The sequence below is a fragment of the Streptomyces sp. MUM 203J genome, assembly GCF_022414595.1.
GTDB lineage: Bacteria > Actinomycetota > Actinomycetes > Streptomycetales > Streptomycetaceae > Streptomyces.
The window spans coordinates 1-56,540 of sequence record NZ_JADWYO010000013.1; the positions used below are offsets into that span (position 1 = coordinate 1).

The following is a 56,540-nucleotide window of genomic DNA, read 5'->3' on the forward strand; positions in this document are numbered from 1 at the left end:
GTCTTGGTCAGCGCGGTCTGGAGCAGGTCCTCCGCGTCGCAGGGGTTCGCGGTCAGCGACCGGGCGGAGCGGCGGGACGTTCCTGATGGCGTCGGGGACCGGGGCCGAGGTGGCGGAGGGTTCCGGACTGCGGGCCGCGGCGTGGCTTGCGGTGGCCGTGGCGGACCGGCCCGCGCACGCCGCCCGCGCACGCGTGCGGCTCGCCGCCGGGTGCGACGAGGACGTGGCCCGGCTGGCGGCCGGGCATCTGCGGGTCGCCGGCGACGAGGTGCGGTGGGAGGACGGCGACGTCGTGGCGCGTTCCGTGGAACGGCTGGGCGCGATCGATCTCGTCGTACGGCCGCTCGCGGACCCCGGCCCCGGACTCGTCCGGGAGGCCCTGCTGGACGGGCTGCGGCGCGAGGGGCCGGAACTGCTCGGGTGGTCACGGGAAGCGCGGCACCTGCGGGAGCGGCTGGCCTTCCTGCACCGGGTGCTCGGCGACCCCTGGCCGGACGTGTCGGACGCCGCCCTGCTCGACCGCAGCGGTGAGTGGCTGGAGCCGGAGCTGTCCCGGGCCCGGCGCCGCGCCGACCTGGCGCGGATCGCCGCCGGTGAGGCGCTGGCCCGGCTGCTGCCCTGGGCGACCGGCGAGGCGACGCGCCTCGCCGAACTGGCCCCGGAGCGGCTCGAGGTGCCCAGCGGGTCCCGGATCCGGCTCGACTACGCGGGCGAGCAGCCGGTCCTCGCGGTGAAGCTCCAGGAGATGTTCGGCCTCACGGAGACGCCCCGCGTCGCGGGCGTGCCGGTGCTCGTCCATCTGCTGTCACCCGCCGGACGTCCCGCTGCCGTCACCGCGGACCTCGCGTCGTTCTGGCGCGACGGCTACCGCGCCGTACGGGCGGAGTTGCGCGGACGCTACCCGAAGCACCCGTGGCCGGAGGATGCCTCGGCCGCCGAGCCGACGCGCCGTACGAACTCCCGGCGCTGACCCCGCGGGACAACGCCCGGGGCCTGCGCACGCCGCTCTCGCCGCACGCGCGGGCCCCGGCAGCAGGGCCCTTGCTCAGCCGACCGTCAGCCGCACCGTGAGCGTGGCGCCGCCCTCGGCCGTGAGCCGCAGCAGGAACGTACCCGTCTGCTCGTCCGCGTACATGGGAGGCAGCTGGAGCGTCCCGTCGGCCCCGGTCTTCAGGCCGGTGAGCGTGCGGACCGGGTTCTTCTGGGCGTCCTTGAAGAACGGCCCCTGGTCGTTGGCACCCGTGCTGTCCGCCGCGGCGACCATGGTGGCGGTCAGGCCCGCCCCGGACAGCGCGGCGCCCTGGTGCGTGGCCTTCACCGTGACCCGCCCGCCGAACTCGCCCCCGGCGGCCGCCGTCAGCGCGGCGTCCCCGGTACGCGTGACGGCATCGGCCTGAAGGGGCGTGACCGTGGCCGTCCGGTCCGCACCGGGCAGCGTGTCCCGCCCCGCGACCGTGGCCCGCACCGTGAACTCGCCCGGCTGCTCCCCCGCCAGCAGTGCGTGCGCCGTGGCGACGCCGTCGGCACCGGTGGTGACCGTGACGGTGGTGACGCCGCCGGTGAAGCGGCTGTCGGTGTCCCCGGTGATCCGGAACGCGATGTCCACTCCGGCGACGGGCTCACCGGCCTCGTCCCGCGCCACGACGGCGACGCGCTCCGCGAACTCGGTGCCCACCGTGGCGCTGAGGGTGCCCGAACCGACGATCTCCAGGCTCGCCACGCGCTCGGCGGGAGCAGGCGTGGGCTTGGGGGTGGGTGTAGGAGCCGGGGTGGGCGTGGGAGTCGGGGTGGGCGTGGGAGTCGGGGTCGGCGTGGGAGTCGGGGTCGGCGTGGGAGTCGGGGTCGGCGTGGGAGTCGGGGTCGGCGTGGGAGTGGGCTTCGGCTTGGGCGGGACCCAGTCCGTCGGCGGCACCGGCTTCTCGGGCGTCGCGGGCGTCTCCGTGCGGGACGGAGACGGCGTCGGGGCGGGCTTCGGTTTCGGGCTCGGCGAGGCCTCCACACCGGAACCGGAGTTGCCGGTTCCCTTGCCCTTCGCAGGGTTCACGGCGCCGCCGCCATCGCTCCCCTTGGGCTCCGTCTTCGTCTTCCCCTGGGAGTTCCCGTTCCCCTTCCCCGCGTGCGTGTCGCTGCGTTCCGTCGGCACCGGCCCGGAGCCGTCCGGGATCTGCTGGGCGCCGTCCTTGCTGTAGTACTCGAACCAGGACAGCACCGTACGGAGGTACTCGTGCGACTGGTTGTAGCTGAGGACCGCCCGGTCCAGCTGGTCCTTGACCGCCAGGTCACGGCCGCCCGCACACAGGTACATGCCGGCGGCGCGGGTCGCGTCGAAGATGTTGTTGGGGTCCTTGCGGCCGTCGCCGTTGGCGTCCTGCCCCCAGGCGGCCCAGGTGGACGGGATGAACTGCATGGGCCCGACCGCGCGGTCGTGGCGACGGTCGCCGTCGTAGGCGCCGCCGTCGGTGTCGGTGATGTTGGCGAACCCGACACCGTTGAGCACGGGCCCCAGGATCGGCGTGTGCGTGGTGCCCGCGGCGTCGAGGCGCCCACCGCGCGCGTGGCCCGACTCCACCTTGCCGATACCCGCGAGGAGCTGCCAGGGCAGCTTGCAGTCGGGCCGCGCGCTCCTGAGGTGCTGCTCGGCCTGCCGGTACGCGGAGAGCACCGTCGCGGGGATGCCGGACGCTTCCGATCCGCCGCCCGCCATGGGACCGGTGCCGTCACCGTCGTCCGTGTCGGTTCCGTCGCCCGGCTCCTCGGGGTGGGGAGAGTTGAGCGGGGGCAGTTCGGTGTAGTACGGGGAGTTGCCGGTGGCGGTGTCCCCGTCCGACGGGGACGGCGACGTACCGTCAGCCGCGAGCGGCTCGCCACCCGTGGGGGTGAGCCCCGGAGCCTGCGACGCGGAGAGCGCCGCCACGGCCGCCGCCGCCACCGCCGTCGTGGTGGCTCCCCTGCGCAGCCGACGCCCGAGCTGTCCGGCCATGGATGTGTCCCTCCCCTGGGCGCCCTGTCCGCGCCCCGCGCCCGATGACGACATGCCGCGCTTCGCGCCCCGGGAGTCTCCGGGGCTTCCCGGGAATGCCCTGAAGGCCTTCCCAGGCTCCCCATGCGCGGACTCCGGCGAGCCTACGCCAGCCCTGCCCCGCCCGGCACCGACGCCTGACCGGATTTCACGGTTTCGTCACCGGTCTTCCTTCCGCATTCCGGTTCTGACGGTGCCGCATACGGATCAGGCCTGTTCGATACTGATCTTCATGCCGTTCACGCTCAGCCACGCCGCCGCCGTGCTCCCGGGCATACGCCGCTCGGGTGCAGGGCGCGGCCCCCTGGTGGCATCCGCCCTCGTCCTCGGTTCGTTCGCGCCCGACATGACCTATTTCGCGGACAGCGTCCTGCCCGGCGCCATGTCCTTCGGCGCCGTCACCCACAGCCTCTGGGGCGTCCTCACGGTCGACGCGGTCACCGCCGGGGCGCTGGCCGGACTGTGGCTGACGGTCCGTGAACCGCTGCTGGCGCTGCTGCCGGGGCGGTGGAGGGGCGGGCTGCACGCCCTGCTGCGGGGCAGTCCGTGGCGTGAACGGCGGCCGGTGGCACTGGCGGTGTGGTTCTACGTCTCCGCCGTCCTCGGCTCGGCCACGCATGTGGTGTGGGACCTGTTCACGCACCCGGGGCGGTGGGGGACGCGCGCCCTGCCGGTGCTGGCCGAGACGATGGGCGGCTTCCCCGTCTACACATATGTCCAGTACGGCAGTTCCGCTCTCGCGCTGCTCCTCCTCGGCTGGTACGTGTACGGGGGACTGCGCCGGGCGCCGGCGGGTGCGGCCGGCGACGGCGCGGCAGAGCCGCCCCCGGCGCTCACGCGGCGGGGCCGGTGGCTGGCGGTCGGGGTGCTGGCGGTGTGCGTGGCAGCGGGGGCACTGCACCGGTGCCTGCGGTGGTACGCGTACTGGGGGCGGGTCGAGACGCCGCTCGACATCATCCCGACGGCCTGCTTCGGCGCGGGCGCGGGACTGGGCGTCGGCCTGCTGCTGTACGGCATGGGCATGCGGCTCCGTCCGGCGAGGGTCTCCTCCGCCCCGCCCGCCCGCGGGGCTCCGCCCCACACCCGGCCTGGCTCCCCCGAGCCCTCCGGGCAGGGGGCACCCGCGGAGCCGCGCTCGCCCTCGAACGCCGGACGGAGCTGAGCCCGGCTCCCCCGGCGCCGGAGCGGAGCCGGGGGCCGGGGCGGAGCCCCGCCCGGCTAGTGCGCCGCCGACTCCCAGTCCGCCCCCACACCCACCGACACATCCAGCGGCGCCCGCAGCTCCACCGCCGCGGCCATCTCGCCGCGGACCAGGGCCTCCACCCGTTCCCGCTCCCCGGGCGCCAGCTCCAGCACGATCTCGTCGTGCACCTGGAGCAGCATGCGGGACGTCAGCCCCGCGCCCCGCAGCGCGCGGTCGACGTTCAGCATCGCGACCTTCACGATGTCGGCGGCCGTGCCCTGGATCGGGGCGTTGAGCGCCATCCGCTCGGCCATCTCGCGCCGCTGCCGGTTGTCGCTGTTGAGGTCCGGCAGATAGCGGCGGCGCCCCAGCAGCGTCTCCGTGTAGCCGGTGGCACGGGCCTCGTCGACGACACGGTGCAGATAGTCCCGTACCCCGCCGAACCGCTCGAAGTACGTGTCCATCAGCGCCCGCGCCTCTGCGGCCTCGATGCCCAGCTGCTGCGACAGACCGAACGCCGACAGCCCGTAGGCCAGCCCGTAGGACATGGCCTTGATCTTGCGCCGCATGTCCGCGTCGACCGCGGACTTGTCGACGCCGAAGACCTGCGACGCGACCGTGGTGTGCAGGTCCTCGCCGGAGGTGAAGGCCTCGATCAGGCCCTCGTCCTCCGAGAGGTGGGCCATCACTCGCAGTTCGATCTGGCTGTAGTCGGCGGTCATCAGGGCCTCGTAGCCCTCACCGACGACGAAGCCGCGCCGGATGGCCCGGCCCTCGTCCGTGCGGACCGGGATGTTCTGCAGGTTCGGGTCCGTCGACGACAGCCGCCCGGTCGCCGCGACGGTCTGCTGGAACGTGGTGTGGATCCGGCCGTCCCCGGCGACCGTCTTGATCAGGCCCTCGACCGTCACCCGCAGCTTGGCCTGCTCGCGGTGGCGCAGCATGATCACCGGCAGTTCGTGCTCGGTCTGCCCCGCCAGCCACGCCAGCGCGTCGGCGTCCGTCGTGTAGCCGGTCTTGGTCTTCTTCGTCTTCGGCAGGTTCAGCTCACCGAACAGCACCTCCTGGAGCTGCTTGGGCGAGCCGAGGTTGAACTCCCGGCCGACCGAGGCGTGGGCCTCCTTGACGGCCTGCTGCACCGCCCCGGCGAACTGCTGCTCCATCGCCTCCAGGTGCGGACGGTCGGCGGCGATGCCGTGCCGCTCCATCCGGGCCAGCAGCGCCGACGTGGGCAGCTCCACCTCGTGCAGCAGCCGGGTCGCGCCGACCTCCTCCAGCCGCGCGGTGAACGCCTCACCCAGGTCGAGCACCGCGCGGGCCTGGAGCATCAGCGCCTCCCGCTCCGCGGTGTCCTCCGCGCCGAACGCGAGCTGCCCGTCCGCGGCCGCCGCCGGGGCCAGCTCCCGCCCCAGGTACTCCAGAGACAGCGCGTCCAGCGCGAACGAACGGCGGCCCGGCTTCACCAGATACGCGGCGAGCGCGGTGTCCATCGTGACACCGGCGACGCTCCAGCCGTGCTCGGGGAACACCCGCATCGCGCCCTTGGCGTGGTGCAGAACCTTCGGCCGGTCCGGGTCGGCGATCCACGCGGCGAACGCCTGCTCGTCGGCCGCGTCCAGCTCCGCCGGGTCGAACCAGGCCGCCGCCCCGTCACCCGCCGCCAGGGCGACCTCGCCGACCTTGCCGACGCCCAGCGCCCAGCTGTCGACCGTGGCCACGCCCAGCGGCTCCACGCCGTGCCGCTCCAGCCACGGCGCCAGCTCGCCCGCGCCGAGGACCGTACCGTCGACCTCGACGCCCTCCGCGACCACCGGCTCCGTCTCGGCGGCGCCCGGGTCCACGGCGAGCAGCCGCTCCCGCAGCGACGGGTTGCGGATCTCCAGCGTGTCCAGCAGCATCGCGAGCATCGTGCGGTCGTACGGCGCCCGCTCCAGGTCCCCGACAGTCCTCGGCAGCTCCACGTCGCGCACCAGCTCCGTCAGGTGCCGGTTCAGCTTCACGGCCTCCAGGTGGTCGCGCAGCGACTGCCCGACCTTGCCCTTGACCTCGTCGGCCCGCTCCACCAGCTCCGCGAACGAACCGAACTGGTTGATCCACTTGGTGGCGGTCTTCTCGCCCACGCCCGGAATGCCGGGCAGGTTGTCCGACGGGTCACCGCGCAGCGCCGCGAAGTCCGGGTACTGGTTCGGGGACAGCCCGTACTTCTCCTGCACCTTCTCCGGCGTGAACCGGGTCAGCTCGGAGACGCCCTTGGTCGGATACAGCACGGTCGTGTGCTCGCTGACCAGCTGGAAGGAGTCACGGTCGCCGGTGACGATCAGCACCTCGAAACCGGCCGCCTCCGCCTGCGTGGCGAGCGTGGCGATGATGTCGTCCGCCTCGAAGCCCTCCACCGCGAAGCGCTGCGCGTTCATCGCGTCGAGCAGCTCACCGATCAGCTCGACCTGCCCCTTGAAGTCCTCAGGCGTCGACGAGCGGTTCGCCTTGTACTCGGGGAACTCCTGCGACCGCCAGGTCCTGCGGGAGACGTCGAACGCCACCGCGAAATGCGTGGGCTCCTCGTCACGCAGGGTGTTCGCCAGCATCGACGCGAAACCGTAGACGGCGTTCGTCGTCTGCCCGCTCGACGTGGTGAAGTTCTCCGCGGGCAGCGCGAAGAACGCCCGGTACGCCAAGGAGTGCCCGTCCATGAGGAGCAGGCGCGGACGGTCATGTGCGGTCTTCTTCGATGCTGTCTCTGCCACACGGACGATCCTGCCACGCCCCACTGACAACGACGGAACCGACAAGGCCCGCCGCCACCCGCCCCGGGGCGCCCCGTCCCCCGCAGGCACCGCGGGGCGCCCGGTCGGCGCCGCGTGACAGGATCGGAGGCGTACGAACTCCGCGCCGGAGCCGTACGGACCCGCAGAGCGACTCGAGGGAGAGCGCGATGGCCACCCAACCGCCCGCCGGTGACCCCGTCCAGGACGCCCCGCAGGTGTCCGACGCCCCGCACGCCGCCGCCGGCCTGCCCGCCATCGCCCACACCCTGCGCATGTCCCGGCAGCAGATGGGCCTCGCCCGCACCGCCCGCACCCTCCTCAAGGTCAACCAGAAGGACGGCTTCGACTGCCCCGGCTGCGCCTGGCCCGAGGAGGACAGACGGCACGTGGCCGAGTTCTGCGAGAACGGCGCCAAAGCGGTCGCGGAGGAGGCCACGCTGCGCCGGGTCACCCCCGCCTTCTTCGCCGCCCACCCGGTGTCCGACCTGGCCGCCCGCAGCGGCTACTGGCTGGGCCAGCAGGGCCGTATCACCCGGCCCATGTACCTGCCCGAGGGCTCCGACCGGTACGAACCGGTGACCTGGGACCGGGCGTTCCGGATCATCGCGGAGGAACTCACCGCGCTCGGCTCCCCCGACGAGGCCCTCTTCTACACCTCCGGACGCACCAGCAACGAAGCCGCCTTCCTGCTCCAGCTCTTCGCCCGCGAGTTCGGCACCAACAACCTGCCGGACTGCTCCAACATGTGCCACGAGTCGTCCGGCTCCGCCCTCACCGAGACGCTCGGCGTCGGCAAGGGCAGCGTCTCCCTGGACGACCTCCACCAGGCGGACCTGATCATCGTCGCCGGACAGAACCCGGGCACCAACCACCCGCGCATGCTGTCCGCGCTGGAGAAGGCCAAGACGGCCGGAGCGAAGATCATTTCCGTCAACCCGCTGCCCGAAGCAGGGCTCGAACGGTTCAAGAACCCGCAGACCCCTCAAGGCCTCGTCAGGGGAACCGCCCTCACCGACCTGTTCCTCCAGATCCGCATCGGCGGCGACCAGGCGCTGTTCCGGCTCCTCAACAAGCTGATCATCGAGACCGACGGCGCCGTCGACGAGGACTTCGTCCGCACCCACACCCACGGATACGAGGAACTCGCCGCCGCGGCCAAGGCCGCCACCTGGGACGAGACCCTCAGCGCCACCGGGCTCCCCCGTGCCGGCGTCGAACGCGCCCTGAAGATGATCCTCGCCTCGAAACGCACCATCGTGTGCTGGGCCATGGGCCTCACCCAGCACAAGCACGCCGTGCCCACCATCCGCGAGATCGTCAACCTGCTCCTGCTGCGCGGCGCCGTCGGCCGCCCCGGCGCCGGCGTCTGCCCCGTCCGCGGCCACTCCAACGTGCAGGGCGACCGCACCATGGGCATCTTCGAGCGGCCCTCCGACAGCTTCCTGGACGCGCTGGACGAGGAGTTCGGCATCACCGCGCCCCGGCACCACGGGTACGACGTCGTACGGGCCGTCCAGGCCCTGCGCGACGGCAGGGCCAAGGTGTTCTTCGCCATGGGCGGCAACTTCGTCGGCGCCGCCCCCGACACCGAGGTCACCGAGGCCGCCATGCGGCGCGCCCGCCTCACCGTCCACGTGTCGACCAAGCTCAACCGCTCCCACGCCGTCACCGGCACGCGCGCGCTGATCCTGCCGACGCTCGGCCGCACCGACAAGGACGTCCAGGCGAGCGGACGCCAGTTCGTCACCGTCGAGGACTCCATGGGCCGCGTCCACGCCTCCCGCGGAAACCTGCCCCCGGCCAGCCCTCACCTGCTGTCGGAACCCGCGATCGTCGCCCGCATGGCCCGCGCCGTCCTCGGCTCCGCCTCCGCCACACCGTGGGAGGACTTCGAGCGGGACTACGCCGCCGTCCGCGACCGCATCGCACGCGTGATCCCCGGCTTCGAGGACTTCAACGCCCGCCTGGCCGCCGACCCCGGCGGCTTCGCACTCCCGCACGCCCCCCGCGACGAACGCCGCTTCCCCACCGCCACCGGCAAGGCCAACTTCACCGCCGCGCCCGTCGAACACCCCGTCGTGCCCGAAGGACGGCTGCTGCTGCAGACCCTGCGCTCCCACGACCAGTACAACACCACCGTCTACGGCCTCGACGACCGCTACCGCGGCATCAGGGGAGGCCGCCGGATCGTCCTCGTCCACCCCGACGACGCTCGCGAGCGCGGCCTCGCCGACGGCACGTACGCCGACCTGGTCAGCGAATGGACCGACGGCACCGAGCGCCGCGCCCCCGGATTCCGGGTCGTCCACTACCCGACCGCCCGGGGCTGCGCCGCCGCGTACTACCCCGAGACCAACGTCCTCGTCCCCCTCGAAGCCACCGCCGACATCAGCAACACCCCCGCCAGCAAGTCCGTCGTCATCCGTCTGGAACAATCACCGACCGACTGAGCGTTCGCTCAGCGAGCGGTACCGCACACAGCACCGGCAGCACAGCCGTACGACGACGATCGGAGCCGTACCCCATGGGTGAGCAGACCAACGTGAAGTTCCCGCAAGAGGTCATCGACGAGTACGCCGCGCTCGGCGTCGACCTGCCCGCCCTGTTCTCCGCGGGCCACCTCGGCAACCGCATGGGCCTCCAGATCATCGAGGCCTCGGCCGACCGCGTCGTCGGCACCCTTCCGGTCGAGGGCAACACCCAGCCCTACGGGCTCCTCCACGGCGGCGCCTCCGCCGTCCTCGCCGAGACCCTCGGCTCCATCGGCGCCATGCTCCACGGCGGCTCCCGGAAGATCGCCGTCGGCGTCGACCTGAACTGCACGCACCACCGCGGCGTCCGCTCCGGCCTCGTCACCGGCGTCGCCACCCCCGTCCACCGGGGCCGCACCACCGCCACGTACGAGGTCGTCATCACCGACGAACACGACAAGCGCGTCTGCAGCGCCCGCCTCACCTGCCTGCTCCGCGACGTCTCCCCCAACGACTCCGCGAACGCCTCCGGCACCGCCTGACCCGGCCCCGGCCGGGTCCCGTGCCGGACCCTCCGGCTCGTACCGGCCCCCCGGACACGAAGGCGCCGGGCACCCCCTCGCAGGGGCACCCGGCGCCTTCTTCCGGCCGTCAGCCAGGCTAGGCGGCTCCCTCACCCAGGTACGCGGCCCGGATACGGCTGTCCGCCAGCAGTTCCTCCGCCGGCCCCGACATCGCCACCGAACCCGTCTCCAGGACATACCCCCGGTTCGCCAGGCCCAGCGCCTGCGTGGCGTTCTGCTCCACCAGCAGCACCGTCGTGCCCTGCTCGTTGATCTCCTTGATGATCTCGAAGATCTGCTGGACGATCAGCGGCGCCAGCCCCATCGAGGGCTCGTCGAGCAGCAGCAGCTCCGGCCGCCCCATCAGGGCCCGGCCGATCGCCAGCATCTGCTGCTCACCGCCGGACAGTGTGCCCGCCTGCTGCGAACGCCGCTCAGCGAGCCGCGGGAAGAGGGTGAACACCCGGTCCAGGTCGCCGGAATCCACCGACTTGAACCGGTACGCGCCCATCTCCAGATTGTCCAGGACGGACATCGTCGCGAACACGCGCCGCCCCTCGGGCACATGGCCGATCCCGAACCGCACCAGCTCGTGCGACTTGATGCCGTCGATCCGCTCACCGCGCAGCCGCACCTCGCCGTGGCGCGGCTGCAGCATGCCCGAGACCGTCCGCAGCGTCGTCGTCTTGCCGGCACCGTTACCACCGAGCAGGGCGACGATCTCACCCTTGCCGACGGTCAGATCGATGCCCTTCAGCGCCTCGATGGCACCGTAGAACACCCGCATGCCGCTCAGTTCGAGCAACGTCTCCCGCGGGGCCCCGGCCTCACCGGACTCCTTCCGCAGCTCCGCCGTCGTACTCACTGGCCGCCCTCCTCGCCCTTGCGCGCCGCGTGCTCCCCGGCAGCTCCGTCCCGCGCCGAAGGCACACCGGAGGCTCCGCTCTCCGTCTCGGCCGCAGACCCTTCAGCGTCCGCCGCGCCAGTCCGTTCCCCGGAAACCTCGGCGTCGGAAACCTCAGCCTCAGAAGCCTCAGCGTCGGAAACCTCAGCCTCGGAGACCTCGGCGTCGGCACCCGGGGCCTCACCGGTCCCGGACTTGTCAGCGTCGGCATCGGCACCGGTCCCGGCCGCCGGGACCTCGCCCGCCGCGGACCCCGCCGCCTCCGACGCCTCGTCCGCGGCTCCGCCGGACCCGGGCCCGTCGTCCGCGGACTCGGCGGAGCCCGCCTCGGCCTCAGGAGCCCCAGCGGCTCCGGACCCGTCGGCCCCGGAGCCGTCCGGCTCCGCCCCGGCAGCGGCAGGCACATCGCCCTCGGGCTCCACCGGCTCGGAACCCGCAGCCGTCTCCGCCCCGGCGTCAGCCGACTCGTGGTCCTCCACGGCATGGCGGACCACGTCCGCGTCCTCCGCGGACGAACCCAGGTACGCCTCGATCACCGCCGGATGCTGCTGCACCTCACCCGGCGTGCCCTCGGCGATCTTCTTGCCGAAGTTCAGGACCATCACCCGGTCCGCCACCGACATCACCAGCCGCATGTCGTGCTCGATCAGCAGCACGCTCACGCCCAGCTCCGTGTTGATACGGCGGATCAGCTGCTCCAGCTCCAGCTTCTCCGTCGGGTTCGTGCCCGCCGCGGGCTCGTCCAGCAGCAGCACCTTCGGATCCGTCGCCAGCGCACGCGCGATCTCCAGGCTCCGCTGATCGCCGTAGCTCAGGCTCCCCGCGATCTCGTTGAGCTTGTCCTCCAGACCGACGAACCGCAGCAGCCGATGCGCCCGCTCGTCGCTCTCCCGCTCGGCCCGGCGCGCGGACGGCAACCCCAGCATGATCGACACCGGACCGGCCTTCAGCCGCGTCTCCACCGCGATCTTCACGTTCTCCAGCGCCGTCAACGCCGAGAACAGCCGGATGTTCTGGAACGTCCGCGCCAGGCCGATCCGGTTCACCAGATGCGGCTTGCTGCCCAGCAGAGACTTCTGACCGCCCCCCTCGGGAAGGAAGACGATCTCCCCCTCCTGCGGGGTGTACGCACCGGTCAGCGAGTTGAAGAACGACGTCTTCCCCGCACCGTTCGGGCCGATCACCGCCAGGACCTCGCCCCGGCGCATCGACATGTTCACCTGGTTCAGCACCGTCAAGCCGCCGAACCGCAGCGTCACATCGCTGACCCGCAGCACCAGGTCCGGGCTGTCCTCCCCGGCACCCCCGGCCGCCTTCGGCCCGCTCGTCACATCAGTGGTCATCAGACCTTGCCTCCCGCCGGCTCAGCCACCGCGTCCGCGCCACCCGCGCCGTCCTCCGCCTTCAGCTCACGCTGCCGGCGACGCGACGGCCAGATGCCCTGAGGCCGGTAGATCATCATGATCACCAGCAGAGCGCCCAGATACATGTACCGGTCCGCCGGATCCACGTAGTCCCTGAGCACCTCCGGCAGCCACACCAGCACCGCCGCACCTGCCAGCACACCCGGAATCGACCCCATACCACCGAAGATGACGTACGCCAGAATCAGAATCGACTGAAGCAGCGGGAACACCTCGGGGTTGATGTAGCCGTACTTGCTCGTGAAGATCACACCGGCCACACCCGACGTCGACGCGCCGATGGCGAACGCCATCAGCTTGAAGCGCACGGTGTCCACACCGTTCGCCGCCGCCGCGATCTCGTCCTCACGGATCGCCGTCCACGCCCGGCCCACACGCGAATGCTCAAGCCTCGCGAACAGCACGATCACCAGAACGATGAAGAACAGCAGCAGGTACCAGTACGGCAACGGCTTGATCGACCACTCGAACTGAATCCCCAGGAAGTCCACCGAGAAGTCCGGAATCAGCCGCGCGCCCTGCGGGCCACCCGTGATCCCGTCCGCGTTCTTCGCGACCAGATAAATGATCTCGTGGAAACCCAGCGTCACGATCGCCAGATAGTCACCCCGCAGCCGCAGCGTCGGCGCACCCAGCAGCACACCCGTGATCAGACAGGTCACCACCGCGATCGGAATCACCCAGAACGGATTCAGCACCACCGGCGGCTCGACCGGCAGACGCCCCGTCCAGAACGCCGTCGAATACGCACCCACCGCGAAGAACGCGAAGAAACCCAGATCCAGCAGACCCGCCCAGCCGATCACCACATTCAGACCGATCGCCAGCAACGCGAAGATCGCGATCTGGTCCACCAGCACCGTCTGCCACGTCCGCGACAACAACGACGGCACCACGATCGCCAGCAGCAACGCCAGGGCGATCAGCCCCCACCGCAACCGAGGATCCGCCTGAATCCGGCCCCGCACCGCGGCCACCGGACCACCCACACCCGACCGGGCCTGCTTCAGCGCCCCACCGATCGGCCGCCCTGCGAACTCCCGCAGCGCCCACACACCGACCGTCAGCGCCAGACACACCCACAACCGCGGGCCGAACAGCGAACCCTTCAACGAATAGAAGACGTCCCGGGTGTTTCCCTGCTCACCCGTCACCAGCGCCAGCAGCACACCCAGCGCCACCATCGCCCACAGCCGTACGAAACGAGGCTGCTGATACCAGGCCGTACGCCGAAGCCTGCTCGCCGCCGAAACGACGTCCTTCGAGGACTCGACCGTGCTCATGCCGCCCTCCCCACCTGCTTGCCGAGGATGCCCATCGGACGGAACATCAGCACCAGAATCAGAACCACCATCGCGGAGACACTGCGCCACTCGTCACCCAGCAGCGGCACCGTCATCGTCTCCACCACACCGATCAGCACACCACCCGCCATCGCACCGCGGATATTGCCGATCCCACCGACCACCGCCGCCGCGAACGCCGTGATACCCGGAATGAACCCCATCGTGTAGGACACCTGATTGAGATTCGCGAACAGGAACCCGGCCACACCGCCGAGCACACCGCCGATCACGAACGTCCGGGAGATCACCCGGTCGATGTCCACGCCCATCAACGACGCCACCTCGGCATCCTGAGCGACAGCCCGAATACCCCTGCCCAGCTTCGTCCGGTTCACCACCAGATCCAGCGCGATCATCATGACCACCGCCGTCGCGAACTGAAGCAGCTGAGTGATATTCACCCCCGCCCCGAACAACGTGAACACCGTGCGGTTCTCATACATCTCCGGCAGCGTCATCGGGTCACGCCCGAACAGCTTCCCCGCCAGGTTGTAGAGGAAGAACGACGCACCGATCGCAGTGATCAAGAAGATCAGCCGAGGTGCACGCCGCCTCCGCAACGGCCGGTACGCCACCTTTTCCAGGCCGTACGCGGTCACGCCGCCGAACAACGCCGAACCCGCCAGGGCCAGCGCGACGAAGCCGATCGACGCCAGCGCCGAGGGATTGTCCCCCGGACTCACCAGCTGAAGCACGATGAGACTGCCGTAGGCACCCAGCATGAACACCTCGCTGTGCGCGAAGTTGATCAGCTGGAGAACACCGTAGACAAGGGTGTAACCGATGGCGATGACGGCATACAGAGAGCCGAGCATCAACCCCAGGACGAGATAGTCCCAGAATTCCTGAAGGGACATGGAACAGACTTCCTTGTGGGAACCGAGCGGGACCGCGACGCTCATGGCGCCGGGGCGGCCCGCGGCCGAACATGCGGATCACAACGGGGGTCGGGAGAACCGCTCCTCCCGACCCCCGTACGTCTGGCACCAGCCGCTTCGGCCTCAGCCAACCAGCTCGTTGATGTTGCCCTGGTAGGCGATCTTGCCGCCCTTCACCTGGTACAGGTACACATCGCTGCCCTTGAACTCACCGTTCTCGTCGAACGAGAACGTCTTGGTCAGGCCCTTGTACTCGGCCTTCGCCAGCGCGTCCCGCAGGGCCTCACGCTGGACGTCACCCTTCATTTCCTTGATCTGCTCGATCACCATGTTGGTGATGTCGTACGCCTCGGCCGAGTAGGTACCCGGCGCCCGGTTGAACGCCTTCTGGTACTCCTCGGAGAACTTCTTCGTCCCCGCCTCGACCGTCGCGTCCGTGCACGGGCAGGTCAGGAACCAGTTCTCCGACCCGTCACCGGACAGTTCGATGAACTTGGCGTCGTTCGTGCCGTCACCGGAGATCGCGGCACCCTTGTAGCCGGCTTCCTTCAGCTTCTTCGCGAACGGCGCCGCGTCCTGGTAGTAGCCCGCGTAGATCAGCGCGTCCGCCTTGGAGTTGACGACGTCCTTCGCCGTCGCGCTGTAGTCCGGGGTCTTCTGCGGCACGGACTTGCGGAGCACCTCGATGCCCGCGTCCTTCAGACCCTTCTCCGCCACCGCCGCCAGACCGGCGCCGTAGTCGGTCTTGTCGTCGATCAGGTAGACCTTCTTGGCCTGGAGCTTCTTGGCGTAGTACGTCGCCATGCCCGCGCCCTGCATGTTGTCGTTCGGCACACCGCGCAGCAGGCTCTTGAAGCCGTTCTTCGGGTCCGTCAGCGTCGGGTTGGTGGCCGACGGGGACACCGTCACCAGCCCCGCCTCGGCGTACAGCGGCGACGACGTGTTGGTGGCGCCGGAGAACGCCGGACCCACCACCGCGACGACACTCTCGTCGTCGATCACCTTCTGGGCCGCGGAGGGCGCCTTGTCGGGCAGGCCCTGGTCGTCCGCCGCCACGTACTCCAGCTTCACGTCCAGGTCGCCCTTGGCGTTCGCCTGGTCGATCGCGAGCTTGATGCCGTTCTGCATGTTCTCGCCCAGCGCGACGTTGTCACCCGACAACGGGCCCTGGAACGCGATCTTGAGCGTGTCACCGTCGCTGCCGGAGTCCGATCCGCACCCGGTCAACGCCAGAGCACCCACTGCCAGCGGGACCGCCAGCCGGACGATGGTCTTGTTCAGCACAACGCACTCCCTGGAGCCGCCCGAACGATCTTGTGAGTAAAGGAAGTTCGAACAACTTCCTCACATGACACCGCTTGTCCGTGCGGTGTGCGGGGAATGTAATCGTCTGATCGGGCCGCCCGATAGCCGCCTTGGGGATGTGTGATCGGCCTGTGACCTGTGTCATGCGCCGGAATGAGAACACTCCTTACCGGCCAGCGGACAACTCGCCCGTCACCTCAAGATCCCCCCGACACATGCATGTTCCATGCATCCACGTGCCACACCCCCCGAAACTCCCACACCTGCCCTCTGAACACGACAAAGGCCCCCGGTCGCCCCTCACTCCTCCCGGAGCGAGACACCGACCGGAGGCCTGCCCCACAGCCCTCCGCACCCGAACAGCCGCCGCGCGGCCGCCTCCTGGCGCCTACTGCTCGTCCTTCGCGGCCCGCTTCTCCTCGTCGTCCTCGATGACCGCCTGCGCGACCTGCTGCATGGACATCCGCCGGTCCATGGACGTCTTCTGGATCCACCGGAACGCGGCGGGCTCCGTCAGCCCGTACTGCGTCTGCAGGACGCTCTTCGCCCTGTCCACCAGCTTCCGGGTCTCCAGCCGCGCGGCGAGATCCTGGACCTCCTTCTCCAGTGCCCGCAGCTCCGCGAAGCGCGAGACGGCCATCTCGATCGCCGGGACGACGTCGCTCTTGCTGAAGGGCTTCACCAGGTACGCCATCGCCCCGGCGTCCCTGGCCCGCTCGACCAGCTCGCGCTGGGAGAACGCGGTGAGCATCAGGACCGGGGCGATCGACTCGCCGGCGATCTTCTCGGCGGCGGAGATGCCGTCCAGGACGGGCATCTTCACGTCCAGGATCACCAGGTCGGGGTTCAGCTCCCGGGCCAGCTCGACGGCACGGGCGCCGTCTCCGGCCTCACCGACGACCGTGTAGCCCTCCTCCTCCAGCATCTCCTTGAGGTCGAGGCGGATGAGGGCCTCGTCCTCGGCGATGACGACGCGGGTCGTCAGCGGCGGGACGTGCGACCGGTTGTCGTCGTCTGCGGCGGGCTGGGGCGACTCGGGGGCGGTCACGGAGGCTCCTCGGGGGCGGGCGGTATAGCTCCCCATGAGCCTACCTAGCTGCGGTATGGTGGACACGCAGCGGGTCGGGGGAAACCTTCGATTCTGCGAGCCCCGGTAGCCCAATTGGCAGCAGGCGATGGATTCAAAACCCATACAGTGTCGGTTCGAATCCGACCCGGGGCACTTTTCCTTCGTTTCCAAGGTCGCATCACCTGGGCAGCGGGATCACCCGGACGCGTGATTCGCGACGATCCTCCCGCACAGAAGAGCGGATTTCGCAAGAGCCGGCCGCATGCACGTCCTGCAAACCCGCCGTCGCGCTCTTGCTCCGGCAGGCCGAGGCCGCAGTCTGAACTCCGTCAGCAGGGAGACCGGCTTATCCGGGGCGGCCATCCGCTCCCGGCAGATCGGATCGATCAGCTCCAGGCGAGCCCGCTCTGCCCGAGGTGCTGCGACGCTGCACAGCCGCCTGCCGACCGGGCCGCGTACGCGTACCTCCTCGGACTCCGCCTCGGGGACGGCTGCATCAGCATGCACCGGCGCGAGGTGTTCTGCCTGCGCATCGTGTGTGCTGATGCCCGGCCGGGACTCATCGCGGCATGTGAAACAGCAGTCCGGGCCGTTCGGCCGGACAACAGCGTGTACCGCGTGCCGAACCGGGGTTGCGTGACGGTCACCTCCACCGGCAAGCACTGGCCCCCCCTCTTCCCCCAGCACGGCCCCCGCAGGAGGCACGAGCGGCGGATCGCCCTCGAAGACCGGCAGCAGGCCGTCGTCGACGCCCGCCCCTGGGACTTCGTCCGGGGGCTTCATCCACTCCGACGGGTGCCGGGTCACCGACTGGACCACCCGGCTCCACGAACGTGTCCGATGACATCCGGGAACCGTTCACCGGGACCCTGGAGGAGCCCGGCGTCCCGAGGACGCACTGCACACGCAACGGCAACCCGTACGACATCTCCGCCGCCCGGCGGACGTCCATCGCGCTCATGGACGCCCACGTCGGCGCGGAGCACCGGCGCAGCACCGGCTACCGCACCGCCTCCCCGATCCGGTGCACCCGGACCAGGTTCGTCGAGCCCGGCACCCCCGGCGGGGACCCCGCAGTGATCACCACCGTGTCGCCCCGCCGGCAGCGGCCGACCTCCAGCAGGTGTTCGTCGACCTGCGTGACCATCGCGTCCGTGGAGTCGACGTGCGGGCCCAGAAAGGTCTCCACGCCCCAGGTGAGGTTCAGCTGGGCGCTGGTCGCCGGGTCGGGGGTGAAGGCGAGCAGGGGGATCGGGGAGCGGTAGCGGCTCAGGCGGCGGGCGGTGTCGCCGGACTGGGTGAACGCGACGAGGAACCTGGCGCCGAGGAAGTCCCCGATCTCGGCCGCGGCGCGGGCCAGTGCGCCGCCCTGGGTGCGGGGCTTGTTCCGCTCCGTGAGCGGTGGGAGGCCCTTGGCCAGGATGTCCTCCTCGGCTGCGGCGACGACGCGGCCCATGGTGCGGACGGTCTCCATGGGGTACCGGCCGACGCTGGTCTCGCCGGAGAGCATGACCGCGTCGGTGCCGTCGATGACCGCGTTGGCGACGTCGCTGGCCTCGGCGCGGGTGGGCCGGGAGTTGTCGATCATCGAGTCGAGCATCTGGGTGGCGACGATGACCGGCTTGGCGTTGCGCTTGGCGAGCTTGATGGCGCGCTTCTGGACGATGGGGACCTGTTCGAGGGGCATTTCGACGCCGAGGTCGCCGCGGGCGACCATGATGCCGTCGAAGGCGGCGACGATGCCGTCGATGCTGTCGACCGCCTGGGGCTTCTCGATCTTGGCGATGACGGGGACACGTCGGCCTTCTTCGTCCATGACGCGGTGGATGTCCTCGATGTCGCGTCCGCTGCGGACGAAGGACAGGGCGACGACGTCGGCGCCGGTGCGCAGGGCCCAGCGGAGGTCGTCGATGTCCTTGTCGGAGAGTGCCGGGACGGAGACGGCGATGCCGGGGAGGTTGAGGCCCTTGTTGTCGGAGATCAGGCCGCCTTCGAGGACGGTGGTGTGGACGTGGGGTCCGTCGACCGCCGTGACATGGAGGGTGACGCGGCCGTCGTCGACGAGGATGCGTTCGCCGGGGGTGACGTCGGCATGGAGGCCGGCGTAGGTGGTGCCGCATCGGGTGCGGTCGCCTTCGACGTAGTCGGTGGTGATGGTGAAGTCGTCGCCGCGTTCGAGGAGCACCGGGCCTTCGCTGAAGCGGCCGAGGCGGATCTTCGGGCCTTGAAGGTCGGCGAGGACGCCGACGTTGCGGCCGGTCTCGTCGGCGGCTTTGCGGACGCGGGCGTAGCGCTCTTCGTGTTCGGCGTAGGAGCCGTGGCTGAGGTTGAGCCGGGCGACGTCCATGCCGGCTTCGATGAGGGCTTTGATCTGGTCGTATGTGTGGGTGGCGGGTCCCAGCGTGCAGACGATTTTGGCTCGGCGCATGAGGGGAGCCTATGGCTTACCGCCGGGTAGAGATGTGGTTCTGTGTGGCCTTTCAACAGCCTTTGGATGAATGCTTGTTGACAAGTGTTGAAGTGTGCGGATGAGTGCTCCGATGAGCGGTGTTCAGAGGGTGACTTCACGGCGGGTGTGAGTGGCAGACCGTCAGATCGACTTGAGTGAAGGGGTGTTCGAGGCAGGGTGTGGCGGGCCAGAATGCGTCGCACGTCGTGTCTACGCGCGTCGCATGCGAACGGAACGTCAGGGGAGCTGGAATGCCGTTGAACCGTAGGTCGTTTCTGGAGCGGTCCGCAGCCGTGGGTGCCGGTGTGGCGGCGACGGGTGCGGCGGGCTCCGCCACCGCACAGGCCGCGCCCGCCGGGCGGCCGGGCCGTGGTGGTGCGCCGAGGCGGTACGCGTTCACCGTGATGGGGACGACCGACCTGCACGGTCATGTCTTCAACTGGGACTACTTCACGGACCGGGAGTACGACGACAAGGCACACAACGATGTCGGCCTGGCGAAGATCTCGACGCTGGTGAACCGGGTGCGGGACGAGAAGGGCCGCAGCAACACGCTGCTGATCGACGCGGGTGACACGATCCAGGGCACCCAGCTCTCGTACTACTACGCCAAGGTGGATCCGATCACCGCGGAGAGCGGGCCGGTGCATCCGATGGCGCGGGCGATGAACGCGATCGGGTACGACGCGGCGGCGCTCGGCAACCACGAGTTCAACTACGGCATCCCGGTCCTGCGGAAGTTCGAGGAGCAGTGTGCGTTCCCGCTGCTGGGGGCGAACGCGCTGGACGCGAGGACGCTGCGCCCGGCATTCGCTCCGTACAGCATGCACCGTCTGCGGACGCCGTGCGGGCGGGATGTGCGGGTGGCGGTGCTGGGGCTGACGAACCCGGGCATCGCGATCTGGGACAAGGCGCATGTCGGCGGGAAGATGGTGTTCCCGGGACTGGAGGAGCAGGCGGCGCACTGGGTGCCGAGGCTGCGCTCGATGGGTGCGGACGTGGTGCTGGTGTCGGCGCACTCCGGGTCGAGTGGGACGTCGTCGTACGGGGATCAGCTGCCGTACGTGGAGAACGCGGCGGCGCTGGTGGCGGAGCAGGTGCCGGGGATCGACGCGGTCCTGGTGGGTCATGCGCACACGGAGATCCCGGAGTACCGGGTGGCGAACAGGGAGACCGGCAGGGACGTCGTGCTGTCGGAGCCTTTGAAGTGGGGGCAGCGGCTGACGCTGTTCGACTTCGGCCTGGTGTGGTCGCGGGGCCGCTGGGTGGTCGAGGAGGTCGGCGCCCGAGTGCTGAACTCGAACGAGGCCGTCGAGGACCCGGAGATCGTGAAGCTGCTGTCGGACGAGCACGAGAAGGTCGTGACGTACGTCAACCAGGTGATCGGCACGTCCTTGGCGGAGATGACGACGGCCGAGGCGCCGTGGCGGGACGAGCCGGTGATCGATCTGATCAACCATGTCCAGGCGGAGACGGTGAGGGCCGCGCTGGCGGGTGGGGCGTACGGGTCGCTGCCGGTGCTGTCGCAGGCTTCGTGTTTCTCACGCTCTGCGGTGGTTCCGGCGGGTGAGGTGACGATCCGTGAGGTGGCGGGGCTGTACGTGTTCGAGAACACGCTGGAGGCGCGGGTTCTCACGGGTGCGCAGCTGAAGGACTATCTGGAGTACTCGGCGCGGTACTACGTGCGCACGGCGCCGGATGCTCCGGTGGATCCGGCCGCGCTGACGAACGCGGACGGTACGCCGGACTACAACTATGACGTGGTGTACGGGGTGACGTACGACGTCGACATCACGCAGCCGGTGGGGTCGCGGATCGTGGATCTGGCGTTCGAGGGGGCGCCGGTGGATCCGGCGGCGGAGTTCGTGCTGGCGGTGAACAACTACCGGGCGAGTGGGGGCGGGGCGTTTCCGCATGTGGCGTCGGCTCCCCAGGTGTGGGCGAACTCGGACGAGATCCGCAACACGATCATTCGGTGGGTGCAGGCCCGGGGGGTGGTGGATCCGGCCGAGTTCGCCTCGGTGGGGTGGCGGCTGACGCGTGCGGGTGTTCCGGTGTTCTAGCCGTTGCTTCCGTCGCGGGTGTTCAGACGCGGGTGAGCGGCGTGAGCCTCTGTTCTTGTGGGGGGATGTGCGGGGGCTCGCGCTGTTCCAGGCCGAAGGTGGTGAGGGCGGTGCGCTGAGGCAGGGGGTAGGGCTCCTTGCCGGTGAGGTGGTTGAGGATGACGGCGCTGCGCCAGGCGGTGAGGGTGTGGCTGGTGGCGCCGGGGCCGTGGGTGTGGGGGGTGCCGGTGTGGAGGTAGATGTTTCCGGTGACGGAGGGGTCGAGGACGATGCGGTGGTGGGTGTCGACGCGGGGGCGTTCCCTGGAGTCGCGGCGGATGTAGGGGTCGAGTGCGGCGAGAAGGCGGTGGTGGGGGCGTTCGCGGTAACCGGTGGCGAGGATGACGGCGTCGGTGGTGAGGCGGGAGCGGGTTCCCTGATCGGTGTGTTCGAGGTGGAGTTCGACTTTGGTGGTGGCGAGGCGTCCGGCGGTACGGACGCGGACTCCGGGAGTGAGGACGGTGTCGGGCCAGGCGCCGTGGAGGCTGCGGCGGTAGAGCTCTTGGTGGATGGCGTCGAGGGTGGTGGGGTCGATGCCCTGGTGGAGGTGGGTGTGGCGGGGGGCGAGGTCGTTGCGGGTGTGTTCGGGGAGGTCGTGGAAGTAGCGGCTGTAGTCAGGGGTGAGGTGTTCGAGGCCGAGGGTGGTGTTCTCGGTGGGGGTGAAGGCGGGGGTGCGGGTGAGCCAGTGGAGTTTCTCCTGGCCTGTGGGGCGGCTGCGGAGGAGGTCGAGGAAGATCTCGGCGCCTGACTGACCGGAGCCGATGACGGTGATGTGCTCGGCGGTGCGGAGGCGTTCGCGGTGGTGGAGATAGTCGGCGGAGTGGACGACAGGGACGGCCGGGGCGTCGACGAGGGGTTTGAGGGGTTCGGGGATGTGGGGTTCGGTGCCGGCGGCGAGGGCGATGTTGCGGGCGTGGGTGCGGCCGAGGGCTTCGGTTTCGCCGTGGGGGTCGAGGTGGGCGTAGTCGACTTCGAAGAGGTCGAGTTCGGGGTTCCAGCGGATGGAGTCGACGTGGTGGCCGAAGTGGAGTCCGGGGAGGTGGTCGCTGACCCAGCGGGCGTAGGTCTCGTATTCGGAGCGGGGGATGTGGAGTTGTCGGGCGAGGTGGAAGGGGAGGAGTCGGTGGCGGCTGCGCAGGTGGTTGAGGTAGCTCCAGGGGCTGGTGGGGTCTGCGAGGGTGACGAGGTCCGCGAGGAAGGGGGTGGTGAGGGTGGTGTGGTCGGTGAGGGTGCCGGGGTGCCACTGGAAGGTGGGGCGTTGTTCGTAGAAGGCTGTGGTGAGGCCGCCGGGGACGCCGTGGGCGAGGGCGGCGAGGGAGAGGTTGCCGGGGCCGATGCCGATGCCCACGAGGTCGTGAGGCGGGTCGGGTTGGGCGGGCTCGGCTGAGGGGCTGGGGGTTGCGGTGGCGGTGGGCTCGGAGGTCATGGGGGGGTGCTGCCTCTCACGTGCGCGTGGCATGTCGTCGTGGGGGACAGCGTGTACCGGTGGTGGGGGGTGGGGGCGGGGTGTGGGGGGATCGGTACCCGAAGGAGGTACGGGGCTGGGGCGCCGTGGCATGGGGGCGCCCCCGGCGATGGTGCTGCCGGGGGCGGTGGGGTGGGTGTGGTGGTTCAGTCGCCGCGGACTCGGAGGGCGCGGCGGAGGTCGTCGAGGCGGTCGGTGAGCTGGCGGTGGAGGGCGGGGGTGAGGTCGGGGTGGGTGAGGTGTTCGTCTCCGAGGCGGAGGTTGTCGTGGGTGACGGTGTGCCCGGGGAAGGCGGCGCGGCCGGCGGCGGTGGCGATGGCGGGGCCGCGGCGGCCGGCGAGGGCGACGGCCTCGGGGTAGTAGCGGGTGACGTAGGGCTGGAGCAGGTCGAGTTGTTCGGGCTGCCAGAAGCCTTGGGCGGTGGCGGTGAAGAGGTAGTTGGAGAGGCTGTCGTCGTGGAACATGCGGTCCCACGCGGCGGCTTTGGCTTCGGGGGTGGGGAGGGCGGCGCGGCAGCGGGCGGCGCCTTCCTGACCGGTGGCGCTGGGGTCCTGGTCGAGTTCGGCGTCGATGTGGGCGTCGTCGGCGGCACCGAGGGCGGCCAGGCGGTGGAGGGCGCGCCAGCGGAGTTCGGGGTCGAGGTCGGGGCCGCCGGGGACGCTGCCGTCGGTGAGCCAGCCGTGGAGGGTGCCGGTGCGGGTGGTGGTGTCGATGTAGTGGCGTACGGCGGTGAGGCGGAGTCCGGGGTGACTGCCGTCCTCGGTGCGGCGGATGAGGTCCCGGGTGAGGTCGTTGAGCGTGGTGAGGGCGGCGGGCCGCTGGTCGGTGGTGAGGTAGCGGTCGGTGATCTGGTCGCCGGCGAAGGCCAGGACGTTCTCGACGATGGAGACGTCGGTTTCCTGGCGGAGGTGGGCGCGGGCGGTGTCGAGGTAGGTGAGGGGTTCGAGGTCGCCGTCGCGGACCATGTCGCGGAAGGTGTTCCAGAGGACGGCGCGGGTGAGGGGGTCGGGGACGCCGGAGAGGGTGCGCAGGGCGGTCTCCTCCGACTCGGGGTCGAGGCGGATCTTGGCGTAGGTGAGGTCGTGGTCGTTGGGCACGACGAGGGCGGGGCGGGTGCCGGTGCGGGGCGTGGCGGGTTCGGTGGGCGGGACGTCCGTCTCGTGGCGTTCGCGCAGGACGAGGCTCTGGCCGTCGCCGAGGTCGCGGTCGTAGGCGCCGATGGCGATGCGGTGGGGGCGGGTGCCGGCGCGGTCGAGGGTGGGGGTCCAGCGGCCGGGGCCGGTGGTGACGGTGGCGGTGAGGGTGTCCATGCCGGTGGTGCGGAGCCAGGTGTCGGCCCAGGCGTGGACGTCGCGGTCGGTGGCGGAGGCGAGGTTGTCGATGAAGTCCGCGAGGGTGGCGTTGCCGAACTTGTGGCGGGTGAAGTGGGTGTTGATTCCGGCGAGGAAGTCCTTTTCGCCGAGCCAGGTGACGAGCTGGCGAAGGGCGGAGGCGCCCTTGGCGTAGGAGATGCCGTCGAAGTTGAGGAGGGCGGAGGCGGTGTCGGGGACGGCGTCGGGATCGGGGGCGACGGGGTGGGTGGAGGGCCGCTGGTCGGCGTCGTATCCCCAGGGTTTGCGTTCGACGCCGAAGCTGATCCAGGTGTCGGGGTAGCGGGTGGTGGCCTCGTTGATGATCTGGTATCCCATGTACTCCGCGAAGGACTCGTTCAGCCAGATGTCGTCGAACCACTTGAGGGTGACGAGGTCCCCGAACCACATGTGGGCCATCTCGTGGGCGATGGTCATGGCGCGGCGCTGGCGCTGGGCGATGGTGACGGCGGAGCGGAAGACGTATTCGTCGCGGAAGGTGACGAGGCCGGGGTTCTCCATGGCGCCGGCGTTGAATTCGGGGACGAACGCCTGGTCGTAGGAGTCGAAGGGGTAGGGCTCGTCGAACTTCTCGTGGTAGCGGTCGAAGCAGTGCCGGGTGACGTCGAGGAGTTCGTCGGCGTCGGCGTCGAGGTGGGGGGCGAGGGAGCGGCGGCAGTGGATGCCGAAGGGGAGTCCGGCGTGCTGGGTGCGGACGGAGTGCCAGGGGCCGGCGGCGACGGCGACGAGGTAGGTGGAGATGCGGGGGGTGGTGGCGGCCCTCCAGTGGCCGTCGCCGGTGGGGGTGGTGATGCCGTTGGCGAGGACGGTCCAGCTGTCGGGGGCGGTGACGGTGACGTCGAAGGTGGCTTTGAGGTCGGGCTGGTCGAAGGCGGCGAAGACGCGCTGGACGTCGTCGAGGAAGAGCTGGGTGTAGACGTACGTTTCGCCGTCGGCGGGGTCGGTGAAGCGGTGCATGCCCTCCCCGGTGCGGGAGTAGTGCATGGCGGCGTGGAGGCGGAGTTCGTGGGGGCCCTGGGTGAGGCCGGTGAGGGGGAACCGGTTGTCGTCGAGGGTGGAGGGGTCGAGGGGCTGCCCGTCGAGGGTGACGCTGCGGAGCGTGGCCGGTTTGAGTTCGACGAAAGTGTCGCCGGGGGTTCGGGCGGTGAACCGGATGTGGGCGGTGGACTCGAAGGTGTCGTCACCGGTGGTGAGGTCGAGGTGGACCGTGTAGTGGTCGACGTCCAGGATCCGGGCTCGGGTCTGCGCCTCTTCGCGCGTCAGTGCGGGCATGGCCCCCATGCTGCCTGACGGGGTGGGGCCGGGTCAGCGGGTTCCGCTGCCAGCTTCGCGCGGGGGTGGGCGAGGGTAGTATCAGGCGGTTTCGGTGGTGTGGTCTCGCATGGCGGTTGCCGGCGTGGTGGTTGGCGGTGATGGTCTCGCCGTTGCCGTGGGGCGCCGGGCCGGTGGACGGTGGACCAGGGCTGTTGTCCGTTCCGGTGGAGGCGGAGACTGGCGGCACCACAGGCAGGCGGCGCCGGCGTGCACGTCCCACGGCAGGCCGCGGGCCGTGGTGGGGATGGTGTAGCGGGTCGGCTGCTCGGCCGCCGGGGCGGTCACGACGCGGTCCCCTGGTGGCAGTCGGTGCACGCGCGGCGAGGCTCATGCCCGGGCAGCGGAACGGAGTCGATCCCCCGGAGCTCCCGGCCGCAGTGCGTACACTGGAGGCCGCTCGCCTGCCGCAGGCGGTGGGGGTAGGGCTTCGAGACGAGGGCGGAGGCGGCCAGCCACGTCGGGTACGGGCCCATGGGATGCGGCGTACTCATCAGGGCCGCTCCACCACCGTCAGAGGGCTGTCCAGGTGGCGGGACAAGTCCGCATGCAGCCGTTCCGCCTCGGCCCTCGACAGGACAAGGTCCGTGGAACCGACGAGAGTGTCGACCTTCCAAAGGTCGATGGGTACGCGGACCTCGCCGGTGTCCGGGTCGTAGCGCGTGGGTGCGCCCGTGGCGGCTGAGGCGTGCGAGGGCGTGGCCATGTAGGCGTCCTCTCGGTGACGGCTGAATGACGGGCCGTCACCGTAGAGCGCGTACCGGCGGGTAACGGGGACTGGTTGTCCCCCCTACCCACCTCGCCCCCCTCACCCCGCCTCTCGTACCCCGATCCTCTCCGCCAGCCGCGCCGCCTCCGGCCGCAGCGCCCGCGGCGCCTCACGCCACAGCTGAGCGACTGCACTACGCGCGGACGGGGTGTACGCCACCGTCTCCGGCCCGATCTCGTGCGCCTTCTGCATCACGTGCAGAGCGGCCGTCCTGTCCCCCCCCCCCCCCCCCACTGGAGATGCCCGCGAGCCACCTCCACCCACAGGCGTGCCTGCCGCTCCACCGACGGCATCGCATCCGGGTCCAGGTCATCAGCCCATGACAGGGCCTGACGGGATGTACGCAGGTCGACAGCGACGCTGATCTGGTGGAAGTCGGCGTTCGCCCGGCCGAACACCGTCGACGGGTGAACGTAAGAGGCGGGCAGGCTCTTCGCTACCTGGTCGCCCGCCTTCCAGTACCGCCAGGCCGCGTTGCCGTCCGCGGCCCGCGCCGCGGTGACAGCCGCGTGGAGCCGGTGTCGGCTATGTGGTCGCGGTGCCGAAGTCTCAGCAGGTCAAGAGTCTGGCCGGGTTCTGGAGGATCGACGAGCTGATCGCCCAGGCGCCGGAGGACGCCTGGCAGCGGCTCTCCTGCGGCGACGGTGCCAAGGGGCCGCGCGTCTACGACTGGGCCAGCGCGAAACTGCCCGCGATCGGTTTCTTCGACGGCGACACCCCGACACATCACCGCTGGGTGCTGGCCCGCCGCAGCCTTGTCCGCCCCGACGAGATCGCCTACTACTTCGCCTACGCGCCGGTGACCTGCACCATTGCCGATCTCGCAGGGGTGGCCGGCATGCGGTGGGCGATCGAGGAGTGTTTCCAGGCCGCGAAGAACGAGTGTGGCCTGGACGAGTACGAAGTCCGACGTTACGTGGGCTGGTACCGGCACATCACCCTGGCCATGCTCGCTCACGCCTTCCTCGCCGGCCTGGCCGCCGGTGAGATGGCAAAGGGGGCTGCAGAAACGACCCCACCAGCACCATCGTCGCCCTCACCGTGGCAGAGATCCGACGGCTCCTGGAACATCTCCTGCCCCACCACCGAACCCCGCCCGCCCCTCAAGAACACACACTGACCTGGTCCCACTGGCGACGCCGCAGACAAGCCACCGCCCGCCGCTGCCACTACCGCAGAAGAACCAGCTCAGGACACGAACCGCTGCTGGAGTACTAGCACGGGCACGTCCAGGTCGAGCCCAAGGAACTACCCCCGCGCGGACTTCAGCCGGTACGCGGTGGCGGTGCCGATCAGCCAGCAGTCGAAGTCATCGGCCGGGACGCGTCTTCGGGCGCCGACTGCACCCGAAGGGCCACAAGGCCCCGAGGCTCGATCGTTGAGAGGCTAGGATGATCGCCTCTGCGCGAAGGCGTCCTTGCCCTTACGCCAGTTGGGCGTTCGAGTGTATATGATCATGCCTCATGGAGCCTGCACTGACCGGCAGCACTCCTGTGTTCGATGTATCTCTCTCACACCTTTTCATTGGGGGAACGCGACATGATCGCGAAGAGAATTTTTGCTGCGCTGACGGCCCTCATCGCCCTCCTGGGAGGCGGATTGACAATGGCGCCAACTGCCAGCGCAGGATCATACGGGTGCGGCAACACTTCAAATGGGCAACTCTGTGTCCGCGGAGGAACGCTGGGGAAGGACGGGAACTATACGTTCAAGGTCTCCTACTACCGTTCCCCGAAAGCTGAGATCACCGTCAAGCTGGGAACTCAGCGCAAGAATTCCAAGATAACCGCGCTTGTGCTCTGGTTTGGCTCCAAGAAGACGAAGAACGGCTACGTGGAACTCTCCAAGAAGCATCACCTGAATGCTAACGAGTGCATCCGCGGGGTGATGGAATACAAGGGTAAGACCTATGTGACGAAGTGGCGCTGTCCGTGAGTTGAACGGTAGGCTGGGTGCTGCGATGACTGCACCCAGCTACTGCTTGACGTGACTCGGTTCGCGGGATAGGCATGTGGCAAGTTCTTCTCTATATTAGCCCGTTCACGGTCTCACTCTTCATCGGCATCGTCACGGCGCTGTGCGGAATTGGCGCTTGGTGTTATCACCGGACAGAGGGCCGGGGTCTCGTCACGCTGGCCCGCATACTGCTGAGTTCATGGGCTCTGCTTGTTCTGGTCGCCACTCTGCTGCCCACGCAGCCCCTGGGCACTGGAGGGTACGACATCTCATGGGTCCCCGGTGAGGGAATGTGGGAGGCGAGCGGAAATGGCGGGGCTGGGCTTTTCCCAGAAGAGCGCCAAATGATCTTCCAGTTGCAGATCGCCAATGCGGCCATGTTCGTTCCGATGGCCGCATTGGCCCGGTTCTCGGTACAGCAAGCTTCTGTTCTGGAAATATCTGCCGCATGCTTGCTCGCAAGTGTTGCAATTGAGGTAACGCAATTCCTCATGGCGGCGGGCCGTACGGTAGATGTTGATGACGTGCTATTCAATACCGTAGGCGGAATCTTGGGTGCAACAATCGCGTGGGGCACTCTTCGAGTTGCAGAGATTGGCACCCGCTGAGCGATGTAGGCGGGTAGCCGCCTTCCGGGAAGTCGGAGGGTGCGGCCTGGGCCGGCGGCCGGAGCCGACATGCCTGGCTAGGGTCTGTCCAGCGAGTGGTGTAACTCGTGGGTTGGTTGTTACTGCTGGGCAGCGGTGAGGCGGCCGTCGAAGGCGATGTCGAAAGCCTGGAGGGCGGGCTTCCATCGCCTGGTCCAGCGTTTCGCGCCGTTCCCGGTTGGGTCGAGGCTCATGACCGCGAGGTAGACGCACTTGAGAGCGGCCTGCTCAGTGGGGAAATGGCCGCGGGCACGGACGGCCTTGCGGATCCGGGCGTTCACGCTCTCGATGGCGTTGGTCGTGCACACGATCTTGCGGATCTCGACGTCGAACTGAAGGAAAGGCACGAACTCCGCCCATGCGCGTTCCCACAGCCGCACGATCGCCGGGTACTTGGCTCCCCATTCCTCGGAGAACTCCACCTCCTTCACCGGTCAGCCGCAGCCCGTCGGCCTGGGCCCGCGCCACCAACTGAGCGACCAGCTCGTCATCCACCCCAGCCGGCCCGACGGCCTGACCTTCACTCTCGGAGACACTCACGTCAGTAGTCATCAACTACCGCTTCCTGCTTGGGAGTTACACCACTCACCGTACAGACCCACCCTGCACCTGCGTACGGGCTGCACGTGCTCACAGCCGCCTTTACGGGCATGCGGTGGGAGGAGCTTGTGGGTCTGCATCGCAACAATGCGCTGCGGGAGCGACGCCAGCGGCATGACGGTGGTGTCTTCACCTGCCCGATCATCCGGGTTGACAAGGAGGTCGGAGCTCTCGCTGAGTACTACGCGCGGAACGAGGAGGGCAAGCGGAAGATCTTCCGGGGCCTGGAGCCTCCGAAGAACGAGAAGTCGGCACGAGACATCGACGTCCCACCGTTCCTCGCGGAGCTGCTGGAGAAGCACCTGGCGAGCTGGCCGTACGACTATGTGTTCTGCACGCCGACGGGCAAGTGGTGGTGGCGCTCGGAGTGGTTCCGCATCATTCGGCCGGCGGCTGACGGCAGGGATGCGCGGCCGAAGGCCCGTGGCACTGCGGTGAAGGAGAAGTGGGATCCGATCATGCCAGGGCTCACCATGAGGGACCTGCGGCACACCCACGACACGTGGCAGGAGCAGATCGATGTGCGGCCCGTGTTGGGGTATGAGCAGATGGGGCACAAGTACCCTGGCATCAAGGGGACGTATCGGCACCCGACCCCGCCGATGAGGCAGGAACGGATCGACGGCTTGCAGGAGCTGTACGAGCGGGGGTTGAAGAATCTGGGGTGGGAGAGTGTCTGGGAAAGTTGATCTCCCGAATCTCTCCTAAACGATCACTGTGGAGTCACCCCGGAGGCTTCCGGGGCGGCTCCGCTGCTGGTCAGGGGGTCGGTCGCGATCTGCTCGTGGTGCCGGATCACTTCGGCGATGATGAAGTTGAGGAGCTTCTCCGCGAAGGCAGGGTCGAGCTTTGCGGACTCGGCGAGCTGGCGGAGGCGGGCGATCTGGCGTGCCTCGCGGGCGGGATCGGCCGGGGGGAGCTGGTGACGGGCCTTGAGGTGGCCGACCTGCTGGGTGCATTTGAAGCGTTCGGCGAGCATGTGGACGACGGCCGCGTCGATGTTGTCGATGCTTTCGCGGAGGCGGTCCAGCTCGGCGCGGACCGTGTCGTCGATCGGGTCGCTCGTGTTCATGCGGTGAGCTTAGACGGGTTGCGGGGGCTTGGCCGGAGGGTGTTCGGGATGCGGAACGGGTGGTGGGGACGTGCCGGAGGGGCGGGCCGGCGGCGTGTGGCCGCGGTCCGCCCCTCCGGGGTTCATGCGCGGGTGCTACAGGGTGGCGGCTGCCTGTGTGATGGCGGGGGCGAAGGCGGAGACCTGCGTGTAGACGCCGGGGTAGTCGGGGCGGGCGCAGCCGTAGCCCCAGCTGACGATGCCGACCTGGATCCAGGCGCCGGCGTTGTCGCGGCGGAACATGGGGCCGCCGGAGTCGCCCTGGCAGGTGTCGGTGCCGCCCTGGGGATAGCCGGCGCAGATCTCCTCGTCGGGTACGAAGGAGCTGCCGTAGGACTGGCGGCAGGAGGTGTCGGAGACGAACGGGACCTGGGCCTTGAGGAGGTGGCGCTGCTGGCGGCCGCCTTCGCGGTCGGCGCCCCAGCCAGCGACGGTGAAGGTGCCGTTGTCGTAGGCGGTGGTGGTGGCGATGGGGAGGGTGGGGAGGTCGACGGGCTGGGCGAGTTTGATGAGGGCCCAGTCCTTGCCCTTGCCGTTGTAGCCGGGGGCGCGGAGGACCTTGGTGGAGCGGACCGTGACGGCATCGGGGCTGCGGAGGTCGGCGACGCCGAGGGTGGCGGTGATGCCGGTGTTGTTGCCGGAGCCGTTGACGCAGTGGGCGGCGGTGAGCACGATCTGCCGGGTGAGGAGGGAGCCGCCGCAGCCCATGGAGAGGCGGACCATCCAGGGGAACTCGCCCTGGGCGGCGCGGGTGCCGCCGACGACGGGCTGAGGGGCGGGGGTGGGGGCGGCGTTCGCCTGTGCGGGCTGGAGGCTGAGGGCGGCGAGAGCGACGGCGGAGGCGGCCGCGCAGCGTTTGAGGGTGCGCGGCAGTGTGCGCTGCTTCGTCTTCAACTGTCTGCCTTTCGTGGGGGGTTGGTCCCGACTCGCACTTGATGGCATGCGCGCGTCAAGACTTGTGCGGGATTATCCGGAGACCCGCGTGCCCCCCGCAAGGCGCTCTTTCGGCCAGTGACGGTCCGCCTGCCGCGGATGGCGCGCGGCGGTGCGGGCGGCGGCGCCCTCCGGCCGTACTGTGGGAGGCGTTGGCGTCGTACGGGATCGTGCGTGGGGGTACGGGACGTGGCGAACGGCAGGGCGGGCGGCGGGGAGGTCGCGCACGGCTTTCCGCACCTGGAAACCGTGCGGGCGGCGGTCACCGCGCTGTACCGGCGGATCTCGTACGAAGGGCTGACCGAGTACGCGGTGAGCGTCTCCCCCGCCGAGGTGGCCTTCCCGGAGGAGGACGACCTGCATCTCGGGGCGCACCGGGTGGCGGCCGCACTGGTCCGGCAGCTGCGGCTGCCGGAGGCCCGGATGATCGTGAGCTTCCGGGCCATGGAGCACGCGGCGACCGTGGAGCTGGCGGCCGGGCCCGAGTACTTCATCGAACTGAACGACCGGTTCCGCACGCACCGCCGGGACATCGGCGCGGCGCTCGCGCACGAGATCACCCATGTGCTGCTGCACCGGCTGGGGCTGGCCTTCCCCGGCACTCGGGACAACGAGATCCTGACGGACACGGTGACCACGTACCTGGGCACCGGGTGGCTGCTGCTGGACGCCTACCGGGAGGACGCGGTGTCGAGCCAGAAGCTGGGCTATCTGACGCCGGAGGAGTTCGGCTACGTCCTGGCCAAGCGGGCGCGGGTGTTCGGCGAGGACCCGTCGCCGTGGTTCACCAGTCCGCAGGGGTACGCGGCGTATGTACGGGGCCGGGCGGAGGCCGACCGGGACGAGCGGCGGCCCCCTCTGGCTGCGGCCGGACGGCTGGCCCGGCACCGGTACGCGCGAGACCGGCGGCTGTACGCGGCGGGGGGCAGGCAGGCGGGGCGCGGGGCGGCCGGGGAGGGCGTGGCCGGGGGCGCGGGCTACGCGTTCGAGGGCGGGGACGGCGCGGGGCTGAGCGTGTCGTTCCCCTGCCCGACGTGCCTGCAGCGGATCCGGGTTCCGGTGCGGGGGCGGGTGCGGGCCCGGTGCGGGCTGTGCGGCATGGTGCTGGAGTGCGACACCTAGCGACCTAGTGGATGGCGGCGGGGCAGGTGCGGGCCCGTCGGCGGGCGCGCCGGCAGCCTGGCCCGCGGGCGCGGGCGGTCCTGCTCCACGGTCGTGCGGAGGGCCTCGGTGAGTTCGGCGCGGAAGAGGACGAACGGGCCCGGCTCCTCCGTGTCGTCGGCGAAACGGCTCAGGCTGCCGGGGTCGGTGACCTCGACGGCGCGTCCGGAGAGGCGCACGTCGCCGCCGCCCATGCCGGTGCCGGGGCCGGGGTTGGCGTGCAGGGCGAAGCGCGGGTCGCGGCGCAGGTCGTCGGCCTTGCGGGAGCCGGGCATCATGCCGAGCCACAGCTCGCCGTGGCGGAAGTTCACCTCCAGCCCGCTCAGACGCGGGGAGCCGTCCTTGCGGAGGGTGCCGAGAACGTGGTGCGTGTACGCCTCGAAGCGCTTGCGGACGGTGTCGGCGAAGTCGGGTTCGGCGGTCTGGAACGTCTTCCACGAGGAGGTCATGGTGCCCATGAAAGCGCGGATACCCGACATCTCCCGTCGGGTGTCCGCGGTGTCTCAGGCCGTCGCCCGTTCGGCGGCGCCGCGCTCGACGCAGAGCTCGTCGCCCTCGACGCCCGCCCGGACGGCCCGTCCCGTGCCGTCCGGGCGGCGCCGGCCGTCGACGAGAACGGCGCCGAGGGCGAGCAGGCGCTCGGCCTCCTCCTCGCGGGTGCGGTCCTGGGGTTGGAGGTCCAAGTGGACCCGGTTCTCGGCGTCCTGCTTCTCCGGCATGTGATGCGAAGACGCAACCGTCTCCCCTCAAGCGGACTGGCCCCACTCGGTCATGAGGCAGCCGTGCTCACGCGGCGCCTCCGAGTCGGGGCGTGACCGGCACGGCCCGGCTCCAGAGCTCCTCCGCGTGATCACGGAAACGGTCGAACATGCCGCCGCTGCCCTGCCGGTGGAGGTGCAGCAGGGGTGAGTCATGGCCGACCAGCCGTGCGAGGTGGGGTGTCACCAGCGCGTCGTCATCGAACCGGAAGACGCTCAGGCTCACGTGGTTCACCGCGTCCGAGGGAGCCGAGAATCGCGCCTCGAGCCCCTCCGGGGAGCCGAGGCGGCCAAGGTGCTCCAGGGTGATCCGGATCCGGGTGGAGACGGTCAGGGAGGTGTCCTCGATCGCCTCCCGCTGCCGCGTCACCTCGCCCTCGGGGTCGCCGGTCAGGAAGCGGACCCGGACACCGGATGCGACCTTACGGCGCAGCGTCTCGGAGAACGCCGGGACGGACGTGAAAAGGAAGTAGTTCGTGTACCCGGCGAAGTAGATCTCCTGCGTGGCCCCGTCGACCAGCTCGGACCAAAGGGAGGACGGCGCTGCGGACCGGTATGGATAACTGCGGGTGATCTCGCGATCCGTGCCGGTCTTGATGCGGTCCTTGACCACCTGTGGCCAGATCATTTCCTCGTCCACTCCCAGAGCGTGGGCGGCGTCTTCGCGGTTCCTGGCGTGCGGCGTTAACGCCTCGTTCGAAACCCATCGTTCCACTTGCTTCGGGGATACCCCCACCCGGTATGCGAGCTGTCGGACGGAGAGCCCCGCTTCATCCATGGCAGAACGAAGTCTGACGTTCAAGTCAACCCCCTTGGCAGGGACGTTCGGGCCTTCTTAAGGACCCTAGCGCCGTAAGGCCCAACTGTCCCTGCGCACAGTGAGATACGTCCCTTACGGGGGTTCACGATCGGGAGGACGTAGAAGAGACCCCCGCGACGGGTGGAGCCGTCCGGGGGCGTGGCCAACGCTTACGAGGAGCGTCGACATGACAGACCCTATCTGCCGGACCGCCGTACGGTTCCGGCCGGTGTTCACGCCCGGTTCCGGTCGGCGGCGGGCGGGGGCCCGCCCGACCACGGCGGCCCCGGCCGCACAGCCCCAGACCTCCCATCCCCCGTACGGGCAGGTTGCGCAGTTCGGTCCGGGGTGGGGCTGGACCGCGCGACCCCGGCCCCCGTACGGGCTGCGTGAGATGTTCGACGGCGACACGGTCGCCCTCGTCCGCCCGCACCTGGTCGCTCACGAGCGGCGGCAGGAACGGGCGCGGCAGAGGCAGCGCTGCCTCACGCTCGTGATGGCGGCGGACTTCGGCATCGACCTTGACCGGCGGATCCTGCACGGGGCGGGGGTGTCCCGGTGAGCACGGGCCTGAAGCGGGTCGAGCCGCTGAGTACGGAGCCGTGCAGGGAGCGCCCCGGCCCTGGTCGCCACCACCTGCCGTGCATCCTGCCTTCCGGTCACGAGGGTGAGCACCGGGACGCGTTCGCGCAGACCTGGGGCCCCTCGGGGCGGTCGGCCCCAAGCGACGCGGCCCCCGGCGTGCGGGCGGCGCGGAAACCGGTCCGTATGTGCGTGAGATGCCAGCACATGACGGACACGCCCTTGATCGTGGCGGAGATCGATTCTGCGTCCGGTCCGGGGTTCAACGTCTATTGCTGCCCGCAGTGCGCCCGGTACTACTTCGCGCACCCCGAGCGTCGGCCCGGTTGGCCCGGAAACACGGACGGCACCCTGTGAGCGCGCCCCGCACGGTCACCGTGCACAACCTTGACCACGGCCCGACGACCGTGCCGGAGCCGACGCGGTGCCGGGGTCACGACGACGGCGCTCCGCAGTACCCGGCGGATGTGATCCACACCGGGCCGCCGCTGTCCCTGGCGACTCCGTCCTGGCGGGGCCCGGCGAAGTGGCTGCACGCGGTGGTGGACGCGGCGCCGCACAGCGCCCGCGAACGGGACATGGTGGTGGTGGAGTTGGGCGGCGGCTCGTACCGGTACAGCCCGGAGGGGCTGCGCGAACTCGCGGACGACCTGACGGCGCAGCTCCACGAGGTCCGGGCGTTCGCAGACACGCTCGCGGCGCCCCGCGCGGCCGAGGTCCCCGACCGGTGAGCGGGCGCCTGACGGGCGCGGAAGCGTGGAAGGAGATGGACCGTACCGGGAAGTCCGGAGCGTGCGTCATCGGTGACTGCGGCTACTGCACCCCTCCGCTGGACCTGTACGTGAACGCGCGCGGGCGCCCCCTGGTCGGCCCGCCGGTCATCTCGATCAGGTGCGCATGTGCCTGCCACCACGGCCGTCCCGTCCGGCGGGAGGTCGTCACCGTGTAGGCCGACCATCCGCCCCGTTTCCCTCGCCTCGGGTGGAGGGGCTGGCGGCCCCCTCACAGCCTCCCGCGCCCGGTGTCCATGGCCCCCTTCGGCCGGGCACGGGAGGCACAGGACGGGCCACGGCCGGCATGCAGCCGCAGGCCGGGACTTCTCCATACCCTCCCCCTCGGTGACGTGACGCATTGTGACGGCGCTCGGAGGGTTGGAGCGCAACCGCTCGTGGTGCTGCCAGCCGAGTGCGCCACGGCCGGCGAGGGCGATGCGGTCGAGGTCGATGACGATGTCCGTGGACCGGGCATCGGCGGTGATCCATAAGGTTCTGCCTGCGGCCGGGGGTCCGGTCACGACGTACAGCTCTCACCACCTCCGGGATACGCGTTCCTGCGGCCGCGACGCTGTGCCGTTGCCGCGGGAGCTGTTGCACTGCCGGTGCGCGCTACGGGCATTGGCGGGGTTGAGGAGGTCACCACCCGCGGGAGAGTGGGGTGGCGTGGTCGAAGGTGAACGCCCACGGCGACCGCTGTGTGTCACGGCCGGTGAGAGATTTAGTATCGAACAGTCACACCCTTGGCTGAAAGACGGAATCCAGAACCGTTGCCGTTGACGAGCTCCAGCCGAAGATAGTATTCGCCTGCGGCCAAGTCTCCCCAGTAAGAGGTGCCGCAGTAGTTCCTTTTGGTGCCCTGGTTCCAGTCAGGGCCGAAGACGTCCCTGTAGACGGAAAAGTCGGCTGACTTAAACGACGTCGGTGTCGACGAACAGCCAGAGAGTGCCATCGATGTGCTGGTGGCGTCGGTATTCTTGTCAGTCCACCGACGTGATTCACCGGAGCCTACCAGCCAGTTCTTGATAGTGGACGAGAAGCTTCCCTCGGCCTGAGCCGGAGCAGCAAGACCAAAGAGTATCAGGCTGGTCGCGACTGTAACGGTAGCCCTGAGACTGCGCTTGGATATGAATATCATTGATCCTCTTTCGTGGATGACATAGGGTGGCGAACGGCAACCTGGGCCAGAATTAGGGGTTGACCTGAAATGGCGGACGTGACCAGAGTGCCGTCATCGCCACGCCGATCCCGACTGCAGAAATTGCCAGCACCATTGCCATGGTCGAATCGGCTGGGTGCAGAAGCCATGCCCAAGGCTCGGGTGTTCCGCCTGGACCCCATCCACTGGCCGCAAGAATTAGAGGGACAGCTGCCAGCGCGGCTCCCGCAAGTTGGGAGCCTACCAGCGGAAAAAGCAGCAGCGCGAGGCCCAGATAACCGACCAGGTTTCTACCCAGGACCACAGGAAGATCGGAACTCAGGGCGATTCGACAAAGAAATGAGGCAAGTACCCCCACGGCAGCGATACACAAAGCCAGAGCCGAGTCCCAGTAGCGTAGATTGCGAGCGGCGATACTTTCAGACGGGATGTTGCCCCGGCTTAAGCCGTAGAGCAGAGTTACCGCAGGGACCAGTGTCATGAGATGCGCAACAAGAAACTGGCCAGACTGTCCTGTCAGGGCAGGAACAGGCAGTTCAGCATTGCCGATCAGCAGGCCAAGTGCCACCGTGCCGACGGTCGACGCCACGACGACGTGAATGGCACGAACCTTGCACCACCAGATCATTCGCGCGCCCCTGTGACACCCAACTGTGGCTCCGTCCTGCAAGAGTCCATCGCCTTGCGGTTTCGTTCAAACCACGCAAGCTGCTGGTCGGAAGGCAGGGACTTAACCCGCTGCGCCAAGGCGGCTTCCTCAGGGGCGAAACGACCACTCACTGCGTCCGCAGGCACTCCGGCTGTAATGTAGAGCCATGCAGCCAGCGGTCCTGCGGCGACGACTGCAGGGTAGGGGTCACCCTTCAACGCGCAGTCGGGGGGCACCGGGAGCAAGCCCGAAACAAGGCCACCGGAAATGTCCTCGGCACTGGCATTAGTGGCGATGCCGAGTTTCGATGCATCAGGCCCAGGGCTGGCCGCCATGGTTAGGGTGGCCGGGACCTGAACTCCAGCCTTTCTCAGCCTCTCGGCGGCCTTCCGGGCATCATGACGAACCGTTTCCTGGTCCTCAACCTCTGGCCAGAGACAGATTCTCGGCTGTCCGGATTCATCGCACACGAGTGTGTGCGATGATCGGCCCAACACAGGCTCGGGTCCTAGGTCGCGCACTACGAACCATGACGAGGTCAGACCACTGGCAACGAGAGCACTGGCGGCCACCAGCGGCCATGCAGTACGGCGGAAGCAAATCAGGGTCAGGGCTGCACAGGAAACCCCCGAAGTGAAGAGGAGGGCACCAAGCACGGCCCGACTGTCCAACGATGTGTCGACAGCGCAGCAGCTGCTCAAACCGCCGCCCACAAGATGCCTGAGCCAGAAAGTACCCCACGACGCCGGATAGGCATTGACGAAGAAGCTACTGACCAAGGCAAGAGGAGCTGCCATCACCCCGGGCAGTACACGACCGATGATGTAACCGACAAGCGCGTTTGCGACCAGGACCGCTGCAATGACTACCAGAATTCCGAGATGAGGAAGGCCAAACGGCACGTCAGCTGCGATCGCAGATGTAAGGAGGGCAGCGGCGATACCAAGAAACCCCAAGGCCAAGACGGGAGTCAGAACTGGGATTGCCGAGCCCAGCGGCCCTCGCACGGGAGCCTGATCGAAAATACGTCCTTTTGTGAGGCGGGCCCCCTCCCATGCAGCACAGGCCGCGCATGCCGCACTGACGAACGGGAGGGCGAAGGAGGCGCTCCCAGTAACCGACGGCCAATAATGAGGCGTCACCCAGGTAGAGAGATCGTCACCGAGGGCAAGAAAGATGAACCCAACCAGCAGAGGAAGGAGGGGAGTTGCTGAAGAAGACCTGATGAGGGTACGCAAGAGCACGCTTAAGCCTCCCGGTCAACAAGCTTGGCGTACGCCATTTCAGCACTCTCCCGTGGGGAGGTGGCACTCTCGGCCAAGGCGTGAAATTCCTGGCTACTTCCCTGGAACTGAACCACGCCTGCATCGAGGACCACCACCTCCTGATAGAGATCGGCCAAATCCTCTGTCTGGTGCGTCGAGATCACAACTTTCACCGACTGGCTGAGCTCAGCCACGAGTTCCCGAAAGACTGCGCGCTGCCGGGGATCGAGGCCAGCCGTAGGCTCGTCCATCAGGATAATTTCGCTCTGATGGGTGAGGGCTCCAGCGATCCCCATGCGGCGTAGTTGACCGCCGGAGACTTGGTGACTCTTACGGTTGGCCAACTTCTCCAGTCGCAGGCTCCTAATCGCTCCATCGGAAGCCTGCCAGGCTTCAGCCCGAGAGAGGCCCTTCAGCCACCCAGCGTAGGCCACCTGTTCCCGCACAGTGAGCCCGGGAAATGGGGTGATCTGCTGTGGAATCCAGGCGACGGCACGGCGATATCGTGCTCGATCGCGACGCGTGGTGGCTTCAACTCCGTTCCAGCTGACGGTGCCTTTGGAGGGCTTCAGGTGGGAGGCTGCCACAGCCATCAGAGTAGATTTCCCAGCTCCGTTCGGGCCGAGGAGAACGGTGGAGGCACCCTCAATCTGTGTGGAGAAATTCGAAAATACCTCGGTCTTTCGTCCATACCGAAAGGAGAGATCTGCGAAGATCAGAGCCATGGCGCACATTCCGCTGCCCCCTTGGAGGGGCAGCTCTTTGGGATGGTTCGGTGGAAGTGTGCGCCCCGGCGAGATGCCTCGTCGCCGGGGCGCAGGCAGTGTTCTCAGGATCAGTACTGCACGTTTACCCTATTCACGTTCAGGATGCCGTTGGGGCTGTAACCCTCAAGCTTGAAATAGTAGGTTCCAGCCGCCATGCCTCCCCAGTAGACACGGTTGCAGTAGTTGGACCGGTGTCCCTTGTTCTCGTCGGGGCCGAAGACATCCTTCCAGAGGGTCAGCCCAGCGCTGCGGAAGGGCTCAGAGGAAGTACGGCAACCGCTGAAGCCGACCGAAGTACTGACGTTGTCACGGTTGCTGTCGTTCCACCGTCTCGACTCCTTGGTGGGTATCCAATCTTCGATGTAGGACGACCACGAGCCCTCAGCGTAAGGGCTGTCCCGTAACTGCTGGTCACGGGTGGGATGATCTTGGTGTGGCTGGTGTGATCACGGCGTCGGAGCCGTCCTGGATAGCCCCGTTCACCGGGCTGAGCCCGCGCGCCTTTGGGAAGCTGGTGACCGTGTTGCGGCGCGAGGGTGCGGACGCGGTCCGCAAGGGCCGGCCATGGAGCCTTCCGCTGGAGGACCGGGCCCTGCTGGTCGCCGCGTACTGGCGCACAAACCTGACGATGCGGCAGCTCGCCCCGCTGTTCGGGGTGTCCAAGTCGGCGGCGGACCGGATCATCGACCACCTCGGGCCGATGCTCGCGCTCCAGCCCCGCAAACGGTTCGCCAAGGACACCGTGCTCATCGTGGACGGCACCCTGGTCCCCACCCGCGACCACACCATCGCCGAGCAGTCGAAGAACTACCGGTACTCCACCAACCACCAGGTCGTCATCGACGCCGACACCCGCCTGGTCGTCGTGGTCGGCCGGCCGCTCGCCGGAAACCGCAACGACTGCAAGGCATGGGAGGAATCCGGCGCCAAAGCCGCCGTCGGCAACACGCTGACGATCGCCGATGGCGGCTACCCGGGCACCGGACTCGTCATGCCCCATCGTCGACGAAAGGGCGAAGACCTGCCCGAGTGGAAGCAGGCGCACAACAAGTCCCACAAGCAGGTCCGGGCCCGCGTCGAGCACGTCTTCGCCCGCATGAAGACCTGGAAGATCCTCCGCGACTGCCGCCTCAGAGGCGACGGCGTCCACCACGCCATGCTCGGCATCGCCCGGATGCACAACCTCGCCCTCGCCGGATAGGCCAGCGAGCCATACGTCAGCCCGCCATGCCCGAGACGACTCGAAGATCATTTACGGGACAGCCCTTAGGCTGGCGTCCCAGCGGCTATACCCAACAGTGCGACGCCTGTGACAAGGGCGCGTGTTACACGTCGGTTGCTTGTGTTCATGCCTGTCCAATCTGCCCATGTAGATCACACCTGACAGCACGCAAGGAGAGGGCAAGGCATGGAGCCGCTCCCCCAGAGCACGCGTGTTGCCGATGTGCTCAGCGATCCACGCGGGACTCTATCTTCGTGTGATCAACATGCGACTAAGTGTTCGACAGTTTGGCCTGATTTAACGGAAGGTTTGGCGCGTATGGCGAGCTTCCTGGGAACGGTTACGAGTCGAGTAGCGCCTTGAGAGGGACGCGTGATGCAAGGCAGCCTGTTGAACCGTTCCGGGTTCGGTAGGGACTCGATGGAGAGGGTTGGTGGCGTCGGGCTCGTTGTCCGGGCACAGTGCCGCGCGGGATGATCAGCGGACGGTTTTCCGACGGAAGGGTTGTCCCATGCGGTTCAGAGCGGCGGTTGTCGGCGTCCTCCTGGCGGCGTGCGCCGTCTGCGTGGAGGGTCTCGGCGGTGGTGTGTTCGACGCGTGGGACCAGAGCTGGGGGCCGGTGCTGGCTGAAGGAGAGGACGGCGCAGGCCGTGGTATCCATGACGGAGTAGACCAGAGCTGGGGACCAAGGCCCCTGTAGGCGCGATTCCGCGAGTTCGAGGGTGACATAGCCAAGGCCCCGACCGGATGGATGGTCGGGGCCTTCGGTGGCTTCTGTCTCCGGGCACGCCGGACAAGCCCCCCATCATGAGCCATGTGCGGCTCCTGCACAGCCGGTGGTCAGGACACGTCGCCGCGGACCGGATCGCCGAACAGGCCCTCGGTGTACGTGACGTACTTCGGGGTGAAGTCGCCCTTCCCGGTGATGGTGCCGGTGATGTTCTCCCCGGGGGCCAGTTCCACGGTGTCGATCTGGTTCTTGTCCGCGGCCAGTTCGTGGGTGTGCTTGCCGCCGCCTGTGTCGGTGATGGCGAAGTACAGCGGGTTGATGCTGATGCTCTTGTCGCTGTTGTTGGTGATGGTCACGGACACGCTGGTGTAAGTGCCGCCGTCGTGAAGGATGCTCGGGGTGAACGCCGTCTTCATCGCGGCGACCTTCACCGGCTCTTCCTTCACCGGCTCTTCCTTGGCCGGCTCCGGCTCCGGTTCTGCCTTCGGTTCGGCGGGGGCGGCCGGTGGCTTCTCCGGAGCGGGCGCGGCGCTCTTGGGCGCGGCCTTGTCGTCAGGGCTGGTGTCGGCGCCGCCGACGAGGGCGCCCACGATGACCATGAGGAGGACGGCCCCGCCGAAGATGCTGCCGAGGACGATGGCCACGATGGCTCCGGCTGACATGCCCTTCTTGGGAGGCGGGGGTGGCGGGTAGGGGGCGTAGGGCTGGCCGGGCTGCATCGCGTAGGGAGGCTGCTGGGGCGGGCCGGGTGGCTGCTGGTTCACGGGTGTCCCCTGGCGGTGTTGGTGGTGGGGGGTGCCGCCGTGAACGTAGCGCAGAGGGTGGGTGGTTGGTGGTTGGTGGCTGGTTCTGGTGATCTGCGCCCGAAGGGTGTCCCGCCCCGTGCAGGTGTTGTCCGTATGGGGCAGCCTGCCATCCGCGCCCTGCCGGACCCCGTGGTTTACGGGCGTACGATGCCCTGCGCCCGGGCGGCCGACAGCCAGGACGGGAACTCCCCCAGCAGACGGTCGTACAGGACGTCGTCCGGAACCCGGCGCGGGTCGTGGCCTGCGTGGAAGAAGCCCGCGTTGTCGACCGGCCGCCTGGCGGGCACCGGCAGGTCGTCGAGCTTGCGCAGGAAGTCGAACTGGCGGCTGTGCGGGTCTCCGAAGCCCACGAACTGCCAGAAGAGCGGCAGCCGGGCCGCTTTGCACAGCCATTTCTCGGCGGCGGGGCGGCTGACGGGGCCGCCGTCCGTCTGGAAGACGACCAGGGCGGGGGCGTCCGCACCGCTGTCCAGGTAGTGGTCGATCACGGCGTCCATGGCCAGGTGGTAGCTGGTCTTCCCCATGTGTCCGAGCCCGGCCACGATCCGGTCGATACGGCCCTGGTGGTCGGCCAGGCCGATGGTGGTCTCGGCGTCCACGTCCGTGGAGAAGAAGACCACCGGGACCTGCCCGTCGTCGTCCAGGTTCGCGGACAGCCCCAGCACCCGGTCGGCCAGGGCCTGCACGCTGCCGTCCTGGTAGTAGGGGCGCATCGAGCCGGAGTAGTCGACGACCAGGTAGACCGCGGCCCTCTGCCCTTCCAGTCCGTGCTTGCGCAGCGAGACGCCCGCGCGCCGGTAGAGGTCCACCAGCGCGGGCGCGGTCTGCTGCACCTTCTGGAGGCTGATCGGCATGAGTGACTCCCTTCCCCGCGAGGGACGTTACGCCACCGCCGCCGGGCACGGGCCGCAACCGCCGCCGCTCGCCACGGCCCGGCACCGGTCACCACCAGGCCCGCCGCCGCCACCGGCCTGGTGCCGACCGCAGCACGGTGCCGGCCCCCGAAGCACGGTGCCGAGGGGCGGGGAGGGCCGGGAGGAACGGCAGACGGAGCGGGAAAGGCGCAGCGCCTGCCATGGGTCCGGTCGGGGACTTGGCAGGCGCTGCTGTGTTCCGCACGCCGTTGTACGGGACGTTCCTCGGGGGCCCGGGGGCCCGACAGGCCCGGAAGGGCCCGGTCCGTCAGACCGCGAGCGCGCGGTCCGTCGGGCGGATCGGGGCCGGCAGGTCGCTGGCGCCCGTCAGGTACCGGTCCACGCCGCGGGCGGCGGAACGGCCCTCGGCGATGGCCCAGACGATGAGGGACTGGCCGCGGCCGGCGTCACCGGCGACGAAGACACCCGGCACGTTGGTCTGGAAGTCGGCGTCACGGGCGATGTTACCCCGCGCGTCGAGGTCCAGACCAAACTGCTCGACGAGACCGTTCTCCCGGTCGGTGCCGGTGAAGCCCATGGCGAGGGTGACCAGCTGGGCCGGGATCTTCCGCTCCGTGCCCGGCCTCTGCGTCAGCTTCCCGTCCGCGAACTCCACCTCGACCATGTGGAGCCACTGGACGTTGCCGTCCTCGTCGCCCTCGAAGTGGGTGGTGGAGACGGAGTAGACCCGCTCGCCGCCCTCCTCGTGGGCCGAGGTGACCTTGTACAGCATGGGAAAGGTCGGCCACGGCTGGGCCGCCGCGTCCCGCTCCTCGCCAGGCCTGGGCATGATCTCGAGCTGGGTGACCGAGGCCGCGCCCTGCCGGTGGGCGGTGCCGACGCAGTCCGCACCGGTGTCGCCGCCGCCGATGACGACGACGTGCTTGCCCTCGGCCGAGAGGGGCGGGGTGACGAAGTCGCCCTCCTGCACCTTGTTGGCGAGCGGCAGGTACTCCATCGCCTGGTGGATGCCCTTGAGCTCCCGGCCCGGGACGGGCAGGTCGCGGGCGGTGGTCGCGCCGGCAGCGATGACCACGGCGTCGTACCGCTTGCGCAGGTCCGTGGCCTTCAGGTCGCGGCCGATCTCGATGCCGGTGCGGAAGCGGGTGCCCTCGGCGCGCATCTGCTCGATACGGCGGTTGATGTGCCGCTTCTCCATCTTGAACTCGGGGATGCCGTAGCGCAGCAGCCCGCCGACGCGGTCGGCGCGCTCGTACACGGCCACCGTGTGGCCGGCCCGGGTGAGCTGCTGGGCGGCGGCCAGACCGGCGGGGCCGGAGCCGATGACGGCAACGGTCTTGCCGGACAGGCGCTCCGGGGGCTGCGGGGCGACGTTCCCCGAGTCCCACGCCTTGTCGATGATGGAGACCTCGACGTTCTTGATGGTGACGGCCGGCTGGTTGATGCCGAGCACGCACGCCGACTCGCAGGGTGCCGGGCAGAGCCGCCCGGTGAACTCCGGGAAGTTGTTGGTGGCGTGCAGCCGCTCGTAGGCGGCGCCCCAGTCCTCACGGTAGGCGTAGTCGTTCCACTCGGGGATCAGGTTCCCCAGCGGGCAGCCGTTGTGGCAGAACGGGATGCCGCAGTCCATGCAGCGGGACGCCTGCTTGCTGATGATCGGCAGCAGGGAGCCCGGGACGTAGACCTCGTTCCAGTCCTTGACCCGTTCCTCGACCGGGCGGGACTGCGCGACCTCGCGGCCGTGGTTCAGAAAGCCCTTGGGGTCAGCCATTGGTCGCCGCCTCCATCATCTTCTCGGTGGTCTCGGCCTCGGAGAGTCCGGCCCGCTCGGCGGCGTCCTTGGCGGCGAGCACTGCCTTGTACGTGGTGGGGATGATCTTGCTGAAGCGGTCCACGGCGACGGACCACTCGGCGAGGAGCTTCTCGGCGACGGTGGAGCCGGTCTCCTCGTGGTGGCGGCGCACCACGTCGTGCAGCCACGCCCGGTCGGCGTCGTCGAGGGGCTCGATCGCCTCCAGGTTGCCGGAGTTGACGTTGTCGCGGTCGAGGTCGACGACGTAGGCGATACCGCCGGACATGCCGGCCGCGAAGTTCCGCCCGGTCTCGCCGAGGACGACGGCGCGGCCGCCGGTCATGTACTCGCAGCCGTGGTCGCCGACGCCTTCGGAGACCACCAGTGCGCCGGAGTTGCGGACACAGAAGCGCTCGCCGGTGCGGCCGCGCAGGAAGATCTCGCCGCCGGTGGCGCCGTACGCGATGGTGTTGCCGGCGATGGTGGAGTACTCGGCCAGGTGGTCGGCGCCCCGGTCGGGGCGGACGACGATCCGGCCGCCGGACAGGCCCTTGCCGACGTAGTCGTTGGCGTCGCCCTCCAGGCGCAGGGTGACGCCGCGCGGGACGAATGCGCCGAAGGACTGGCCGGCGGAACCGGTGAAGGTGATGTCGACGGTGTCCTCGGGCAGGCCCGCGCCGCCGAACTTCTTCGTCACCTCGTGGCCGAGCATGGTGCCGACCGTGCGGTTGATGTTGCGGATCTCCAGCTGGGCGCGGACCGGCTGGGCGTCCTCGGCCGTGGCGGCGCCGAGCGCGTCCGCGGCCAGCTCGACGAGCTGGTTGTCGAGGGCCTTCTCCAGGCCGTGGTCCTGCTCGACGAGCTGGTGGCGGACGGCGCCGTCGGGCAGCTCGGGGACGTGGAACAGCGGGGCCAGGTCGAGACCCTGGGCCTTCCAGTGGTCCACGGCCCGGGTGACGTCGAGGAGTTCGGCGTGCCCGACGGCCTCCTCCAGGGTGCGGAAGCCCAGTTCGGCCAGCAGTTCGCGGACCTCCTGCGCGATGAACTCGAAGAAGTTGACGACGAACTCGGCCTTGCCGGAGAACCGCTCCCGCAGGACCGGGTTCTGGGTCGCGATACCGACCGGGCAGGTGTCCAGGTGGCAGACGCGCATCATGACGCAGCCGGAGACGACGAGCGGCGCGGTCGCGAAGCCGAACTCCTCCGCGCCGAGCAGCGCGGCGATGACGACGTCACGGCCCGTCTTCAGCTGGCCGTCGGTCTGGACGACGATCCGGTCCCGCAGGCCGTTGAGCAGCAGGGTCTGCTGGGTCTCGGCCAGGCCCAGCTCCCAGGGACCGCCCGCGTGCTTCAGCGAGGTGAGCGGGGAGGCGCCGGTGCCGCCGTCGTGGCCGGAGATGAGGACGACGTCCGCGTGGGCCTTGGAGACGCCCGCGGCCACGGTCCCGACGCCGACCTCGGACACCAGCTTCACATGGATGCGGGCGGCCGGGTTGGCGTTCTTGAGGTCGTGGATCAGCTGCGCCAGGTCCTCGATGGAGTAGATGTCGTGATGCGGCGGCGGCGAGATGAGGCCGACGCCCGGCGTGGAGTGCCGGGTCTGAGCGACCCACGGGTACACCTTGTGGCCGGGCAGCTGGCCGCCTTCGCCGGGCTTGGCGCCCTGAGCCATCTTGATCTGGATGTCGTCGGCGTTGACCAGGTACTCGGAGGTGACGCCGAAGCGGCCGGAGGCGACCTGCTTGATGGCGGAGCGCCGGGCCGGGTCGTACAGGCGGTCCGGGTGCTTGCCGCCCTCACCGGTGTTGGACTTGCCGCCGAGCCGGTTCATGGCGATGGCGAGGGTCTCGTGCGCCTCCTGCGAGATGGAGCCGTACGACATGGCGCCGGTGGAGAAGCGCTTGACGATCTCGCTGACCGGCTCGACCTCCTCGACCGGGATCGAGGGGCGGTCGGACGTGAAGCCGAACAGGCCGCGGAGCGTCATGAGCCGCTCGGACTGCTCGTTCACCCGGTCGGTGTACTTCTTGAAGACGTCGTACCGCTTGGAGCGGGTGGCGTGCTGGAGGCGGAACACCGTCTCGGGGTCGAACAGGTGCGGTTCGCCCTCGCGGCGCCACTGGTACTCGCCGCCGATCTCCAGGGCCCGGTGGGCCGGGGCGATGCCGCTGGCCGGGTACGCCTTGGCGTGGCGGGCGGCGACCTCCTGGGCGACGACGTCGATACCGACACCGCCGATCTTGCTGGAGGTGCCGTTGAAGTAGGTGTCGACGAAGTCCTGCTCCAGGCCGACGGCCTCGAAGACCTGGGCGCCGCGGTAGGAGGCGACGGTCGAGATGCCCATCTTCGACATGACCTTCAGCACGCCCTTGCCGAGGGCGTAGATGAGGTTGCGGATGGCCTTCTCGGGCTCGACGCCCTCGATGAACGTACCGGCGCGGACGAGGTCCTCGACGGACTCCATCGCCAGGTACGGGTTGACGGCGGCGGCGCCGTAGCCGATGAGGAGGGCCACGTGGTGGACCTCACGGACGTCGCCCGCCTCGACCAGCAGGCCCACCTGGGTGCGCTGCTTGGTGCGGATGAGGTGGTGGTGGACGGCCGCCGTGAGCAGCAGGGACGGGATCGGGGCGTGCTCGGCGTCGGAGTGCCGGTCGGACAGCACGATGAGGCGGGCGCCGTCCTCGATGGCCGCGTCGGCCTCGGCGCAGACCTCCCGGATGCGGGCCGCGAGGGTGTCGCCGCCGCCGGAGACCCGGTAGAGGCCGGAGAGGGTGACGGCGGTCATGCCGGGCATGTCGCCGTCGGCGTTGACGTGGATGAGCTTGGCCAGCTCGTCGTTGTCGATGACCGGGAACGGCAGGGTGACGCTGCGGCAGGACGCGGCGCCCGGGTCCAGCAGGTTGCCCTGCGGGCCGAGGGAGGAGATCAGCGAGGTGACGAGCTCCTCGCGGATGGCGTCCAGCGGCGGGTTGGTGACCTGGGCGAACAGCTGGGTGAAGTAGTCGAAGAGCAGGCGGGGCCGCTCGGAGAGCGCGGCGATCGGGGAGTCCGTGCCCATGGAGCCGATCGGCTCCGTGCCGGTGCGGGCCATCGGGGCGAGGATGACGCGCAGTTCCTCCTCGGTGTAGCCGAAGGTCTGCTGGCGGCGGGTGACCGAGGCGTGGGTGTGGACGATGTGCTCGCGCTCGGGCAGGTCCCCGAGTTCGATGATGCCGCTCTCCAGCCAGTCCTGATACGGCTGTTCGGAGGCGAGCTTCGCCTTGATCTCGTCGTCCTCGATGATGCGGTGCTCGGAGGTGTCGACGAGGAACATCCTGCCGGGCTGGAGGCGGCCCTTGCGGACGACCTTCGCGGGGTCGATGTCGAGGACGCCGACCTCGGAGGAGAGCACGACGAGTCCCTCGTCGGTGACCCAGTAGCGGCCGGGCCGCAGGCCGTTGCGGTCGAGGACGGCGCCGATCTGGGTGCCGTCGGTGAAGGTGACGCAGGCGGGGCCGTCCCAGGGCTCCATCATCGTGGAGTGGTACTGGTAGAAGGCTCGGCGGGCGGGGTCCATGGAGTCGTGGTTCTCCCACGCCTCGGGGACCATCATCAGCACGGCGTGCGGCAGTGAGCGCCCGCCGAGGTGGAGCAGCTCCAGGACCTCGTCGAAGGAGGCCGAGTCGGAGGCGTCCGGCGTGCAGACGGGGAAGACCCGGTCGAGGTTCGTGTCGTTCCCGAACAGGTCGGAGGCCAGCTGGGACTCGCGGGCGCGCATCCAGTTGCGGTTGCCCTTGACCGTGTTGATCTCGCCGTTGTGGGCGACGAAGCGGTACGGGTGGGCGAGCGGCCAGCTCGGGAAGGTGTTGGTGGAGAAGCGGGAGTGGACCAGGGCGACGGCGGTGGCGACCCGCCGGTCGGACAGGTCCGGGAAGAACGGCTCCAGCTGCCCGGTGGTGAGCATGCCCTTGTAGACGAGGGTGCGGGCGGAGAGCGACGGGAAGTAGACACCGGTCTCGCGCTCGGCGCGCTTGCGCAGCACGAACGCCTTGCGGTCCAGGCCGATGCCGGTGCTGACGCCGTCCGTGACGAACAGCTGACGGAAGACCGGCATGGTGGAGCGGGCGGTGGCGCCCAGCAGGTCCGGGGTGACCGGGACATCACGCCAGCCGAGGACGGTGAGGCCCTCCTCGGTCGCGATCGTCTCGATCTGCGAGACGGCGGCGGTGCTCTCCTCGGCTCCGGTCTGCGGGAGGAAGGCGGTGCCGACGGCGTACGCACCGGCCTCGGGCAGCTCGAAACCGGCGACCTCGCGGAGGAAGGCGTCGGGGACCTGGAGGAGGATTCCGGCGCCGTCGCCGGAGTCGGGCTCGGAGCCGGTGGCGCCGCGGTGCTCCAGGTTGCGCAGTACGGTCAGCGCCTGCTCGACCAGCTCGTGGCTGGGCACACCGGTGAGGGTGGCCACCAGCCCGACGCCGCACGCGTCGTGTTCGTTGCGCGGGTCGTACATCCCCTGCGGGGCGGGGCGACCGTCCATGGGCGACCAGGCGTCGGAACGCATCGGCTCTCCCGTCGTCGTCGTGGCATGTGCAGGTGCCAGAGGGACGACGTTGGCCCTCCGCGAAATTTCGTGCAGGTTACATGATGGAACGGTTCTCGGAAAATGGATAGTCCGTTCCAGCATGCGGACACCGCGCGGAGCGGCGCCCCTGGGTATGACAGATGTCCGACAGCAGTCCGACCGGTATCTGAGGGGGGAGGCAGCGCGCGTACGGGACGTGGATGACGTCCGCAGCCCTGCCGGCGGAATGCGGGCTTCATTGCCCGCGGCGCTTACGGCTCATGCCCCGGGATGAGGGAATCGAAACCGTCGCGTAACGGCTACTTATGCAGCGACCCGCAAAGTGTCCCACCGTGCGGGCGATCCCGCCATTGGAGCTTCATCACAACGCGCGACCGCCGCCGCTGACTGCGACGACGGCCGCGCGTTGCCCGGCTTCCGGCCGGGCAGCGGCCCCGAAGGACGCCTCCTCGGTCAGAGCACGGCTCCGAAGGCCGCGCCCAGGGCGTACGTGACAGCCGCAGCGGCCCCGCCGAGCGCCAGCTGCCGCAGCCCGCTGTACCACCAGGTGCGCGCGGTGACCCGGGCCACCAGCGCCCCGCAGCCGAACAGTCCGAGCAGCGCCAGCAGCACGGCGGGCCACAGGGCGGTGGCGCCCAGCAGATAGGGCAGCACGGGCAGCAGCGCGCCCAGTGCGAACGAGCCGAACGAGGACGCGGCGGCGAGCAGCGGCGACGGCAGGTCGTCCGGGTCGATCCCCAGCTCCTCGCGCGCGTGGATCTCCAGCGCCTGCTCCGGATCCCGCGACAGCTGCATGGCCACCTCGCGGGCGAGCGCGGGCTCGACGCCCCGCGCCGCGTACAGCGCGGCCAGCTCCTCCATCTCGTCCACCGGGTGCTTGCGCAGCTCGCGCCGCTCGACGTCCAGCTCAGCCTGGACCAGTTCACGCTGGGAGGCCACCGAGGTGTACTCGCCGGCGGCCATGGAGAACGCCCCGGCGGCGAGACCGGCGAGACCGGTGATGACGATGGCCTGCGGGGCGACCGCGCCGCCCGCGACACCGGTCATCAGCGCGAGGTTGGAGACCAGGCCGTCCATCGCGCCGAACACGGCGGGCCGCAGCCAGCCACCGCTCACATCGCGGTGCGTGTGGTTGTCGCGGTGCGCCGCGTGCAGCGTGGCCTCGGTCTCGATGATGGACACAGCTCTCCCCTTGCATTCCCCGGACGGCACCCCCGTCCGGGCACCCCCCACGCCCTAGAAAATACGCTCGATGTAAGGGGCATGCCAGCAAGGCAGGCTTTACTTACTAAGGCTGACCTGGCCTTCTGTTCCTGAGTCCGTGGGCCGGTTCACGGGGGAGAATGCCCATATGACACCCACGACTCCTGCTCCCCGGGTCACCGTGCTCGGCAGCGCCAACATGGATCTCGTCGCCTTCGTGCGGCGCGCGCCCCGGCTCGGTGAGACCGTCCGGGGCCGGGAGTTCCGGACGGTACCCGGCGGCAAGGGCGCGAACCAGGCGGTCGCCGCCGCGCGGGCCGGGGGCGAGGTGGCCATGATCGGGGCGGTCGGCTCGGACGGCTTCGGCGCGCGGCTGCGGGCCACGCTGGAGGAGTCGGGCGTGGACACCGCCCTGCTGCGGACCGTCGAGGGCCCGTCGGGCACGGCGCACATCGTGGTGGACGACGAGGGCGGCAACGCGATCGTGGTGGTCCCCGGCGCCAACTGCGCGGTCACCGGCCTGTCCCGTGCCGACGAGGAGCGGGTCGCCGTGTCCGACGTCCTGCTGCTCCAGCTGGAGCTGCCGCTGGACGTGGTGGTGGCCGGGGCGTCGGCGGCCCGGCGCCGCGGGGTGCGGACCGTCCTGACGCCCGCGCCCGCCCAGGACCTGCCGGGTGAGCTGCTCGCCGCGACGGATCTGCTGGTGCCCAACGAGCACGAGGCGGCCGAGCTGACCGGGGTGGCCGACCCCCTGGCGGCGGCGCAGGAGCTGCTGCGGGCGGTCCCGGAGGTGGTGGTGACGCTGGGCGCGTCCGGCTGCCTGTACGCGGCGCGGGGCGCGAGCCCCGTGACGGTGCCGGCCCGCCCGGCCCGTGCCCTCGACACGACGGCCGCAGGTGACACGTTCGTCGGCGCACTGTCGGTCGCCCTCGCGGAGGGCCGCCCGGTGCGGGACGCCCTGACCTGGGCCTCCACGGCGGCCGCACTGGCGGTGGAGCGTCCCGGGGCGTCGTCCTCGATGCCGCACCGCGCGGAGATCGACGGGGCGGCGGCGCCGTGACGGAGGGCGGGGGCTCCGCCCCTGGAAACCGGTACCCCTGTCAGACCTGAGCCGCGCTCGTCCTCAACCGCCGGGCGGGCTGGAGTGCCGCCCCTCCCCGCACCGGAGGGGGTGGCCGACCGTCCCCGCCGGCCTTCAGGAAGCCGGACCGGAGCAGCGGCGTCCCCGGCCCCGGGAAGGGACGCCCGCCGTGCAGCGGCACTCGGGCACGGCGGGAAGAACCCGCCGCAGGCCCTACGACGACTTCTGCTTCGCCTCGGTGTCAGACGACGCCGCCTCGGCCTTGCCGCCCTCCTCGGCCTTGCCGTCCTTCTCGCCCGCGGGCCCCGCGGACTGTGCCGCCGCCCCGGCGACCGCGGCCGGTTCGACGACCTCCTCGCGCCCCGGCCGCAACCGCGCCGAGACCACGATGTACGTCACCGCCAGCAGGAAGACGATCAGCGAGGTCCAGAAGTTGAGGCGCATCCCCAGGATGTGGTTCGCCTCGTCGACCCGCATGTACTCGATCCACGCGCGCCCCGAGCAGTAGGCGGCGACGTACAGGGCGAACGCCCGTCCGTGCCCGAGGGTGAAGCGGCGGTCGGCCCAGACGACCAGGAGCGCGACGCCGACGACCCAGAGCGACTCGTACAGGAAGGTCGGGTGGTACGTCGCCTGGTCCAGGGTCTCCATCGGGCGGTTCGCCTCGTCGATGCGCAGACCCCAGGGAAGGTCGGTCGGCCGGCCGAACAGCTCCTGGTTGAACCAGTTGCCCCAGCGGCCGATGCCCTGCGCCAGGGCGATACCGGGGGCGATGGCGTCCGCGTACGCGGGCAGTGGGATGCCCCTGCGACGGCAGCCGATCCACGCGCCCACCGCGCCCAGCGCGATCGCGCCCCAGATGCCGAGCCCGCCCTCCCAGATCTTGAAGGCGTCGACCCAGTTCTTCCCCTCACCGAAGTACAGCTGGTAGTCGGTGATCACGTGGTAGAGCCGGCCGCCGACGAGCCCGAAGGGCACCGCCCAGACGGCGATGTCGGCGACGGTGCCGGCTCTGCCGCCCCGGGCGATCCAGCGCTTGTTGCCGAACCAGACGGCGACGAAGACACCGAGGATGATGCAGAAGGCGTAGCCGCGCAGGGGGACCGGTCCGAGGTAGAGGACACCGGTCGACGGGCTGGGAATGTAGGCAAGGTCCATGGCAGAACCGACGCTACCTTGCCGGACGGATCAGACGGCAGCCCGCCCGGCAAAGACTGCATAACGCTGCCCGTCAGCCCGCCGGGGTCGCCGCGGTGGGACCGGCGGTCGCGGTGGCCGTGGGGCCGCCGGTCGGCGGGGCGGTGACCGTGCCGGGCTGCTTGCCCTGGTTGGCCTCGGTGACCCACTTCTTCAGGTTCTCCGGGGAGATCTGCTCGTTCCCCTTCTGCGGGAAGACCGACTCGCCGTTGAGCAGCACGGTCGGCGTGCCCCGGAAGCCGCCGCTGCGGAAGGCCTCGTTCGACTTGTCCACCCAGCTCTTGTGGGTGCCGTTGGTGACACAGCTGCGGAAGCCGGGGGTGTCGAGACCCTCCACCTGCCCGGCCAGCTCGAACAGCCGGTCGTCGTCGGCGAAGGCGTCGTCCAGCTCCTCGGGCTGGTTCGCGTAGAGGACGTCGTGGTACGGCAGGAAGAGCCCGGCGTCCTGGGCACAGGCCGAGGCGTTGGCGGCGTTCAGCGAGCCGCTGCCGCCGAGGTTGCCGTCGATGATCGTGGCGAGCCGGTAGTCGACCTTGGCCTGGCCCGAGTCCTCCAGCTCGTGGAGGGTGTCCTTGAAGTTGATCTCGAACGCGGCGCAGGCCGGGCAGCGGAAGTCCTCCCAGACGGTGATCGTGGAAGGGGCGTCGGACGCGCCGACCGGGATGATCAGCTGGTCATCACCGGTGGCGCCGGAGGGGGCCACGACCGGACCGGCCGTGTCGTCGCCGTCCCCGCCGGTGTTGGCGGCGATGACGCCGATCACTGCGGCGAGGCCGAGCACACCCACGACGGCCGCCGACACGAGCACCAGACGACGCCGTTTCTCCCGGGCCCGCTCCCGCTCGCGTTCCATCTGGAGCCGCTCCCGGGCGCTCCGCTTCCCCGCGCTGCTGTTCTTCTCGTTCACGCCCGGCAAACGAACCGGGGAGGCACCGGCGTGCCTCCCCGGACCGACAACCACCCGTTCGAGCGACGAAACCCCGTGAGGGGTCAGGAGTCGCGTCGTACGCCCCGGGCGAGTTCGCCCGCCAGTTCCCGTACGGCGGCCAGCCCCGCCGCCGGGTCCCCGGCGTCCAGCAGCCGCTGGACGAACGCGGAGCCGACGATGACGCCGTCCGCGAAGGAGGCGACCTCGGCGGCCTGTGCGGCGTTCGACACGCCGAGCCCCACGCAGACCGGCAGGTCGGTGGTGGCGCGGGTGCGGCGCACCAGGTCCGCGGCCTGTTCGCCCACGGACTCCCGGGTGCCCGTGACGCCCATCAGGGACGCGGCGTACACGAACCCGGATCCGGCGGTGGTGATGGTGGCGAGCCGCTCGTCCCGGCTGCTGGGGGCGACGACGAAGACGGTGGCCAGGCCGTGCTTCTCGGCGTGCTCCCGCCACAGCGCGGACTCCTGGACCGGCAGGTCGGGCAGGATGCACCCGGCGCCGCCCGCCTCCGCGAGTTCGGCGGTGAAGCGTTCGACGCCGTACCGGTCGATGGGGTTCCAGTACGTCATGACGAGGACGGGCTTGCCGGTGGCCGTGTGCGCCTCGCGCACGGTCCGCATGACGTCCGCGATCTTGACGCCGCCGCGCAGGGCGATGTCGTCGGCGGTCTGGATGACGGGCCCGTCCAGGACGGGGTCGCTGTGCGGCAGCCCCACCTCGACGATGTCGGCGCCGCCGTCGAGGACCGCCTTGACGGCGGCGATCCCGCCGTCGACGGTCGGGAACCCGGCCGGCAGGTAGGCGATGAGCGCGGCCCGGTCCTCCGCCCTGGCCTTCGCCAGGGTGTCGCTCAGCAGCTGGATGTTTCCGCTCACTTGGCGGCCTCCCCCGCGTCGTTTCCGTCGTACAGCCCGAAGTAGCGGGCGGCGGTGTCCATGTCCTTGTCGCCGCGTCCGGAGAGGTTGACCACGAGGAGTCCCTCGGGGCCGAGTTCACGGCCGACCTCCAGGGCACCGGCGAGGGCGTGCGCCGACTCGATGGCCGGGATGATGCCCTCGGTGCGGGACAGCAGCCGCAGCGCCTCCATGGCGGCGGCGTCGGTCACGGCCCGGTACTCGCCGCGCCCGCTGTCCTTGAGGTAGGCGTGCTCGGGCCCGATACCGGGGTAGTCCAGTCCGGCCGAGATCGAGTACGGCTCCGTGATCTGCCCCTCCTCGTCCTGGAGGACGTACGAGCGCGAGCCGTGCAGGATGCCGGGCTCGCCCGCCGTGAGCGTGGCGGCGTGCTCGCCGGTCTCGACGCCGTGCCCCGCCGGTTCGCAGCCGACCAGGCGGACGGAGGTGTCCGGGATGAACGCGTGGAACAGCCCGATGGCGTTGGAGCCGCCGCCGACACAGGCGATGGCGGCGTCGGGGAGCCGCCCGGCACGCTCCAGGATCTGGCGGCGGGCCTCGACGCCGATGACCCGGTGGAAGTCCCGGACCATGGCGGGGAACGGATGCGGCCCGGCGACGGTCCCGAACAGGTAGTGGGTGCTGTCGACGTTGGCGACCCAGTCGCGGAACGCCTCGTTGATGGCGTCCTTGAGGGTGCGGCTCCCCGACTTCACGGCGATGACCTCGGCCCCCAGCATCCGCATGCGGGCGACGTTGAGGGCCTGCCGCCGGGTGTCGATCTCGCCCATGTAGATGGTGCAGTCGAGCCCGAACAGCGCGCAGGCGGTCGCGGTGGCGACGCCGTGCTGCCCGGCGCCGGTCTCCGCGATGACCCGCGTCTTGCCCATGCGACGGGTCAGCAGGGCCTGGCCCAGCACGTTGTTGATCTTGTGGGAGCCGGTGTGGTTGAGGTCCTCGCGCTTGAGGAACACGCGGGCGCCGCCGGCGTGCTCCGCGAACCGCGGTACCTCCGTGAGGGCGCTGGGACGGCCGGTGTAGTGCACGAGCAGCGCGTCGAGTTCGGCGGCGAAGGCGGGGTCGGCCTTCGCCTTCTCGTACTCGACGGCGACCTCGTCGACGGCGGCGACGAGGGCCTCGGGGATGAACTTGCCGCCGAAGGCTCCGAAGTAGCCCTGGGCGTCGGGGGTCCGACCCTCCGGATCGGGAATGAAGAACTCGCTGGACATCAGCGGACGCTCCTATGCCAGGACGGTTCCTGGCCGCGGGTTGGCGGGTGGGCGGGTACACGTCCCCACGCCCCCTGGTCCCCCGCTCCTCACGAGCCGGAGGGGCTGATTCAGCCCGTCCGGCGCTTGAGGACGGGCATCGAAGGCACGATGCCGGGGGTCCGGGGGCGGCGCCCCCGGTGACGGGAGGGGGCGGGGCGGGGAAGACGCACCCGCCATCGCATCCCGTTGACCTGCCCCGGCTCGTCCCCGATGACATACCGCACCCGCCGCCCGTGCACCCGCCGCGCGGGCGCCCGGCACCCGCGCGGGCGGCAGCCGCGCGCCAGCCGGGCATAGGCGGGCGGCGGCGCGGCGGCAGAACGGCAGGCGGCGGTCATGGCGCGGCGCTCAGTCCCGCCCGTGCCGCAGCGCGGGATGCGCGCCCGCCGCGACGAGGTCGGCCACCGCCGCCTTCGGGTCGC

The 56,540-nt window shown here is 69.7% G+C and carries 49 protein-coding genes, 1 tRNA gene and 3 pseudogenes (1 of these 53 running past the window's edge); 18 read left to right on the forward strand and 35 right to left on the reverse strand.

Annotated features, from left to right (window positions below; genetic code table 11):
* Positions 1–970 (forward strand): ATP-dependent helicase C-terminal domain-containing protein (locus I3F58_RS09920; RefSeq protein ID WP_374207937.1); only part of this gene is annotated, 970 nt, incomplete at its 5' end.
* 75 nt (positions 971–1,045) lie between these two features.
* Here the strand turns inward: I3F58_RS09920 and I3F58_RS09925 are convergent.
* Entirely contained in the window at positions 1,046–2,980 is a 1,935-nt protein-coding gene (locus I3F58_RS09925; protein ID WP_240107929.1) for a lytic transglycosylase domain-containing protein, read from the reverse strand.
* 271 nt (positions 2,981–3,251) lie between these two features.
* Between I3F58_RS09925 and I3F58_RS09930 the strand changes: the two genes are divergently transcribed.
* Entirely contained in the window at positions 3,252–4,181 is a 930-nt protein-coding gene (locus I3F58_RS09930; protein ID WP_240107930.1) for a DUF4184 family protein, read from the forward strand.
* A 56-nt stretch (positions 4,182–4,237) separates the two neighbouring features.
* Here I3F58_RS09930 and polA read toward each other — a convergent pair whose 3' ends face one another.
* On the reverse strand, positions 4,238–6,946 hold the full coding sequence (gene polA / locus I3F58_RS09935) for a DNA polymerase I (RefSeq protein ID WP_240107931.1): 2,709 nt from the start codon (positions 6,944–6,946) through the stop codon (positions 4,238–4,240).
* Between the two features lie 188 nt (positions 6,947–7,134).
* Here polA and I3F58_RS09940 point away from each other — a divergent pair, with 188 nt between their 5' ends.
* Positions 7,135–9,417 carry an FdhF/YdeP family oxidoreductase gene (locus I3F58_RS09940; RefSeq protein ID WP_240107932.1) on the forward strand — a complete coding sequence of 761 codons (2,283 nt, stop codon included), beginning with the start codon at positions 7,135–7,137 and terminating at the stop codon, positions 9,415–9,417.
* Positions 9,418–9,491: 74 nt separating this feature from the next.
* Positions 9,492–9,980 (forward strand): PaaI family thioesterase, encoded by a 489-nt coding sequence (locus I3F58_RS09945; RefSeq protein WP_240107933.1) that lies wholly within the window; start codon positions 9,492–9,494, stop codon positions 9,978–9,980.
* A gap of 118 nt (positions 9,981–10,098) precedes the next feature.
* Here the strand turns inward: I3F58_RS09945 and I3F58_RS09950 are convergent, their stop codons facing one another.
* The 6 genes from I3F58_RS09950 to I3F58_RS09975 all read right to left on the reverse strand — a co-directional run bounded on the left by I3F58_RS09950 (position 10,099) and on the right by I3F58_RS09975 (position 16,906).
* Positions 10,099–10,788: an ABC transporter ATP-binding protein gene (locus tag I3F58_RS09950; protein WP_240108013.1), complete on the reverse strand. Its 690-nt coding sequence runs from the start codon at positions 10,786–10,788 to the stop codon at positions 10,099–10,101.
* Between the two features lie 74 nt (positions 10,789–10,862).
* Entirely contained in the window at positions 10,863–12,248 is a 1,386-nt protein-coding gene (locus I3F58_RS09955; protein ID WP_240107934.1) for an ATP-binding cassette domain-containing protein, read from the reverse strand.
* Positions 12,248–13,612, reverse strand: a complete 1,365-nt coding sequence (locus tag I3F58_RS09960; RefSeq protein ID WP_240107935.1) for a branched-chain amino acid ABC transporter permease — start codon at positions 13,610–13,612, stop codon at positions 12,248–12,250. The genes I3F58_RS09955 and I3F58_RS09960 overlap by 1 nt, the downstream gene beginning before the upstream one ends.
* The gene (locus I3F58_RS09965; RefSeq protein ID WP_240107936.1) at positions 13,609–14,532 is read right to left on the reverse strand and encodes a branched-chain amino acid ABC transporter permease; all 924 of its coding nucleotides are present in this window, start codon (positions 14,530–14,532) and stop codon (positions 13,609–13,611) included. Before I3F58_RS09965 ends, I3F58_RS09960 begins: the two co-directional genes overlap by 4 nt.
* A gap of 144 nt (positions 14,533–14,676) precedes the next feature.
* Positions 14,677–15,837 (reverse strand): branched-chain amino acid ABC transporter substrate-binding protein, encoded by a 1,161-nt coding sequence (locus tag I3F58_RS09970; RefSeq protein ID WP_240107937.1) that lies wholly within the window; start codon positions 15,835–15,837, stop codon positions 14,677–14,679.
* Between the two features lie 409 nt (positions 15,838–16,246).
* Positions 16,247–16,906, reverse strand: a complete 660-nt coding sequence (locus I3F58_RS09975) for an ANTAR domain-containing response regulator (protein WP_240107938.1) — start codon at positions 16,904–16,906, stop codon at positions 16,247–16,249.
* 99 nt (positions 16,907–17,005) lie between these two features.
* Between I3F58_RS09975 and I3F58_RS09980 the strand changes: the two genes are divergently transcribed.
* Together I3F58_RS09980 and I3F58_RS29760 are read left to right on the forward strand one after the other, a co-directional pair.
* A tRNA-Leu gene (locus I3F58_RS09980) sits at positions 17,006–17,080 on the forward strand.
* Positions 17,081–17,189: 109 nt separating this feature from the next.
* Positions 17,190–17,913: pseudogene (locus I3F58_RS29760) on the forward strand (transcriptional regulator); the annotation flags it as partial.
* Positions 17,914–17,927: 14 nt separating this feature from the next.
* Here the strand turns inward: I3F58_RS29760 and pyk are convergent.
* Positions 17,928–19,355, reverse strand: coding sequence for a pyruvate kinase (gene pyk, locus I3F58_RS09990; RefSeq protein WP_240107939.1), 1,428 nt, complete (start codon positions 19,353–19,355; stop codon positions 17,928–17,930).
* Between the two features lie 272 nt (positions 19,356–19,627).
* On the opposite strand from pyk, the gene I3F58_RS09995 reads away from it, so the two are divergent.
* The gene (locus tag I3F58_RS09995; protein ID WP_240107940.1) at positions 19,628–21,439 is read left to right on the forward strand and encodes a bifunctional UDP-sugar hydrolase/5'-nucleotidase; all 1,812 of its coding nucleotides are present in this window, start codon (positions 19,628–19,630) and stop codon (positions 21,437–21,439) included.
* A 22-nt stretch (positions 21,440–21,461) separates the two neighbouring features.
* Here I3F58_RS09995 and I3F58_RS10000 read toward each other — a convergent pair whose 3' ends face one another.
* From I3F58_RS10000 to I3F58_RS10020, 5 genes are all read right to left on the reverse strand, one after another.
* Positions 21,462–22,904, reverse strand: a complete 1,443-nt coding sequence (locus tag I3F58_RS10000) for a lysine N(6)-hydroxylase/L-ornithine N(5)-oxygenase family protein (protein WP_240107941.1) — start codon at positions 22,902–22,904, stop codon at positions 21,462–21,464.
* Between the two features lie 185 nt (positions 22,905–23,089).
* Positions 23,090–25,594: an aminopeptidase N gene (gene pepN, locus I3F58_RS10005; RefSeq protein WP_374207938.1), complete on the reverse strand. Its 2,505-nt coding sequence runs from the start codon at positions 25,592–25,594 to the stop codon at positions 23,090–23,092.
* A gap of 314 nt (positions 25,595–25,908) precedes the next feature.
* Positions 25,909–26,118 (reverse strand): hypothetical protein, encoded by a 210-nt coding sequence (locus I3F58_RS10010; protein WP_240107943.1) that lies wholly within the window; start codon positions 26,116–26,118, stop codon positions 25,909–25,911.
* On the reverse strand, positions 26,118–26,330 hold the full coding sequence (locus I3F58_RS10015; protein ID WP_240107944.1) for a hypothetical protein: 213 nt from the start codon (positions 26,328–26,330) through the stop codon (positions 26,118–26,120). Before I3F58_RS10015 ends, I3F58_RS10010 begins: the two co-directional genes overlap by 1 nt.
* Positions 26,331–26,432: 102 nt before the next feature.
* Positions 26,433–26,585: a hypothetical protein gene (locus I3F58_RS10020; protein WP_240107945.1), complete on the reverse strand. Its 153-nt coding sequence runs from the start codon at positions 26,583–26,585 to the stop codon at positions 26,433–26,435.
* A gap of 346 nt (positions 26,586–26,931) precedes the next feature.
* Here I3F58_RS10020 and I3F58_RS10025 point away from each other — a divergent pair, with 346 nt between their 5' ends.
* The 3 genes from I3F58_RS10025 (at position 26,932) to I3F58_RS10035 (ending at position 28,957) form a co-directional block, all read left to right on the forward strand.
* Complete coding sequence (locus I3F58_RS10025; RefSeq protein WP_240107946.1) at positions 26,932–27,513, forward strand: hypothetical protein; 582 nt, start codon at positions 26,932–26,934, stop codon at positions 27,511–27,513.
* 419 nt (positions 27,514–27,932) lie between these two features.
* Entirely contained in the window at positions 27,933–28,328 is a 396-nt protein-coding gene (locus tag I3F58_RS10030) for a hypothetical protein (protein ID WP_240107947.1), read from the forward strand.
* Positions 28,329–28,402: 74 nt separating this feature from the next.
* Positions 28,403–28,957: a VanZ family protein gene (locus I3F58_RS10035; RefSeq protein ID WP_240107948.1), complete on the forward strand. Its 555-nt coding sequence runs from the start codon at positions 28,403–28,405 to the stop codon at positions 28,955–28,957.
* Positions 28,958–29,076: 119 nt separating this feature from the next.
* Here I3F58_RS10035 and I3F58_RS10040 read toward each other — a convergent pair.
* Positions 29,077–29,415 (reverse strand): annotated as a pseudogene (locus I3F58_RS10040) (transposase); the annotation flags it as partial.
* Positions 29,416–29,622: 207 nt separating this feature from the next.
* Between I3F58_RS10040 and I3F58_RS10045 the strand changes: the two are divergent.
* The gene (locus I3F58_RS10045; RefSeq protein WP_240107949.1) at positions 29,623–30,285 is read left to right on the forward strand and encodes a hypothetical protein; all 663 of its coding nucleotides are present in this window, start codon (positions 29,623–29,625) and stop codon (positions 30,283–30,285) included.
* Positions 30,286–30,308: 23 nt separating this feature from the next.
* Here the strand turns inward: I3F58_RS10045 and I3F58_RS10050 are convergent, their stop codons facing one another.
* Both I3F58_RS10050 and I3F58_RS10055 read right to left on the reverse strand, forming a co-directional pair.
* The gene (locus I3F58_RS10050) at positions 30,309–30,668 is read right to left on the reverse strand and encodes a chorismate mutase (RefSeq protein ID WP_240107950.1); all 360 of its coding nucleotides are present in this window, start codon (positions 30,666–30,668) and stop codon (positions 30,309–30,311) included.
* Positions 30,669–30,803: 135 nt separating this feature from the next.
* The gene (locus tag I3F58_RS10055) at positions 30,804–31,649 is read right to left on the reverse strand and encodes a serine protease (protein WP_240107951.1); all 846 of its coding nucleotides are present in this window, start codon (positions 31,647–31,649) and stop codon (positions 30,804–30,806) included.
* Positions 31,650–31,829: 180 nt separating this feature from the next.
* On the opposite strand from I3F58_RS10055, the gene I3F58_RS10060 reads away from it, so the two are divergent.
* Positions 31,830–32,762, forward strand: a complete 933-nt coding sequence (locus I3F58_RS10060) for a hypothetical protein (RefSeq protein WP_240107952.1) — start codon at positions 31,830–31,832, stop codon at positions 32,760–32,762.
* Here I3F58_RS10060 and I3F58_RS10065 read toward each other — a convergent pair.
* The 4 genes and pseudogenes from I3F58_RS10065 to I3F58_RS29335 form a co-directional block, all read right to left on the reverse strand.
* The gene (locus tag I3F58_RS10065; protein WP_240108014.1) at positions 32,759–33,250 is read right to left on the reverse strand and encodes a pyridoxamine 5'-phosphate oxidase family protein; all 492 of its coding nucleotides are present in this window, start codon (positions 33,248–33,250) and stop codon (positions 32,759–32,761) included. The genes I3F58_RS10060 and I3F58_RS10065 overlap by 4 nt on opposite strands.
* A 54-nt stretch (positions 33,251–33,304) precedes the next feature.
* Positions 33,305–33,520 (reverse strand): VOC family protein, encoded by a 216-nt coding sequence (locus tag I3F58_RS10070; RefSeq protein ID WP_374207939.1) that lies wholly within the window; start codon positions 33,518–33,520, stop codon positions 33,305–33,307.
* Between the two features lie 67 nt (positions 33,521–33,587).
* Positions 33,588–34,199 (reverse strand): XRE family transcriptional regulator, encoded by a 612-nt coding sequence (locus I3F58_RS10075; protein WP_374207943.1) that lies wholly within the window; start codon positions 34,197–34,199, stop codon positions 33,588–33,590.
* Positions 34,200–34,361 (reverse strand): annotated as a pseudogene (locus I3F58_RS29335) (helix-turn-helix domain-containing protein); the annotation flags it as partial.
* Between the two features lie 184 nt (positions 34,362–34,545).
* Here I3F58_RS29335 and I3F58_RS10085 point away from each other — a divergent pair.
* From I3F58_RS10085 to I3F58_RS10100, 4 genes are all read left to right on the forward strand, one after another.
* Complete coding sequence (locus I3F58_RS10085) at positions 34,546–34,920, forward strand: hypothetical protein (RefSeq protein ID WP_240107953.1); 375 nt, start codon at positions 34,546–34,548, stop codon at positions 34,918–34,920.
* Positions 34,921–35,147: 227 nt separating this feature from the next.
* The gene (locus tag I3F58_RS10090) at positions 35,148–35,297 is read left to right on the forward strand and encodes a hypothetical protein (protein WP_240107954.1); all 150 of its coding nucleotides are present in this window, start codon (positions 35,148–35,150) and stop codon (positions 35,295–35,297) included.
* A complete protein-coding gene (locus tag I3F58_RS10095; protein WP_240107955.1) occupies positions 35,294–35,671 on the forward strand; it encodes a hypothetical protein in 378 nt (125 codons plus the stop codon). Before I3F58_RS10090 ends, I3F58_RS10095 begins: the two co-directional genes overlap by 4 nt.
* A gap of 35 nt (positions 35,672–35,706) precedes the next feature.
* Entirely contained in the window at positions 35,707–35,889 is a 183-nt protein-coding gene (locus tag I3F58_RS10100) for a hypothetical protein (RefSeq protein ID WP_240107956.1), read from the forward strand.
* Between the two features lie 545 nt (positions 35,890–36,434).
* Here I3F58_RS10100 and I3F58_RS10105 read toward each other — a convergent pair.
* The 3 genes from I3F58_RS10105 to I3F58_RS10115 form a co-directional block, all read right to left on the reverse strand.
* Positions 36,435–36,851, reverse strand: a complete 417-nt coding sequence (locus I3F58_RS10105; protein WP_240107957.1) for a hypothetical protein — start codon at positions 36,849–36,851, stop codon at positions 36,435–36,437.
* A gap of 52 nt (positions 36,852–36,903) precedes the next feature.
* Positions 36,904–37,500 (reverse strand): hypothetical protein, encoded by a 597-nt coding sequence (locus tag I3F58_RS10110; RefSeq protein WP_240107958.1) that lies wholly within the window; start codon positions 37,498–37,500, stop codon positions 36,904–36,906.
* A 1,267-nt stretch (positions 37,501–38,767) separates the two neighbouring features.
* Positions 38,768–39,511 carry an ATP-binding cassette domain-containing protein gene (locus tag I3F58_RS10115; protein WP_240107959.1) on the reverse strand — a complete coding sequence of 248 codons (744 nt, stop codon included), beginning with the start codon at positions 39,509–39,511 and terminating at the stop codon, positions 38,768–38,770.
* Between the two features lie 475 nt (positions 39,512–39,986).
* On the opposite strand from I3F58_RS10115, the gene I3F58_RS10120 reads away from it, so the two are divergent.
* Positions 39,987–40,754, forward strand: a complete 768-nt coding sequence (locus I3F58_RS10120) for a transposase (RefSeq protein WP_240107960.1) — start codon at positions 39,987–39,989, stop codon at positions 40,752–40,754.
* A gap of 861 nt (positions 40,755–41,615) precedes the next feature.
* On the opposite strand, the gene I3F58_RS10125 is transcribed toward I3F58_RS10120, so the two are convergent.
* From I3F58_RS10125 to I3F58_RS10145, 5 genes are all read right to left on the reverse strand, one after another.
* Positions 41,616–42,269: a DUF4352 domain-containing protein gene (locus tag I3F58_RS10125; protein WP_240107961.1), complete on the reverse strand. Its 654-nt coding sequence runs from the start codon at positions 42,267–42,269 to the stop codon at positions 41,616–41,618.
* A 176-nt stretch (positions 42,270–42,445) separates the two neighbouring features.
* Positions 42,446–43,165 carry a VWA domain-containing protein gene (locus I3F58_RS10130; protein WP_240107962.1) on the reverse strand — a complete coding sequence of 240 codons (720 nt, stop codon included), beginning with the start codon at positions 43,163–43,165 and terminating at the stop codon, positions 42,446–42,448.
* Between the two features lie 328 nt (positions 43,166–43,493).
* On the reverse strand, positions 43,494–44,957 hold the full coding sequence (locus I3F58_RS10135; protein WP_240107963.1) for a glutamate synthase subunit beta: 1,464 nt from the start codon (positions 44,955–44,957) through the stop codon (positions 43,494–43,496).
* Positions 44,950–49,521, reverse strand: a complete 4,572-nt coding sequence (gene gltB / locus I3F58_RS10140; RefSeq protein ID WP_240107964.1) for a glutamate synthase large subunit — start codon at positions 49,519–49,521, stop codon at positions 44,950–44,952. The genes I3F58_RS10135 and gltB overlap by 8 nt, the downstream gene beginning before the upstream one ends.
* Before the next feature lie 474 nt (positions 49,522–49,995).
* Positions 49,996–50,724 carry a VIT1/CCC1 transporter family protein gene (locus tag I3F58_RS10145; protein WP_240107965.1) on the reverse strand — a complete coding sequence of 243 codons (729 nt, stop codon included), beginning with the start codon at positions 50,722–50,724 and terminating at the stop codon, positions 49,996–49,998.
* A gap of 169 nt (positions 50,725–50,893) precedes the next feature.
* Here I3F58_RS10145 and rbsK point away from each other — a divergent pair, with 169 nt between their 5' ends.
* On the forward strand, positions 50,894–51,805 hold the full coding sequence (gene rbsK, locus I3F58_RS10150) for a ribokinase (RefSeq protein WP_240107966.1): 912 nt from the start codon (positions 50,894–50,896) through the stop codon (positions 51,803–51,805).
* Between the two features lie 234 nt (positions 51,806–52,039).
* Here the strand turns inward: rbsK and lgt are convergent, their stop codons facing one another.
* The 6 genes from lgt to trpC form a co-directional block, all read right to left on the reverse strand.
* Positions 52,040–52,984, reverse strand: coding sequence for a prolipoprotein diacylglyceryl transferase (gene lgt, locus I3F58_RS10155; RefSeq protein WP_240107967.1), 945 nt, complete (start codon positions 52,982–52,984; stop codon positions 52,040–52,042).
* A 73-nt stretch (positions 52,985–53,057) separates the two neighbouring features.
* A complete protein-coding gene (locus I3F58_RS10160; protein WP_275678373.1) occupies positions 53,058–53,876 on the reverse strand; it encodes a thioredoxin domain-containing protein in 819 nt (272 codons plus the stop codon).
* A 137-nt stretch (positions 53,877–54,013) separates the two neighbouring features.
* The gene (gene trpA / locus I3F58_RS10165; protein WP_240107969.1) at positions 54,014–54,829 is read right to left on the reverse strand and encodes a tryptophan synthase subunit alpha; all 816 of its coding nucleotides are present in this window, start codon (positions 54,827–54,829) and stop codon (positions 54,014–54,016) included.
* Positions 54,826–56,076, reverse strand: a complete 1,251-nt coding sequence (gene trpB / locus I3F58_RS10170) for a tryptophan synthase subunit beta (RefSeq protein ID WP_240107970.1) — start codon at positions 56,074–56,076, stop codon at positions 54,826–54,828. The genes trpA and trpB overlap by 4 nt, the downstream gene beginning before the upstream one ends.
* 110 nt (positions 56,077–56,186) lie before the next feature.
* A complete protein-coding gene (trpM, locus tag I3F58_RS29615; RefSeq protein ID WP_308354975.1) occupies positions 56,187–56,456 on the reverse strand; it encodes a tryptophan biosynthesis modulator TrpM in 270 nt (89 codons plus the stop codon).
* 10 nt (positions 56,457–56,466) lie between these two features.
* Positions 56,467–56,540, reverse strand: the 3' portion of a protein-coding gene (trpC, locus tag I3F58_RS10175) for an indole-3-glycerol phosphate synthase TrpC (protein ID WP_240107971.1). It continues 736 nt past the right edge of the window; the window shows 74 of its 810 coding nt (coding positions 737–810); its start codon lies beyond the right edge, outside the window; the stop codon is at positions 56,467–56,469.

Bases quoted from the DNA above. Each gene is read 5' to 3' on its own strand.
- I3F58_RS09925 (WP_240107929.1), bottom strand. From the start codon at position 2,980: ATGGCCGGACAGCTCGGGCGTCGGCTGCGCAGGGGAGCCACCACGACG.
- I3F58_RS09930 (WP_240107930.1), top strand. From the start codon at position 3,252: ATGCCGTTCACGCTCAGCCACGCCGCCGCCGTGCTCCCGGGCATACGC.
- I3F58_RS09940 (WP_240107932.1), top strand. From the start codon at position 7,135: ATGGCCACCCAACCGCCCGCCGGTGACCCCGTCCAGGACGCCCCGCAG.
- I3F58_RS09945 (WP_240107933.1), top strand. From the start codon at position 9,492: ATGGGTGAGCAGACCAACGTGAAGTTCCCGCAAGAGGTCATCGACGAG.
- I3F58_RS09950 (WP_240108013.1), bottom strand. From the start codon at position 10,788: ATGCGGGTGTTCTACGGTGCCATCGAGGCGCTGAAGGGCATCGATCTG.
- I3F58_RS09955 (WP_240107934.1), bottom strand. From the start codon at position 12,248: ATGACCACTGATGTGACGAGCGGGCCGAAGGCGGCCGGGGGTGCCGGG.
- I3F58_RS09960 (WP_240107935.1), bottom strand. From the start codon at position 13,612: ATGAGCACGGTCGAGTCCTCGAAGGACGTCGTTTCGGCGGCGAGCAGG.
- I3F58_RS09965 (WP_240107936.1), bottom strand. From the start codon at position 14,532: ATGTCCCTTCAGGAATTCTGGGACTATCTCGTCCTGGGGTTGATGCTC.
- pyk (WP_240107939.1), bottom strand. From the start codon at position 19,355: ATGCGCCGAGCCAAAATCGTCTGCACGCTGGGACCCGCCACCCACACA.
- I3F58_RS09995 (WP_240107940.1), top strand. From the start codon at position 19,628: ATGCCGTTGAACCGTAGGTCGTTTCTGGAGCGGTCCGCAGCCGTGGGT.
- I3F58_RS10000 (WP_240107941.1), bottom strand. From the start codon at position 22,904: ATGACCTCCGAGCCCACCGCCACCGCAACCCCCAGCCCCTCAGCCGAG.
- pepN (WP_374207938.1), bottom strand. From the start codon at position 25,594: ATGGGGGCCATGCCCGCACTGACGCGCGAAGAGGCGCAGACCCGAGCC.
- I3F58_RS10010 (WP_240107943.1), bottom strand. From the start codon at position 26,118: ATGAGTACGCCGCATCCCATGGGCCCGTACCCGACGTGGCTGGCCGCC.
- I3F58_RS10015 (WP_240107944.1), bottom strand. From the start codon at position 26,330: ATGGCCACGCCCTCGCACGCCTCAGCCGCCACGGGCGCACCCACGCGC.
- I3F58_RS10020 (WP_240107945.1), bottom strand. From the start codon at position 26,585: ATGCAGAAGGCGCACGAGATCGGGCCGGAGACGGTGGCGTACACCCCG.
- I3F58_RS10030 (WP_240107947.1), top strand. From the start codon at position 27,933: ATGATCGCGAAGAGAATTTTTGCTGCGCTGACGGCCCTCATCGCCCTC.
- I3F58_RS10035 (WP_240107948.1), top strand. From the start codon at position 28,403: ATGTGGCAAGTTCTTCTCTATATTAGCCCGTTCACGGTCTCACTCTTC.
- I3F58_RS10050 (WP_240107950.1), bottom strand. From the start codon at position 30,668: ATGAACACGAGCGACCCGATCGACGACACGGTCCGCGCCGAGCTGGAC.
- I3F58_RS10055 (WP_240107951.1), bottom strand. From the start codon at position 31,649: ATGCCATCAAGTGCGAGTCGGGACCAACCCCCCACGAAAGGCAGACAG.
- I3F58_RS10065 (WP_240108014.1), bottom strand. From the start codon at position 33,250: ATGACCTCCTCGTGGAAGACGTTCCAGACCGCCGAACCCGACTTCGCC.
- I3F58_RS10070 (WP_374207939.1), bottom strand. From the start codon at position 33,520: ATGCCGGAGAAGCAGGACGCCGAGAACCGGGTCCACTTGGACCTCCAA.
- I3F58_RS10085 (WP_240107953.1), top strand. From the start codon at position 34,546: ATGACAGACCCTATCTGCCGGACCGCCGTACGGTTCCGGCCGGTGTTC.
- I3F58_RS10090 (WP_240107954.1), top strand. From the start codon at position 35,148: ATGACGGACACGCCCTTGATCGTGGCGGAGATCGATTCTGCGTCCGGT.
- I3F58_RS10100 (WP_240107956.1), top strand. From the start codon at position 35,707: ATGGACCGTACCGGGAAGTCCGGAGCGTGCGTCATCGGTGACTGCGGC.
- I3F58_RS10105 (WP_240107957.1), bottom strand. From the start codon at position 36,851: ATGATATTCATATCCAAGCGCAGTCTCAGGGCTACCGTTACAGTCGCG.
- I3F58_RS10110 (WP_240107958.1), bottom strand. From the start codon at position 37,500: ATGATCTGGTGGTGCAAGGTTCGTGCCATTCACGTCGTCGTGGCGTCG.
- I3F58_RS10115 (WP_240107959.1), bottom strand. From the start codon at position 39,511: ATGGCTCTGATCTTCGCAGATCTCTCCTTTCGGTATGGACGAAAGACC.
- I3F58_RS10130 (WP_240107962.1), bottom strand. From the start codon at position 43,165: ATGCCGATCAGCCTCCAGAAGGTGCAGCAGACCGCGCCCGCGCTGGTG.
- I3F58_RS10135 (WP_240107963.1), bottom strand. From the start codon at position 44,957: ATGGCTGACCCCAAGGGCTTTCTGAACCACGGCCGCGAGGTCGCGCAG.
- gltB (WP_240107964.1), bottom strand. From the start codon at position 49,521: ATGCGTTCCGACGCCTGGTCGCCCATGGACGGTCGCCCCGCCCCGCAG.
- rbsK (WP_240107966.1), top strand. From the start codon at position 50,894: ATGACACCCACGACTCCTGCTCCCCGGGTCACCGTGCTCGGCAGCGCC.
- lgt (WP_240107967.1), bottom strand. From the start codon at position 52,984: ATGGACCTTGCCTACATTCCCAGCCCGTCGACCGGTGTCCTCTACCTC.
- I3F58_RS10160 (WP_275678373.1), bottom strand. From the start codon at position 53,876: ATGGAACGCGAGCGGGAGCGGGCCCGGGAGAAACGGCGTCGTCTGGTG.
- trpB (WP_240107970.1), bottom strand. From the start codon at position 56,076: ATGTCCAGCGAGTTCTTCATTCCCGATCCGGAGGGTCGGACCCCCGAC.
- trpM (WP_308354975.1), bottom strand. From the start codon at position 56,456: ATGACCGCCGCCTGCCGTTCTGCCGCCGCGCCGCCGCCCGCCTATGCC.